This is a genomic window from Alsobacter ponti (genome assembly GCF_024294805.1).
Taxonomy (GTDB): Bacteria; Pseudomonadota; Alphaproteobacteria; order Rhizobiales; family Beijerinckiaceae; genus Alsobacter; species Alsobacter ponti.
Window position 1 is genome coordinate 221,592 of record NZ_JANCLU010000001.1, and the last position, 54,606, is coordinate 276,197.

The window sequence follows — 54,606 nt, forward strand, 5'->3', positions numbered from 1 at the left end:
GCGCATCGACAATTCCCGCGTCGTCCGCGCCGCGCATGGCGACCGGCTCAGCGCCCGCTCCTGGCTCACGGAAGCGCCGCTGCGCATGTTGATGAACAATCTCGATCCCGAGGTCGCCGAGCGGCCGGGCGAGCTCGTCGTCTATGGCGGCATCGGTCGCGCGGCCCGCGACTGGGACAGCTTCGACCGCATCGTCTCGACGCTGAAGCGGCTGGACGGAGACCAGACGCTGCTCGTGCAGTCCGGCAAGCCGGTGGGCGTGTTCCGCACCCACGCCGACGCGCCGCGCGTGCTGATCGCCAACTCGAACCTCGTGCCGCACTGGGCGACGTGGGAGCACTTCCACGAGCTCGATCGCAAGGGCCTGATGATGTACGGCCAGATGACGGCCGGCTCGTGGATCTATATCGGCTCGCAGGGCATCGTGCAGGGCACCTACGAGACCTTCGTGGAGGTCGGCCGGCGCCACTATGGCGGCGACCTGTCGGGCAAGTGGATCCTCACCGCCGGGCTCGGCGGCATGGGCGGCGCGCAGCCGCTCGCCGCCGTGATGGCCGGCGCGTCGTGCCTCGCCGTCGAGTGCCAGCCGAGCCGCATCGAGATGCGGTTGCGCACCGGCTATCTGGACGCGCAGGCGAACACGCTGGACGAGGCGCTGGCGATGATGGAGGCGTCGTGCCGCGAGCGCCGGCCGATGTCCGTCGGCCTGCTCGGCAACGCCGCCGAGGTGCTGCCGGAGCTGGTGCGCCGCGGCGTGCGTCCGGACGCCGTCACCGACCAGACCTCCGCGCACGACCCGATCAACGGCTACCTGCCGAAGGGCTGGACGCTGGCGCAGTGGCAGGAGGCGCGCGAGCGCGATCCGCGCGCCGTGGAAGCGGCGGCGCGGGCCTCGATGGCGGAGCACGTGCGCGCCATGCTCGACTTCCACCGCCAGGGCGTGCCGACCTTCGACTACGGCAACAACATCCGGCAGATGGCGAAGGAGGAGGGCGTGCTGGACGCGTTCGACTTCCCGGGCTTCGTGCCGGCCTATATCCGGCCGCTGTTCTGCCGCGGCGTCGGGCCGTTCCGCTGGTGCGCGCTGTCGGGCGACCCGGAGGACATCCACCGCACCGACGAGAAGGTGAAGGAGCTGCTGCCCGACGACGCGCATCTCCACAACTGGCTCGACATGGCGCGCAAGCGCATCCACTTCCAGGGCCTTCCGGCGCGCATCTGCTGGGTCGGGCTCGGCGACCGCCACCGCCTCGGCCTCGCCTTCAACGAGATGGTGGCGCGCGGCGAGCTGAAGGCCCCCGTGGTGATCGGGCGCGACCATCTCGACTCCGGCTCGGTGGCTTCGCCCAACCGCGAGACGGAGGCGATGCGCGACGGCTCGGACGCGGTGTCGGACTGGCCGCTGCTTAACGCCCTGCTCAACTGCGCCTCGGGCGCGACCTGGGTGTCGCTGCACCACGGCGGCGGCGTCGGCATGGGCTTCTCCCAGCACTCGGGCATGGTCGTCGTCTGCGACGGCACGAAGGAAGCGGCCGCGCGGGTCGGCCGCGTGCTGTGGAACGACCCGGCCACGGGCGTGATGCGGCACGCCGACGCGGGCTACGACATCGCGCTCGATTGCGCCCGCCGGCACGGGCTCGACCTGCCGGGCATCCTGGGATGACGTTCGGCCGCCTGGTTCGCGCGGCGGAGGGACGTCCCGCGCCGTGGAAGAACGGTCGCGGGACGACGGTCGAGATCGCGGTCGGGCCCGTGGGGGCGGGCTTCGACGATTTCGACTGGCGCGTGAGCCGGGCGACCATCGCCGCCGACGGTCCGTTCTCGACGCTTCAGGGCGTCGACCGCGGCTTCGCGCCGCTGGACGGATCGGGCGTGCGGCTGACGGTGGAGGGCAGGGGGACGGTCGCGCTGCGGCCGGGCTCTCCACCGTTCGAATTCGACGGCGGCGCGGCGGCGGTCGCGCGCCTGATCGACGGGCCGGTGACGGCCCTGAACGTGATGACGCGGCGGGGGCGCTGCGCGCACCGCCTGTTCCTGCATGGCGAGGGCCCGCTCGCGCCGGCCGCCGGCTTCGCGGCGGCGCTCGTTTGCCTGGGCGAGACGGCGCGGCTGCGGGGCGGGCCCGAGCTGCGCCGCCTCGACACGCTGGTCGCCGAGGACGGGCGCTGGCCCGACTGGAGCGTCGAGGCCGCCCCGGGAGGCTGCCTCGTCGCGCTGATCGTGGCGGCGGCGCGGAGCTGAGCCCCGCGCCTACATGGGACGCGGGTGGGCCGGCTCGGGCCGGCTCGGCGGCGGCGTCACGGCCGGCGCGGCGCGCATGTCGTCCGGCTTGACGAGATCGCGAGCCGCGCCGCGCGAGGCGGACAGCCCCTTCGGATAGCCGCTGCGGTTGCCGTAGTCGCGCGGGCGGCCCGAGCGCCGCGTCTTGCCGCGCAGGCTGGCGGCGGTCGCCGCGTCGAGCAGCGTGACGCCGAGCACCAGCGCCAGCGCCGCGGCGGCGTTGCCGCGCTTCGGGTTGTCCTCGCGCATTGCCCCCATCAGCGTCGCGACGTCGAGCCCGTCGCCGGCGACGCGGCTCCACAGGCCGAGCTCGCGGTCGACCGACAGCGACATGACGCCGGCGGCGATCTCGCGGGCGCCGTAGGCGCGCACGAGATCCTCGCGGCCTTCCATGCCCAGCGCGCGGGTGATGCTGTGGGGGGCGAGCAATTCGGCCAACCCCAGCCCCAGGCTGAACCAGCCGAGCCCGCGCGCCATGCGGTCTTGCGAGCCCAAAGAGCTCGGGCCGGTGGAGAGGATGCGCGGGTCGCCCTCGTTGCGGGACATGTTGGCGAGATAGGTCATGGCTGAGCTCCCGTTCACGGCTTGAGGACGACCTTGACGCAGCTGTCGCGCTTGTCCCGGAACACGTTGTACATCTCCGGCCCGTCCTCGAGCCGCGCGGTGTGGGTGATGACGAAGGAGGGATCGATCTGCCCCTCCTCGATGCGGCGGACGAGATCGTCGGTCCAGCGGTTCACGTGGGTCTGGCCCATGCGGAAGGTCAGGCCCTTGTTCATCGCGACACCCATCGGGATCTTGTCGACGAGCCCGCTATAGACGCCGGGGATGGAGATGACGCCGGCTGGCCGGCACACGTAGATCATCTCGCGCAGCACGTGCGGGCGGTCGCTTTCCAGCATCATCATCTGCTTGGCGCGGTCGTAGATCGTGTCTGGCTGGCTCAGCCCGACATGGCTCTCCATGCCGATGGCGTCGATGCACTTGTCCGGGCCCTTGCCGCCCGTCAGCTCGTTCAGCCGCTCGACGACGCTCTCCTCCTCGAAGTCGATGGTGATCGCGCCGCCCGCGCGCGCCATCGACAGGCGCTCCGGCAGGCAGTCGATCGCCACGACCTGCCTCGCGCCGAGCAGCACGGCCGAGCGGATCGCCATCTGGCCGACGGGGCCGCAGCCCCAGATGGCCACCGTGTCGGTGGGCTGGATGTCGCACTGCACGGCGGCCTGCCAGCCGGTGGGGAGGATGTCGCCCAGGAACAGCGCCTGCTCGTCGGAGAGGCTGTCGGGCACCTTGATGTGCGTGGTGTCGGCGTAGGGGACGCGCAGATATTGCGCCTGCCCGCCGGGATAGCCGCCCGTGAGGTGGGTGTAGCCGAACAGGCCGGCGGTGGCGTGGCCGAACACCTTGTCGGCCATCGCCTTGTTGCGGTTGGTCGTCTCGCACACCGAGTAGTTGCCGCGGCGGCACTGCTCGCATTCGCCGCAGAAGATGGTGAAGGGCACGACGACGCGCTCGCCGACGCGCAGCTTGCCGTTGACGCCGCGCCCGACCTCGACCACCTCGCCCATCATCTCGTGGCCGACGATGTCGCCCGGCATCATGGCGGGGATGAAGTTGTGGAAGAGGTGCAGGTCGGAGCCGCAAATGGCGCAGCTCGTGATCTTCACGATGGCGTCACGCGAATCCTGGATCTCGGGGTCGGTGACGCTGTCGCACCGTATGTCTTCCTTGCCGTGCCAGACGAGGGCTTTCATCGCGTTCTCCTGAATGCGCCGGGGCGGCCTGCGGCGCGCCGAGTGGAGCTGAACGCGATGCGTGGTCGGCTGTTCCCAAGGCTCAGACCGAGGTTCGCTTGGTTCGGTCTTGACGGCCGTCAAGCCCGCGCGCCGGGGTGCGGCTTTGTTCGAAGGAGTTATTGCCAGCGCGCCCCCGCCGCGCATACTGCCGAGGGCGCGCCGTGGCTGCGTTTTCGTATCCAGGACGCGCGCGCGCCGGGTTGTCCGGAGGCGGGAGGCCAGTTGTGGTCATGGATTTCTTCACGCTGCCGGACGATCCGACCCGCAGGGTCATCGCGCAGGCGATGCTCGACATGTCGTTCATCTTGCTCGAGAACGATTTCGACCTCGATCACGTGCGTATCGCGAACTGCCTGACGCTCGCCCGCATCGACCGCGAATTGCTGGATTTCAGCGAGATCTCCAAGCGCACGCGCGTGCCCCGGCCCACCGTCATCCGCAAGGTCAAGGCGTGGGAGAGCGTCGGCATGGTGACGACCCAGCGCCGCGACGGCCACACCTACGTGCTGCCCACACGCCTCGGCGCCACCCATGAGCAGGCGGTGACGCGGTGGCGGGAGCTGGAGCGCGTGCTCCTGGAGGCCGCCGAGCGCCTGTCCGCGCGGCCGCCGGACGTTCCCGCGCGAAAGCGCGCCTGAGCCGAAAGGCCGGCCCCCTCAGCGGGCGCGACCGGCCGCGTGATGCACGCCGCCGAACACGACGCCGGCGGCCGAGAGGCGCTGTTCGCCGACCAGCCGTTCGCCGACCGAATCGACATAGTCGAACCGCCCCGAGTCCAGCTTCAGCAGCGACGCGTCCCCGGGCGAGCCCGGCGCGAAGGTCCCCAGCTCCTCGCGGCCGAGCGCCCGCGCCGGCGCCAGCGTCGCGGCCTCGACCACCTCCGCGAGCGGCATGCCGAGGCAGAGGAACTTCGACATCGTGGTCAGCAGGTCGAAGGCGGGGCCCTCGATGCATAGTGCGTGAACGTCGCTGGAAATGCAGTCCGGCTTGAAGCCGTTGGCGAGCATGGTGCGGGCGACGGCGAAGGAGAACGAGCCCATGCCGTGGCCGATGTCGAAGATCACGCCGCGGGCGCGCGCGTCCAGCACGCAGTCGAGCACCTTGCCGTCCGGCCCCGCCGCGCAGTTCGGGAACGGCCGGAAGCAGTGGGTGAGGATGTCGCCCTTGCGCAGCCGCGCCAGCACGTCCGGCAGCATGGGCGGCGGCTCGTCGATATGCACCATCATCGGCATGCCGATCTCCTCGGCCGCCTGCCGGGCGATGTCGAGCGGGGCGAGGCCGGAGAAGCCGCTGGCGTTGCGGCCGACGCGAACCTTGACCCCGGCGATGACGTCGCGATTGGCGCGCGCCACCTCGACCGTGTCGATCGGCGCCATCAGCCGCATGTCGCCGGATTCTCCCACCATCACGCGCTTCGAGAAGCCGTAGATGCCGGCGAAGGAGATGTTCAGGTAGGCGATGATGCGGACCGGCGCGCGCTCGATGACGTGCTCGCGGAACCCCTTGAAGTTGCCCGGGCCGGCGCTGCCCGTGTCGACCAGCGTGGTCACGGCCCCCTCGCGGAACAGGCGCATGGCGTCGACGCCGAGCGAGGTTCCGCCGTCATAGACGTGGGTGTGCAGGTCGATCAGCCCCGGCGTGACGATGCATCCGCCGGCGTCGACCACGGTCGCGCCTTCATGGGTCCGCAGGTCACGCCCGACGGCGGCGACCTTTCCGCCGGAAAACGCGACGTCCATCACGCCGTCGAGCTTCTGGGACGGGTCGACGACGTGGCCGCCGCGCAGGATGAGGTCGTTTGTCATGACGGGCGTCTCCGGGGTGAGGCGTCGGGCGCTCAGAAGCGCACGCCGAGATAGGTGCGGTCGTCCGCGAAGGCCTGGCGGGTCGAGCCCTTGGGCGACAGATGCAGCCGCACCTTCTCCCTGTCCTCCCGTTCGACGCGGCGGAACGCGTCCTCCCACGCGGCGACGCCGAAGCCCTCGCCCGGCGCGAAATAGCCGTCCGTGAAGAGTTCGATGGCGTCGACGCCGTCGAGCGCGACCTGCTCGCGGTGGACGAGGCGTTCCGGCACGTCGAAGCCGTCGAGGCAGGAATAGCCGAGCGCCTCGTCGCTCTCGTTCTGGTAGTCGCCCTGGGCGTTGACGATGCCGCCGCGCACGAGCTTCTCGATGTCGGCGCGCGGCGCGTGCGGCAGGCGCTCGGCGTTGGCGGCCAGGGCGCGCTCCTCGATGCGCGCCAGATGCGCCGTGTCGAGGTGCGGCGCGAGCCCGAGTTCCGGAACCTGCGACGTGCCGTGCCAGGCGATCTGGCGCGACAGCTTCTCGCGCAAGTCCGGGTCCTGCGTCACTTCGCCGATGATCGGCCAGGCCTGCTGGCGCAGCGTGGAGGTGATGAGGTCGAGGTCCTTCTCCACCTGCACGACCCGCCCGCCGAGCCGCACGCCGCTGTCGCCGACGAGCGTCACGTCGGCGACGCCGTCGTGCAGCGTGACGAGGGCGAGCGTCGCCGAGAAGCGGTTGTGCCGCTCGTGTCGGGCGCGCTCGGCCATGCCGTGGCGTTCGTAGCCCTCGCGCAGGGCCCGCGTCAGGGCGCGCACGACGGCCATGCCGTCGTCGAGCGGCGCGCCCGGCGCGCTCAGGATGCGCTCCAGCGCCGCCTCCACCGTGGCCGCGGCGTACTGGCCCGAGAGCATGCCGTCATAGCGCGCGCCGGTGCGCGCCGTAGCGCCGTCGATGACGGCGTAGGCGCGCCCGGGCAGCACGACGAAACGATCCTCGTTGGCCTGAGGCGCCCGAGGGTCCTTGGCCTGGGTGAAGGCTTCCAGGAGCATGATGGACCTCAGCGGTCCGCCAGCGCCTTCTTCCAGGCGTTGAGCCAGGCCGTGCGGTTCTGCGCCACCGTCTTCATGTCGTAGTTGATCAGCTTGATCTCGTTCATCGGCTTGAGGCCGGTGGCGTTGACGTCCGTGCGCACGGAGCGGCGTCCGATCTCGGCGACCAGGATCTCCTGCACGGGCTTCGAGAGCAGCCAGTCGATGAAGGCCTTGCCGTTATCCGGGTTCGGCCCGCCCTTCACCAGCGCGATGCCGTCGGCCACGGTCGAGGTGCCGTCCTCGGGATAGACGATCGCCACGTTGCCGCCGTTGCGCACGTATTCGAGCGCGTTGTCCTCGAGCGTGATGCCGACCAGCGCCTCGCCATCGTTGACGAAGCGCACCACCGCGCCGGAGCTGTCCGACAGGGCGAAATTGGCCAGGATGCCCTTGTAGACGTCCCAGCCCTTGTCGCCGTAGCCGAGCAGCACGGTCGCCAGCTGCTGGAACGACGAGCCCGACGAATCGGCCCGCGCGGAGGAGATCTTGCCCTTCCACTTCGGGTCGGCGAGGTCCTTCCAGGTCTTCGGGTAGTCGGCCGGCTTGAGCTGCTTGGTGTTGACCGCGAATACGGCCAGGATGCCCGTGTAGGGCAGCCACTCGGGGCTCACCTTGTAGGCCGGGTTGAGGACGGCGGCTTCCTTCGGCTGGTAGGTCGCCAAAAGGTCCTTGTTGTCCTCCAGCGACTCGCCGCCGATGCTCCAGATCACGTCGGCCTTGGGCGCGGACGCCTCGGCGCGCACGCGCTTGATGATGTCGCCCGAGCCCGCCTTGACGACATCGAGCTTGATGCCGGTCTCCTTCTCGAAACGCGGCTGCAGCGCGTTGACGATGCTGGTGTTGTGGGCCGTGTAGACGGTGACGCGCTTTTCCTGCGCGAGGGCCCCCGTCGCGAACGCCGCGAGAACGACGCCCGCCAGCACTGCCTTTTTCATCATTCGCTCCCTTTGGATGTTCTTGCCCGACGCGGCGAGCATCGTGCATTGTGACAGTCATTTGTAAAGTGTGACAGCGGCTTGGCCGCGGTCCCCGTGCATCCCCGCACGACGAGAGAGAGCCCGCGTGTCGCGTCTGGACATCAGGACCATTGAAAAGAGCTTCGGGGACGTTCGCGTCCTCAAGGGCGTCGACCTGACGGTCGAGTCGGGCGAGTTCTTCACGCTGCTCGGGCCGAGCGGATGCGGCAAGACGACCCTGCTGCGCATCATCGCCGGCTTCCAGCGGCAGGACGCCGGCGAGATCGTCGTCGACGGGGACCGCATCGACGCCCGGCCGGCGCACAAGCGCGACATCGGCATGGTGTTCCAGGACTACGCGGTGTTCCCGCACCTTACGGTGGCCGAGAACATCGCCTTCGGGCTGCGCGCCCGGCGCATGGGCGACGCGGACGTGCGCGCCCGGGTCGACGAGGGGCTGCGCATGGTGCGGCTCGAAGGCCTCGGCCAGCGCCTGCCCTCCGAGCTCTCCGGCGGCCAGCAGCAGCGCGTCGGGCTCGCCCGGGCCATGGCGATCCGGCCCAAGCTGCTGCTGATGGACGAGCCTCTGTCCAACCTCGACGCGAAGCTGCGCGTCGACCTGCGCGAGGACATCCGCGACATCCAGAAGCGGCTCGGCATCACCACCATCTACGTCACCCACGACCAGGAGGAGGCGCTGGCGATCTCCGACCGCATCTGCGTGATGGACCGGGGCGTGGTGGAGCAGGTGGGCACGCCGTTCGAGGTCTACCGCGCGCCCCGTCGGCGCTTCGCGGCGGCCTTCGTCGGCACCATGAACTTCGTCGCCGCCGACTCGGACGGGGGACGCGTCCGCATCGGCCCGCTGACGCTGCCGGTCGCCGCGCCGGCGCGGGACGGCTTCCAGCTGGCGATCCGTCCGGAAAACGTGGTGGTGGGCGCCCCGACCGACGGCGACGCGCGCGGCGCGATCCGCCTCGAAGGGGCGGTGCGCAAGATCACCTTCCTGGGGCGCGAGGCGCACTACACGCTGAGCACGCCGGTCGGCGAGATCGTGGCGCAGGTGGCGGACCCGACCCGCGAATTGCTGGATGTCGAGGGCCGCACCATCGCGATCGCGCTGCCCTACGACAAGGTGGTGCTGTTCACCGCCGAGGGCGACGCAACGCCGTTCGGGGCCGCGACGTGAAGGGCGCGGGGGGAGCGCTGTCGCGGGCCTTCGGCGGCGGAACGGCGCGCCGGGGGTTCGACCCCTGGATTCTCGTGCTGGTCGGCGCGTGGGCCATCGTCGCGCTGCTGTTGATCTGGCCGCTGTGGTCGGTGCTGATGGCGAGCTTCCGCGACAACGACACCGGGGCGCTGTCGCTCACCAACTACATCGACGTCTTCACGCTGCGCTCCTATCGCCGCGCCATCGGCAACACGCTGCTCGCCGGGCTCGGCGGCATGGCGGGGGCGCTCGTGCTGGGCGTGACGCTGGCGCTCGTCACCACGCGCTTCCGCATTCGCGGCCGGGTGCTCATCCAGATCCTGGCGGTGGTGGCGCTGGTGTCGCCGCCGTTCATCGGGGCCTATGCGTGGATCGTGCTGTTCGGCGCCAACGGGGTGGTGCGGCAGGGTCTCGCCTCTGTCGGTATCGACATCCCCACCATCTACGGCGCGACGGGCGTCATCCTCGTCTTCGCGTTCAAGTTCTTTCCCCACGTCTTCCTCATCACCTCCGGCGCGCTGGGGGCGGTGAACCGCTCGGTGGAGGAAGCCGCCGAGGGGCTGGGGCTGTCGCCGCTGCGCCGCCTGTTCAAGGTGACGTTCCCGCTCATCCTGCCGTCGATCACGGCGGCCGCGCTGCTCACCTTCGTGCTGTCCATCGCCGACTTCGGCACGCCACGGCTGATCGGGCGCGACTTCAACGTGCTGGCGACGGAAGCCTTCATGCTGTTCGGCACCGAGATGGGCGGCAATCCCGGCATGGCCTCGGCGCTGAGCATGGTGCTGATCGGCCTGTCGATGGCCCTGGTGCTGCTGCAGCGGCGCGTGACGCGGCGGGACGTCTACGCCGGCAATCTGATGCGCAAGCCGTTCGTGCGCGAGGCGACGGGCTGGCGCGGCGTGGCGCTGCACGTCGTCGCCTACGCCATCGTCCTGGTAGGCGCGCTGCCCGCGATCACCGCCGTGATCTTCTCGTTCCGCCGCACGAGCGGGCCGGTATTCCAGCCCGGCGTGAGCCTGCAGAGCTACGAGCGCGTGATCTCGACCGTGTCGACGCCGGTGTGGAACACGCTGGTCTATTCCAGCGCCTCGGTGTTCGCCATCGTGGTGGCGGGCACGCTCATCGGCTACCTTGTCAGCCGCCGCCCGCAGCCGGCGACGGCCGCCCTCGACGGCATGCTGATGGTGCCCTACGTCGTGCCCGGCATCGTGATGGGCATCGCCATCATCACGCGGTTCAACGGTCCCCCGCTGGAGCTCACCGGCACCGGCCTCGTCATCGTCATGGCCGTCTTCATCCGCAGGCTGCCCTACTCGGCGCGCTCGGCGGCGGCCGCCCTGAAGCAGCTCAGCCCGAGCCTCGAGGAGGCGGCGATCAGCCTCGGCTATTCGCCGGCGCGCGCCTTCCTGCGCGTCACCGTGCCGCTGATCGGGCCGGGCATCCTGGCCGGCGCGCTGATGAGCCTCGTCACCGCGATGAACGAGCTGTCGTCCTCGCTCGTGCTCTATGTCGGCAGCACGGTGACGATGCCGGTGCGCATCTATCTCGCGGTGCTGGACGGCGAGTACGGGCTGGCCTCGGCGCTGTCGAGCATCCTGCTCGTGCTGACGGTGGCGGCGGTGGCCGGCGCGTTCCTTCTGTCGGGCCGCAAGCAGAGCTCGCTTCTCTAGGCCGTCGTCGCGGGAGAATGCCGTCGTGCCCGTCGCCCATTTCGTGACCCATCCGGAAGTCGTCATCGACCCGGCCGTTCCGGTGCCGCGCTGGCATCTGAGCGACAAGGGCATCCATCGCATGCGCGCCTTCGCCGAGACGATGGCCGGCACGGACATCGCCGCCGTGTGGGCCAGCGACGAGGCGAAGGCGATCGAGGCCGGCGGCGTGCTGGCCGCGCGCTTCGGCCTGCCGGTGCACGTCCATCCGGGGTTGGCCGAGAACGACCGCAGCGCCACCGGCTACCTGCCGCCGCCGGAATTCCAGGCGACGGCGGACGCGTTCTTCGCGCGTCCGCACGAGAGCGTGCGCGGCTGGGAGCGGGCCATCGACGCGCAGGCGCGCGTCGCGGCGGCTGTGGACGACGTGCTGCGAACGCCGCCGGAGGGCGACGTCGCCTTCGTGGCGCATGGCGGCGTCGGCGCGCTGCTGCTCTGCCGCTACCTGGGCGTCGAGATCAGCCGCGGCTACGACTCGCCCTTCCAGGGCCATTACTGGAGCTTCGACGTGGCGACACGCCGCGTCCTGCACGGCTGGCGGGTGATCGCCCCCGTTTAGGCCGCCTCCGACGCCTTACGCCTTGGCCTGGTCGAGGAGCTGGGCGACGCGGCGCAGGCCGAGCTGGTATCCCATCGTGCCGAGCCCGGCGATGACCCCGTCCGCGCGCAGCGACACGTAGGAGTGATGCCGGAAGGCCTCGCGCTTGTGGACGTTCGAGATATGCACCTCGATCACCGGCCCCTCGAACATGTGCAGCGCATCGAGGATCGCCACCGAGGTGTGGGTGAACGCGGCGGGATTGATGACGATGCCGCCCGCCGTTTCGCGCGCCTCGTGGATCCAGTCGATCAGTTCGTATTCGCGATTGCTCTGGTGGAAGCGGAGCTCCAGGCCCAGCTCGCCGGCCAGAAGCCGGCAGTCCGCCTCGACGTCCGCCAGGGTCTCGTGACCGTAGATGTGGGGCTGTCGCTTTCCCAGCAGGTTGAGGTTGGGACCGTTGAGGACGAGGACGAGGCGGCTCATGTCGGGTTCCGATGGGTTGGGCGGCGCGATCTTATGCGCCGCGCCGCCCGGCGTCACCTCCGCCGTCGGCGGTCGCGACGCGTCCAGCACGAAACCAACACTTGTTGACAAAGGCGTCTTTTGTTATCTAATCGCCGCGACGGAGAACGCGGGCATGGCTTCGATTGAACTGGGTCAGCAGGAGCGGGCGGTGCTCGACGCCATCGCGGCCAATCCCTTCGCCGGCCAGCAGGAGATCGCGACGGCGCTGGGGCTGGCGCGCTCCACCGTGGCGGCCCACATCGTCTCGCTCATCCAGAAGGGGCGCATCCTCGGGCGCGGCTACGTGCTGCCGGAGGCCGGGCGCGTCACCTGCATCGGCGGCGCGGTGCTCGACCGGAAATACGCTTCTGCCGTGCCGATCGAGCCGCGCACGTCGAACCCGGTTTCGGGCTGCCGCGCGTTCGGCGGCGTGGCGCGCAACGTGGCGGAGAACCTGGCCCGGCTCGGCGTCGCCGCCTCGCTGGTGTCGATCATCGGCGACGACGAGGCCGGCCGCGACCTGCTGGAGCACCTGCGCGGCGTCGGCGTCGACGGCTCGGGCGTCGTCACGGCACGCGGGCAGCGGACGGCTGAATATGTCGCCGTTCTCGGCCCCGACAGCGACCTCGTCGTCGGCGTCGCCGACATGGGCGTGTTCGACCTGTTCAGCGTCGCCGACATCGACCGGGCGTGGCCCCGGATCGCCGCGTCGGCCTGGGTCTTCCTGGACTGCAACCTGCCGGGCGACGTCATCGCGGCGGTGATCGCGCGCAAGCACGCGGCCCGCTTCAAGCTGGCCGTCAACGCGGTCTCGGCCCCCAAAGCGCGCCGGCTGCCGCAAGACCTGCGCGGCATCGACCTGCTGTTCGTCAATCTCGACGAGGCGCGCGCCCTGCTCGGCGGGTCGCCGCGTGCCCGCGCCGCCGCTTCGGCGCTCGTGAAGCGTGGCGCGGAGGCGGTGGTGCTGACGCGCGGCAGCGCCGGCGCCTGTGTCGCCGCCGGGCAGGACGTCGCCGAAGTCCCGAGCGCGCCCGCGAGCCCCGTCGACGTGACAGGCGCGGGCGACGCCCTCGTCGCGGCCACGCTCACCCGGCTGCTGGCGGGCGAGACGCTCGTCGACGCCGTTCGCGCAGGCGCGGTGCTGGCGGCGTTGACGACGGAGAGCCGGTCCACCGTCCTGCCGGACCTGTCGCCGGTTCTGCTCGCCGCCTCACTGGACCGCGTCCCCCAACCCGCCGGAAACTGAGATCATGACCGCATTCCCCTTCACCGTCGGCCACGAGGTCGCCTCGGCGCTGGCCGACGGCCGGCCCGTCGTCGCGCTCGAATCCACCATCATCACGCACGGCCTGCCGGCCCCGCAGAACCTGGAGATGGCCCGCGCGGTGGAAGCCGTGGTGCGAGCCCGGGGCGCGACGCCGGCCACCATCGCGCTGATCCATGGCGTGCCGACGGTGGGCCTCGGCGAGTGGGAACTGGAGGCGCTGGCGGCCGACCGCTCCGCCGGCAAGGCGTCGTCCCGCGATATCGCCACGATGATCGTGCGCGGCGAGTCCGCCGGCACGACCGTTTCCGCGACGATGCTGCTGGCCGAGCGGGCCGGCATCAAGGTCTTCGCCACGGGCGGCGTGGGCGGCGTGCATCGCGGCGCGGAACAGACCTTCGACGTGTCGGCGGATCTGACGGAACTCGGCCGCACGCCCACCGCCGTCGTCTGCGCGGGCGTCAAGGCCATCCTCGACATTCCGAAGACGCTGGAAGTGCTGGAGACGCAGCGCGTACCGGTGATCGCCTTCGGCGTCGACGAGTTCCCGGCCTTCTACACGCGCGGCAGCGGCCAGAAGGCCGGACAGCGCCTCGACACGCCGGAACAGATCGCGCGCGCGGTCGCGCTGCACCGGGCGACAGGGGCGGGGACGGGCCTGTTGATCGCCAATCCGATCCCGGCCGAGGACGCTCTGGACGCCGCCGCCATCGAGGCGACCATCGCATCGGCCGTGCGGGAAGCGGAACGCCTCGGCGTCGCCGGCAAGGCGCTGACCCCGTTCCTGCTCCAGCGCATCAACGAGTTGACGGCGGGCGAGAGCCTCAAGGCCAACATTGCGCTCGTGAAGAACAACGCCAATCTCGCCGCGCGCATCGCGGTCGCCCTCGCCGCCCTCGGCTGAGCGCAGGCGGATCCGCGGGCCCGGCCTCGCGGTCGCTCAAATCACCCGGGCGAGGAAGGCGCGGGTCCGGGGCTGGCGCGGATTGACGAGCACGTCCTCGGGTCGGCCCTGCTCGACGACGACCCCGCCGTCCATGAACACGACGCGGTCCGCCGCCTCGCGCGCGAAGCCAATCTCGTGGGTCACGACGATCATCGTCAGGCCCTGGTCGGCGAGGCCGCGCATGGTTTCCAGCACTTCGCCCACCAGCTCCGGGTCGAGCGCCGAGGTAGGCTCGTCGAACAGGATCAGCCGGGGCTTGATGGCCAGCGCGCGGGCGATGGCGACGCGCTGCTGTTGGCCGCCGGAGAGCTGGCGCGGATAGGCGTGCGCCTTCTCCGGCAATCCGACCTTGACGAGCAACTCCATCGCGTAGGCTTCGGCCTCGGCGCGCGGAACGCCGTGAATGCCGATGGGGGCCTCCACCACGTTCTGCAGCACGGTCATGTGCGGATAGAGATTGAACTGCTGGAACACCATGCCAATGCGGCGGCGCTGGCGCGCCACGGCGCGCGGCGACAGGGCGAGCAGGCGTCCGTCGCGCAGCTCATAGCCGATCTGCTCGCCGGCGACTTCGATCGATCCCCGGTCCATCTTCTCGAGCTGATTGATGCAGCGCAGGAAAGTGGACTTGCCGGAGCCGGACGGCCCCAGGATCACCACCACTTCGCCCTGGCCGACGTCGAGGTCGATGCCCTTCAGCACCTCGTTGGCGCCGAACGATTTGTGGACGTTACGCGCGCGCACCAGCGGGGCGGCGACGGTGTCCGGCGCCAGGCTGGCGCGCGACAGGCCGGTCATCGTCATAGCGTCTCTCCCGCCACGGTCGGCGCCGGGGTCCGGGAGGCGGCGCCGCGCTCGCCCCTGGCGTAATAGCGCTCGATGGCGCTCTGCCCGACATTGAGGATGGACGTCACCAGCAGATACCAGAGCACCGCGACCATCAGCAGCGGGATCACCTCGAAGGTGCGGTTGTAGACAGCCTGGGCTGAATAGAGCAGGTCGCCCATGGCGATGACGCTGACCAGCGAGGTCGCCTTGATCATCGAGATGAGCTGGTTGCCGGACGGGGGCACGATGGAGCGCATGGCCTGCGGGATGATGATGCGGCGCAGCGCCCGCCACCGCGTCATGCCGAAGGCGTCGGCCGTCTCGTACTGGCCGCGGTCGACCGAGAGAAGGCCGCCACGAATGATCTCGGCCATGTAGGCGGCTTCGTTCAGCGACAGGCCGGCGATGGCGGCGGTGAGCGGCGTGATGACATCGTTGGTCGGCCAGGACGCGAAGGTGGGGCCGAACGGAATGCCGATCGAGATCGTCGGGAACAGCGTCGACATGTTGTACCAGAACAGCAGCTGCACCAGCAGCGGCGTGCCCCGGAAGAACCAGATGTACAGCGCCGAGAGCGAGCGCAGCAGGGGATCCTCCGACAGGCGCCCCATCGCCAACAGCAGGCCGATCGCGGTGCCGATCACCATCGACACCACGGTCAGGCCCAAAGTCACGCCCAGCCCGCGCAGGATCGAGTCGGCCGTGAACCACTGGGCCACGACATGCCACTCGAAGTTCTTGTTGTGGGCTATCGCCCAGAACGCCTGCGCGAACACCCCGACCACGATCGCCCACAGCGCGATGCGGCCGATCGGGAACGGCCGGTGCGCCCGCGACACGTCGCGGGCGTCGGCGAGGACGGGCTGGACGGCCGCGCTCATGACTTCGGCTTGGCGAGGTTCAGGCCGGGGGCGGGGATCATGTTCCCTTCCAGTCCCCACTTCTTCATGATCGCGGCGTAGGCGCCGTTTTCGAAGAGCTTCTTGTAGCCGTCGAGCACGACCTTCCCGAGCTCGGAGTCCTTCGGCACGACGCTGCCCTGGTAGAGGTCGTCGAAGCCGTTGGCCTTGCCCGTGGCGGCCAGCTCGAGCTGGCCGTCCGCCTGCTGCACGAAATAGGTCAGCGGGGCCTGTGAGGAGAAGAACGCGTCGGCGCGCCCGGAGCGGACGGAGAGGATCGAGGTCGGCTGGTCGGGATAGGACTGCACCTCGAGCTTCGGCTTGCCTTCCTTCTCGCAGCGCTCGGCCTGCGCCTTGATGACGCGCTCGGCGGAGCCCGCGGCCATCACGGCGACCTTCGTGCCGCAGGCGTCGCTGAGCTCGTTGATCTTCTTCGGATTGCCCTTCGCCACCGCGAAGACCACGTATTCCTTCACGAAGTCGACGAAATCGTTGGCCTGCTGGCGGTCCGGGAAGTCGCCGATCGGTCCGATGGCGAGCTGGTAGCGCCCGGACTTGATGCCGGCCAGGATGCCGGCCAGGCCGTTGACCGTCTCGTGGTTGATCTTCACGCCCAGCAGTTCACCGAGGGCGTCCGACAGATCGGCGCTCGCGCCGGTCATGGTGCGGGTGTCGGAGACGATTTCGTAGGGCGGGAACGAGCCGGAATTCACCGCCGTCATCGCCCCGGCCTTGCGGATGGCCTCCGGCAGGCGGGCGCGCAGCGCCTCGTCCACTTTCTGCGTGGGGATCTTGGCCTGGGGCTGCTGCGCCAGCGCGGGCGCGGCCGCCAGCGCAATCGCCAGGGTCAGGGCGGAGGCGGCGAGGTTCGTCGACATGCGCAACATGATTGAGCTTCTCCTTTACTCTGCCGCGTCGGGCAGCTGGTTGGCGTCCCGGTTCGCCAGCTCCGGCCGCGCGAACCGCCGGTTGGCGAGGGCGGGCAGCACCGCGCGGGCATGCGCGATGCGCGCCGGGTCGATTTCGGCGAAGACGAGGGCCGGCGCCTCGCCGGCGCTGGCCGTGACCACGCCGAGCGGGTCGACGACCATCGAATGTCCGATGTTCCGCTCGCCGCATTCGCCGACGGCGACGACGTAGGCGGTGTTCTCCAGGGCGCGGGCCGTCACCAGGACGGTCCAGTGGTGCTCCTTCAGCGGGCCCTTGACCCAGGCGGCGGGAAGCACGAGCACGTCGGCGCCGTCATGCGCCAGCCGGCGCGCGAGCTCCGGGAAACGCACGTCGTAGCAGGTCATCAGGCCGACCTTGAGACCGGCCACCTCGACCAGCGGCGGCACGTCGTCGCCCGGCTGGACGTTGGTGGACTCCTTCGCGGAGAAGGCGTCGTAAAGGTGCAGCTTGCGGTAGGCCGCGACGATCTCGCCGTCGCGCAGCGCGATCAGCACGTTGTGGACCCGCCCCGCGCCGTTCGGCGTGTGAATGGTCAGCATCACGGTGATGTCGGACCCGCGGGTCGCCTCGGCGAGGCGGGTGACGAACGGCCCGTCCAGCGGCTGCGCCGACTTGAGCACGATGTCGGGGTCGGCGATGTCGCGCGCCAGGATGCCCTCGGGTAAGACGAGCAGGCTGGCGCGCTCCGCGATGGCGCGGCGGATCAGGTCGACGCAGGTCTCGGCGTTCTCCTGCCAGACCTTGGCGACGGCGAACTGCCCGAGCGCGACCTTGACGGCGCCCTTGCCAGGAATTCCGGTCATTGTTGCGCCTCCTGCGCGAACTGGGGAAACAACTCTTGCGGCGTCAGCCTGGCTCCCGTGAGGCCCTGGGCGGTCAATTCCGTGCAGAAGTCGCCCAGCATGCGCAGGTTGGCGCGGTAGCCGTTCTGCGCCCAGTCCTCGGGGAGATCGTGGGCCACCTGGCGCAACTCGTCCAGCAACCAGGGCGTCGTGTCCGCGTAGCGCAGCCGCTTTTCAGCCCAGACGGCCCAGGACTTGTCGAGCGCCGCCGCGGCGGCCTCGGCCGCGCCGGGGTTCGCCTCGACGAAGCTCGCCTTCAACCCCAGCAGGTGGATGCCGGGCACGTACCCGACGTCGTTGAAGTAGGCGACCTCCTGCTGGCGGAAGTCCGGCAGGAGCTGCCGGAACGGGCTCGCCTCGCCGAAGAAGCCCGGCGGCATGAAGGGCATGAACACCGCGTCGAGCCGGCCGGCTTCCAGCAGCGGCAGCAGCGGCGTGTCGTCGGCGATGGTTTCGACCAGCCCGGGACGGCCATATCCGCCCAGCCGGTCGACGATGGGGTGGCTGGGCAGCAGGCGGCTGATGCGCCATTGCGCGTCCTCGATGCCGATGCCTTCCCGGCGCAGGATGGCGCGCGTCCAGGTGTTGCCGGAGTCCTGCCAGCCGGCGAGGCCGATCGTCTTGCCCCGGAGGTCCGCGATGGTCGTGAGCTCGCCGTTGCGGCGGGTGATGATGCAGCGATGGCGGAACGCCCGCATCAGGAAATGGGGATAGCCGACGATGGCGCTTTCGCCGCGCGCCTTGCCGAGGCTGTAACGGCTGAGCGACATCTCCGAGCCGTCGTAACGCGGATCGTTGGGCAGATCGTCCGGGAGCGCGGCGACGCGGTCGAGTTCGAGATCGAACCCTTCCGCCCGCACGTCGCCGAGCAGCAGCGGCGTCAGGAAATCCCAGTCGCGGACCGCGAGGCGGATCTTCATGCGGCGGTCATCCTCATGCCCAGAACCAATGTGCTGGCATGAAGCGTAATGTTCATTTTACAATGCGCAACATGAATGATGTTACTGAACAAAACGACTCTCTGGATGCGGCATGGTTCGCGTCGAGGCTGCGGGACCGCACGATGCGCGGCATCGCCATCGGCATGAGCGCGCTGATCCGCTCGGGCGCCGTGCCGGTGGGGACGCGCCTGCCCCCGGTGCGCGACCTCGCGCACGCGTTGGGGGTCAGCCCCGCCACGGTCTCGACCGCCTGGCGCGAGCTGCGGCAGTACCGCGTCGTCAGCGGGCGCGGGCGCACCGGCATGTGGGTGAGCGGGGACAAGCCGACGCCGCGCCCGCTGCGCTTCGCCGAAATGAACCGTTCGGGCCACGGCGTGCTCGACCTGACCCTGGCCGTGCCCGACCCCGCGCTCCTGCCGCCGCTCGGCGAGGCGATGGCCCGCGCCAGTGCCGTCGACGATCTCAACAGCTACGCCCGCGCGCCCATCGTCCCGGCTCTGGAGGCGGCCGTCCAGGCGCGCTGGCCCTACCGGCCGGAGGCGTTCCTGGCCACCAATGGCGGCTACGAGGCCGTGCACGCGGCGATCCAGGCGCTGGTGATGCCGGGCGCGACGTTGGCCATCGAGGATCCCACGGCGCTGCGCCTGCTGGACATCGCCGAACATTCGCGGGCGCAGATCGCGCCGGTGGCCTGCGACGCCGAGGGGCCCCGGCCCGACGCGCTGGCGGCCGCGCTGGCGCGCAAGCCCAGCGTGTTCCTGTTCCAGCCGCGGACGCACTCCGCGACAGGCTGCGGCGTCAGTCCGTCCCGCTGGCATGAACTGGCGGTCCTGCTGCGCGGCCACGACACTCTCGTCATCGAGGACGACGGCATCGGCGACATCTCCTCCCGCCCCGCCGCCAGCCTCGGTTCGGTGCTGCCCGACAGGACGGTCCATATCCGCTCCTATTCGAAATCGCTCGGCCCGGACCTGCGCGTCGCGGTGCTGTCCGGGCCGCGGCCGATCGTCGAGCGCATCCAGGCCTATCGAAGCTTCGGCGCGGGCTGGACAAGCCGTCTCCTGCAGGCGGCGACGGCCTGGCTTATCGAGGACCGGGAGACGGAAGACCTGGTCGAACGCGCGCGGAGCACCTACGCGGTTCGTCGGCGGCGCCTGATCGCGGCGTTGAGGGAGCGCGGCATGTCGCCGGCCGACGAGGACGGCCTCTCGCTCTGGCTGCCCGTCGCTTCGGAGCAGTTCGCCGTTCTGACCCTGGCGGCGCGGCGCTTTGCGGTGGAGCCCGGGAGCAAGTTCCTGGCGCACCCCGGCGACTTCGTCCGCGTGGCCACCAGTCGCCTGCCGGAGGACGTGTCCGAACTGGCCGACGCGCTGGCGCTGGTGTCGCCCGAGGCGGCATTGCGCGCCGTCAGCGACGCGGGGCCGGCCTACTGACGCGCCTTTCGATCACAGCTTCGTGCGGGGGGCTGGCCGAGCGGGCCGCGCGGGACGAGGATGCGGCGGCATCCTTCGGAGCAAGCCCATGACGCCGCACCGTTTCGCCCGCAAGACGCTCGTCCTCGCCGGACTCCTGATGCTCGCGGCGACGGCCGCCAACGCGCAATCCGCCCGGCTGCGCGGCGTGATCGTGAGCGCCGACCCGACGACCCTCATCGTTCGCTCCCGGGACGGCGGAGACGTCACGCTCCAGCTTGCCCCCGGCGTGACCGTCGGGCGTCGCGTGCGCGTCGGCATCGACGCCATCCATCCGCAGGACTTCGTGGGCGTCGCGGCGGTGCCCGGTTCGGGGGACACGCTGAAGGCGGTCGAGATCTTCATCTTCCCGGCCAGCCAGCGTGGCGTCGGGGAGGGGCACCGGCCCTTCGATGTGTTCCCCGAGGGCACGATGACCAACGCGACGATCGCGGAGACCGTCGACTCCGTGGACGGAAAGGCGATGCGCCTGACCTACAAGGGCGGGGAAAAGTCCATCGCGATCACGCCGGAAAGCAAGATCTTCGTCTTCGCCCAAGGCGCGGTCGCCGACCTCCTGCCGGGCCGCGTCGTATCCTTGACCGCCGAACGCAAGGACGACCAGATCACGACCTCGCGGGTCACCGTCGACGATCCGTAGGAGCGCATCTTGCAGATGCGTGCGGCCGTAGCGCCCGCGCCGTTGGCGCGCGCTCGGCGCCCATTTACCAATCGGTAAATGGGTAAATGACGTTGCGTTCTTGAGAAGCTCCGGCCTTAATCCTATGAGTTGCTAACTTATTGGGCGGGGAAAGAATCGGAGCGCTCGATGACGTTGTCCATCCTCAACCCCGACGCCATTCGGGAGAGCCAGTTCTCGAAGGAGCCCTATCCACACTTCCTGGGCTCGGGCTTCATCCGCGAGGACAAGATCGACGATCTCCGGCGCGACTATCCGCCGATCAAGAAGGCCGGATACCTCACCGTCGACGACATCGAACTGGCCGGCAGCTTCAAGCAACTCATCGACGAAATGGAAAGCCCGGACCTCACCGAAGTGCTGTCGAAGCGCTTCGGCATGGACCTGCACCGCTTTCCGCGGCTGACGACCGTGCGCCGGCTCTCGCAGGGCAATGACGGCCGCATCCACACCGACGGGCCGAGCAAGGTGATGACGTTGCTCGTCTACATGAACGACTCGTGGGACGCTTCGGAGGACGGGCGCTTGCGCGTGCTCTATGACGGCACGCATTTCGAGCCCTACGCCTGCGAGGTTCCGCCCACCATGGGAACCGTGTTCGGCTTCCTTCGCGGCGAGAATTCGTGGCACGGCCACAAACCCTTTACGGGCGAGCGGCGCGTGGTCCAGACGGCCTGGGTGACGGACGCCGAGGAACTCGAGCGCAAGAAGCGCCGCAACAGCTTCTCCAAGCTGCTAAAGCGCATTTTCTCCTAGCCGCCTCGCCCGCAGGGCGCGAACGTATCAGGACGAGCCGGCAGTCGCTCAGCGCCGTCTCGTGGAGTCGCGCGGCCACGGGTTCGGGCCCTGTCCCCGCTGACATTGGTCGCGCGGGGCGGCCTGCCTTCGATCTCAATTCACGGGCTTCGGACGGGGAACCAACCCCGGTGCGATCACGTTCGCGTCACAGCGTCGCAGCCGGAGGAGGGCGAGCTGAAAACCCGCGATGTGGCCGCGCTGGCCCTGCTGGCCATGGCGAGCGTTCTTCCGGCGCGCGCCCAATCTCCCGAGAGCCCGCCCGATACGATGGCCGAACGCGTCCTGGCCTGCGCCCCGTGCCATGGCGCGCAGGGCGAGGGCACGCGCGACCCCTATTTCCCCCGGCTGGCGGGCAAGCCTTCCGGCTATCTCTACAACCAGCTCATCGCCTTCCGGAACGGCCGGCGGCGCTACCCGCCGATGAACTACCTGCTGGCGTTCCTGCCGCCCGAGTACCTGAAGGAAATGGCGGACTACTTCGCCAGCCTCAATCCGCCGCTGCCGCCGCCTTCCGTTCCGGCCGTCGCGGAGGACGCCCTGAACGCCGGGCGCACGCTGGTCACGCAGGGCGATGCCACGCGCAGCATCCCGGCCTGCACGAGCTGCCACGGCCCCAATCTGACCGGCATGGAGCCGGGGATTCCCGGCCTGCTGGGATTGCGCCCCAACTACATCAGCGCCCAGCTCGGCGCGTGGCGCTACGGCACGCGCACGGCTCTTTCGCCCGACTGCATGCAGGTCGTGGCCGGCCACCTCACCGAGGCCGACGTGACCGCCATCGCCGCGTGGCTGTCGTCGCGTCCCGCGCCGGCGGAGCGGCGGTCCGTTCCCCAGGGCACCTACGCGCTGCCGTTCGCCTGCGGGAGCCAGCCGCAATGACAGGCCTCCGCCACCTCGCGCTGCGCGTCGCCGGTGTAATCGCCGCGACACTCCTCGCCGGCGTCGCCGGCGCGCAGACCAACGGCGCCCCGAAGCCCGACGCCGCCATTCTGGCGAAGGGCGAGTACCTCGCCCGCGCCGGCGACTGCATCGCCTGCCACACCGCCCCCGAGGGCCGCACCTTCGCGGGCGGCCGGCCCATGCCGACGCCGTTCGGCACGCTGTTCACCTCGAACATCACGCCCGATCCGGAGACCGGCATCGGGCGATGGACCGCCGACCAGTTCTACCAGATGATGCACACCGGCCGGTCGCCGGACGGCGGCCTTCTCTACCCGGCCATGCCGTTCGGCTCCTACACCAAGGTGACGCGGGCCGACAGCGACGCGATCTACGCCTTCCTGATGTCGGTGCCAGCCATCCGGCAGCCGAACCGCCCGCACGACCTGAAATTTCCCTACAACAACCGTCAGCTGATCCTGGGCTGGCGCACGCTGTTCTTCCGCGAGGGCGAATTCAAGCCGGACCCCAGCCAGTCGGCCGAATGGAACCGCGGCGCCTATCTTGTCGAGGGACTCGGCCATTGCGGCATGTGCCACACGCCGATCAACGCGCTCGGCGGCAACACGGAGTCGCAGGCGTTCCAGGGCGGCCTCATCCCGATGCAGAACTGGTACGCGCCCTCGCTGACCTCCAACCGCGAGGCCGGCGTCGGCGACTGGACCATCGAGGAGATCTCCGACCTGCTGCGCACCGGCGTCTCGAAGCGGGGCGCGGTGTACGGGCCGATGGCGGAGGTGACCTACAACAGCCTGCAATACCTCACCGCCGAGGATACGAGGGCGATGGCCGTCTACCTCAAGAGCCTCGGCCAGGAGACGCCGCCGCCCGCCGTCTCGAGCGTGCCGGGTAGCGAGAGCAGCCTGCTGCTGTCGCTGGGCAAGACGGTCTACGACCAGCACTGCGCCGCCTGCCACGGCGCGCAGGGGCAGGGCAAGCCGCCGCATTATCCGCCGCTCGCCGACAACCAGTCGATCCAGATGTCGTCGGCGGTCAACGCGATCCGCATGGTGCTGAACGGCGGTTACCCGCCGGGCACGGCGGGCAACCCGCGCCCCTACGGCATGCCGCCCTTCGCGCAGACGCTGTCGGACAACGAGGTCGCGGCGGTGGTCACCTATATCCGGACCTCGTGGGGCAACCGCGGCGCGGCCGTGGCCGCCGCCGAGGCCAACCAGCTTCGCTCCGCGCCACTGGATTGACGCCATGCTGAACTCGCCGCCGCTGCGCGACCGCGACGACGCCGACGACCGCGAGATCGGCGCCATCGTGCGCGCGGGCCCCAAGGGCGCCATCGCGCTCGCGGGCGTCGCCACCGTGATCGTGCTGGCCTGCTGGCTCGCCTTCTACCTGTTCGTGTTCCTGCCCCGGAGTTGAGTGCGACATGACGGTCGAAGACCACGACATCGACGCGGCGCGGGTCGCCGAGCGCGTGGAGCGGCGCTGGGCGACGCTGTCGATCGCCATCATCGTCGTGCTCGCCGGCGCGGCGGCGTTCGCCGGCATTCACAAGGCGACCATGCCGCAGGCCCGGGTCGAGACCGTCGAGCCGCAGACCATCCACCTTTCCGGCGAGTTCACCGAGGCCAATCTCGGAAGCGCGGCGGAGCCGGACGGCTCGGTGACGGTGCGCGCGGTCGGCCAGCAATACAGCTTCACGCCGCAGTGCATGGTCGTGCCCGTCGACACGCCCGTGCTGTTCCGCGCAACGAGCCCGGACGTCGTGCACGGCTTCCTCATCCAGGGCACCAACGTCAACACCATGCTCGTGCCGGGCTACGTCTCGCAGATCCCGGCGCGGTTCAGCCGGACCGGCGACCACCTGATGCCCTGCCAGGAGTTCTGCGGCGTCGGGCACGAGGGCATGTGGGCCAAGGTGAAGGTCGTCACCCGCGACGAGTTCCTGCGGATGAGCGCCGGCAACAGGAGGGTCGCCTGTGTTGACTAGCCGGAGGCTGATCCTCGCGCATTTCTGGCTGGCGTTCGCCGTGTTCGGCTTCGCGCTGGTGCTGGGCGCGTGGCAGATGTTCGTGCGCAGCCCCCTGCACACCTGGATCAGCAATCCCGAGTGGTACTACCGGTCGCTGACCGCCCACGGCACGGTCATGGGCTACGTCTTCCCCACGCTGGTGGCGATGGGCTTCGGCTACGCCATCAGCGAGGTCTCGCTCGGCCGGCCGCTGGTCGGAAGGCGGTGGGCCTGGGCGGGCTTCTGGCTGATCGCGGTCGGCGCGGTGATGGCGATGATCCCCGTGGCGCTCGGCCGCGCCTCGGTGCTCTACACCTTCTACCCGCCGCTGATCGGCAACCCCTTCTATTATCTCGGCATCGTGCTCGTCGTGGTGGGCTCCTGGATCTGGGTCGCCCTCATGTCGATCAACCTGCGCGTCTGGAAGCGGGACAATCCCGGCGTCGCCGTGCCGCTGCCGATGTTCGCCAATGTCGCGGGCTCATATCTCTGGGCGTGGACCGCGGTGGGCGCGGCGCTGGAATTGCTGCTGCAGATCCTGCCGGTCGCCTTCGGCCTGCGCTCGACCATCGACGCCGGGCTGTCGCGCGTCTTCTTCTCGTGGACGCTGCACGCCATCGTCTATTTCTGGCTGATGCCCACCTACATCGCCTACTACACGATCGTGCCCCGGGCCATCGGCGGCAAGATCTACAGCGACACGATGGCGCGGATCTCGTTCATCCTGTTCCTGGTCGTGGCGATGCCGATCGGCATGCACCACACCTTCGCCGACCCGCAGGTCGGCGCGGGCTTCAAGTTCATCCACTCGGCCTTCACGGCGCTTGTGGCGCTGCCGACGCTGCTCACCGTCTTCACCATCTGCGCGTCGGTCGAGATCGCCGCCCGCATGCGCGGCGGGCGCGGGCCGTTCGGCTGGATCGGCGCGCTGCCGTGGTCGAACCCGATCATGATGGCGGTGGCGTTCTCGTTCGTGATGCTCGGCTTCGGCGGCGCCGGAGGCCTCGTCAACATGAGCTACCAGCTCGATTCCTCGATCCACAACACGCAGTGGATCACCGGGCACTTCCACCTGATCTTCGGCGGCGCGATCGTCATCATGTACTTCGCCATCGCCTACGACCTGTGGCCGCATCTGACGGGCCGCGCGATGCGCGACCTGCGCTTGATGCGCGTGCAGCTGTGGCTGTGGTTCGTCGGCATGATCGTGACGACCTTCCCGTGGCACTGGGTCGGCATTCTCGGGATGCCACGGCGAATGGCGTATTACGACTACGCCGATCCCGCCATCGCGCCGCAGGCCCTCTCGGTCGCGCTGTCCGCCGTCGGAGGCTTCATCCTGCTCGCCTCAGGCCTGCTGTTCATCCTCGTGCTCCTGCGGGCGCAGCGGGCCCCGCGGGAGGACGCCGGCGCGTACCGCTTCGCCGCCGCGTTGCATCCGCCGGTGCTGACGCCGGCGCTCAACAGCTACGCGCTGTGGATCGCGCTGATGGTAGGCCTGACGGTGACGAACTACGGCTTCCCCATCGCGCAGCTCGCGCTGCGGCAGGACACCTCGGTGCCGGCCGTCTACGTGGGAGCGGACCCATGAGCGAGGACAGCGTCCTTTCGCCCCGCAACGCCTGGTTCCGGCGCGCCGTCGGCGTCACCGCCGGCATCTTCGTGGCGACCGCGCTGGGCGGCTTCGTGCTGCTGCCCTACGCGCAGCCGGACCTGAAGGTCGCCGGCCTCTGGGACGCGATCTGCAGCGCCGCCGGTGTGGTGCGCACGCCCTCGGCGCAAGCCCCGGCGGAGCCCGACGCAAGGCTCACCAAGGTCGTGGTGACCTCGGCGCTTCCCGCCACGCCGGCTCCCGACGCCATCGGGCGAGGCGCGACGCTGGCGCAGCAATGCGCCATCTGCCACGGGCCCACCGGCGTCAGCCGCGCGGATTCGCCCAACCTCGCCGGTCAATACGCGGCGGCGATCTACAAGCAGCTGATGGACTTCAAGACCGGCGCGCGCGTCAACGCCGTGATGACCCCGTTCGCGAAGGACCTCTCCGAGCGCGACATGCAGGACCTCGCGTCGTATTACGCGTTCCTGCCGCGACTGCCGGGCTACCATCCGGTGCAGGAGAAGCCCGCGCCGCGCATCGTTATCAACGGCGCGCCCATGCGCGGCATCGCCCCGTGCGGGTCGTGCCACGGCGCGCTCGACAACAAGACGGGCAGCCCCTGGCTTGAGGGCCAGCCGGCCGCCTACGTGAAGGCGCAGCTGTTCGCCTTCGCCTCCGGCGAGCGGCGCAACGACATCAGCCAGCAGATGCGCAACATCGCGCGGCGCATGACGCCGGAGGAGATCCAGCTCGCGTCCGAGTGGTACGCTTCCCAGCCGTCGACGACGATTCACACGAACTGAGCTTCGCGCGCCATCGTCCTCAGGCGGCCGGCAAGCGCGGTCACGCGCGGCGGCGTTGGAGAAACGAGATGGCGTCCCTCTACGACCTCAGCGTGCCGACCTTCCTGCAGACCGTCAGAGCGCTGGGAGGTTTTCTCGGCCGCGCGGCCGCCCACTTTGCAGGCGCAGGCGTCGACCCCGACGCGTTCGTGCATACCCGTTTGTTCGACGACATGGCGCCGTTCCACTTCCAGGTCGAGGCGGCGACGCATCATGCCGTGTGGGGCGTCGAGGCTCTCAGGACGGGCGCGTTCACCCCTCCCGCCCTGGTCGGGCCGGTTCCCTTCGCCGACCTGCGGGCGATGGTCGGCAAGGCGGAGACGGCGCTGGAGGCGTTCGTCCCCGAAGAGATCGCCGCCTGCGCGGGCAAGCGCCTGGACCTCCAGATCGGCCCGCGACGGCTCGCCTTCACGGCGGAGACCTTCATTCTCTCGTTCTCCCTGCCGAACTTCCATTTCCACGCCGTCACCGCCTACAACCTCCTGCGCTCGCACGGCGTGCCGCTCGGCAAGCGCGACTACGAGGGCCGGCTGCGCACCCGTTCGTCCTGAGCCGATCCAGCCCAGGTTCGCAGTCCGTCCGGCGGCCCTGCGCGGCGTTCCAAAGCGATGTATTGTCCCGCTCGCCGATGGCGCAGATGGACCGGGGCGGGGGATGCGAACACGGACAGTGAAGCCGGACGCCGCGACAGGCCGCCAGCGGCCGCGCCTGCGCGTCGGCTTCATCCTCGCCAACAACTTCACGCTGAGCGCGCTCTCACTGTTTCTCGACACGTTGCGGCTGGCAGCCGACGAGGGGGACCTGTCGCGGCGCATCCAATGCGACTGGACGGTGATGAGCTCCGGCGCGCCATTCCTGCGGGCGAGCTGCGGCCTCGAGGTCCGGCCGGACGCCGGCCTGCTGGACCCGTCGGAGTTCGACTACATCGCCGTTATCGGCGGGGTCCTACACCGGGGCCAGCAGGTCGACGCCGAGACCGAAGCCTACCTCAAGCGCTGCGCGTCGGCGGGCGTTCCGCTGATCGGCGTGTGCACCGGGACGTTCGTGCTGGCCCGCGCGGGCCTGCTCTCCGGGCACAAATGCTGCGTCAGCTGGTATCACCACCACGACATGCTCCAGGAGTTCGGCGACGTCGAACCGGTGTCCGACCGGCTCTTCCTGATCAGCGGCGACCGCATCACCAGTTCCGGCGGGGCGGGTGTCGCGGACCTCGCCGCGACCCTGGTGGACCGGCATGTCGGCGCGTCGGCCGCTCGCAAGAGCCTCAGCATCCTCCTTTTCGAGAGCACGCGGCCGGACGACGCGCCCCAGCCCTCGCCGACCTTCATGCCCAAATCGGGCTCGCCGACCGTGCGGCGCGTGGTTTCGCTGATGGAGCAGAACCGCGAAGTTCCGCTGCCCATCGAGGCGCTGGCCTCCCGGGTCGGGCTGAGCCCCCGGCAGCTCTCGCGCCTGTTCGTCGCCGAATTCGGCCAGCCGCCCGCCGCGGTCTACCGCCGCGTGCGCCTCACCTACGGCCGCTGGCTGCTGGAGCGCTCGTCCCAGTCGGTCGCCCGAATCGCCGTCCTGGCGGGCTTCGCGGACGGGGCCCATTTCGGCCGGGAGTTTCGGCGTATGTTCGGGGCGAGCCCGGCCGAGTTCCGCAGGACGAGCGGGCGCGCCGACCGTACCGCGTCCGAGCTGCCCGCGGATCGGCGGCCGTTCTAGGAGACACCGGCCGAACCGCTCGTGGCCGAAATCTACTCCCGGAGCGTCCGTTTTCTTCTCGACCTGCCGCCCGGCTCTAGGCATCCTCTCCCGAGACAAGGGGAAGTCCATGAAGTTTTCGGCCCTCACCATTCTTCGCCAGGCGCTGGCCGGCAATCTGGGCTGGCCCGAGCAGTGGCGCTCGCCCGAACCGAAGCCGGCCTACGACGCGGTGATCGTGGGCGGCGGCGGACACGGGCTGGCCACCGCCTACTACATGGCCAAGGAACACGGCATGCGGAACATCGCCGTCGTCGAGCGCGGATGGCTCGGCGGCGGCAACACGGGCCGCAATACGACGATCATTCGCTCCAACTATTTGTGGGAGGAGAGCGAGGGGCTGTACGAGCACGCCCTCAAGCTGTGGGAAGGCCTGTCGCAGGAACTCAACTACAACGTCATGTACTCCGCGCGCGGCGTCATGATGCTCGCCCACAACGTGCACGACGTGCAGGTCTTCAAGCGGCACGTCCACGCCAACCGGCTCCAGGGCATCGACAACGAATGGCTGACGCCGGAGCAGGCCAAGGCGTTCTGCCCCATCCTGAACATCGAGAAGGGCATCCGCTATCCCATCGTCGGCGCGGCGCTGCAGCGGCGCGGCGGCACGGCCCGGCACGACGCCGTGGCGTGGGGCTATGCCCGCGGCGCGTCGGCGCTCGGCGTCGACATCATCCAGAATTGCGAGGTCACGGGGATCGACCGCGACGCCTCGGGCGCGGTCTCGGGCCTGCGCACCACCAAGGGCGACATCCGCACCCGCCGCATCGGCGTGGTGGCGGCCGGGCACACCAGCGTGGTGATGGCCATGGCCGGGGTCCGGATGCCGCTGGAGAGCTACCCGCTTCAGGCGCTGGTGTCCGAGCCGGTCAAGCCGATCATGCCCTGCGTCGTCATGTCCAACACGATCCACGCCTACATGTCGCAGTCCGACAAGGGCGAGCTGGTGATCGGCGCGGGCACCGACGCCTACACGTCCTACTCGCAGACCGGCGGGTTGCACATCGCGTCCCACACGCTCGACGCCATCTGTGAGCTGTTCCCCGTCGTGCGCCGCATGCGCATGTTGCGCAACTGGGGCGGCATCGTCGACGTCACGCCGGATCGCTCGCCGATCATCGGCAACACGCCGGTGCCGGGCCTGTTCGTGAATTGCGGCTGGGGCACGGGCGGCTTCAAGGCGACGCCGGGCTCGGGCCATGTCTTCGCGCACACCGTGGCGCGCGGCGAGCCGCACCCGATCAACGCCGCCTTCACGCTCGACCGCTTCCGTACTGGCCGCCTGATCGACGAGGCCGCCGCGGCGGCCGTGGCGCACTGAGAGATCGCCCCATGCTCCTCATCCGTTGCCCGGTCTGCGAGATGGACCGCCCCGAACTCGAGTTCCGCTATGGCGGCGAGGCCCATATCGCCCGGCCCCTCGACCCCTCCAAGGTTTCCGACGAGGAATGGGCCGACTTCCTCTACTTCCGCACCAATCCGAAGGGCCTGCACGTGGAGCGCTGGCGCCATACGGCCGGATGCGGCCGCTTCTTCAACGCCGTGCGCCATACCGTGACGGACAGGTTCGTGACGACCTACAAGTCCGGCGAACCCCGGCCCGACCTCGAGGCGCTGGCGCGCAAGCTGGAGTCCGCCCGATGAACGCGCCTTTCCGCACCGAAGCCGGGGGCCGCGTCGACCGCGCGCGGCCCCTGAGCTTCACCTTCGACGGCAAGTCCTACCCGGGATTTGAGGGCGACACGCTCGCGTCGGCGCTCCTCGCCAACGGCGTTCATCTCGTCGGACGCTCGTTCAAGTACCACCGTCCGCGCGGCCTGTTGTCGGCCGGGGCCGAGGAGCCGAACGCCCTCGTCGGTGTGGGGCGCGGCGGGCGCTACACGCCCAACCTGCGGGCGACGCAGGTCGAGCTGTTCGACGGCCTGGTGGCGGAAAGCCAGAACCGCTGGCCGTCGCTCGGCTTCGACGTCGGCGAGGTCAACGATCTCGCTCCGGCGGGGCTTCTCTCCGCCGGCTTCTACTACAAGACCTTCATGGCCCCGGCCGGGGCGTGGAAGTCCGTGTTCGAGCCGATCATCCGCAAGACGGCCGGTCTCGGCGTCGCGCCGCAGGAGCCCGACCCCGACCACTACACGCACCGTCACGCGTTCTGCGACGTGCTGGTGGTGGGCGCCGGCGCGGCGGGCCTCGCCGCGGCGCTCGCGGCCGCCGGGGCTGGAGCGCGCGTCATCCTCGCCGACGAGCAGGCGGAGTTGGGCGGGGGCCTGCTCTCCGAGCGCGGCGCGACCATCGACGGGGTGGAGGCGTCCGCCTGGGCGGAGCGGACCGTGGCCGCGCTGCGGGCCAACCCCAACGTCACGCTGCTCACCCGCGCCCAGTGCTTCGGCTACTACGCCCAGAACTTCCTCGGCATCGTCGAGAGGCTCACCGACCACGCGTCGTCGCCACATCCCGACCTGCCGCGCGAACGGATGTGGAAGGTGCGCGCCAAGCAGGTCGTGCTCGCGACCGGCGCCATCGAACGGCCCTTCTGCTTCCCCGACAACGACCGGCCGGGCGTGATGCTGGCTTCAGCCGCGCGCACCTACGTCAACCGCTACGGCGTGCGGCCCGGCTCGCGCGCCCTCGTCTTCACGGCCGACGAGAGCGGCTATGCCGCCGCGCTCGACCTCGCCTCGGCGGGCTTGGCGGTCGTCTGCATCGCCGAACTGAGGGCGCAGGCCGACGGCCCCGGTGCGCGGGCCGCCCGCGCCGCCGGCCTGGCGGTGCATCCCTCGACCGTGGTGACGGGGGTGTCCGGACGGCTGCGCGTCACCGGCGCGACGCTCGGCGCGATCGGGCCTGACGGCCGCGTCACGCCCGGCCAGACGGTCGCCTGTGACCTGGTGCTGATGGCGGGAGGCTGGACGCCGGCCGTGCACCTGTTCTCGCAGTCGCGCGGCAAGCTCCGCTTCGACGAGGAGCGGCAGGTCTATTTGCCCGGCGTTTCGGCGCAGGACGAGCGCTCGGCGGGCGCGTGCAACGGCACGTTCGGCATCGCCGCCTCGCTGGCCGAGGGGTTCGCCGCGGGGGCCGACGCCGCGACGAAAGCGGGCTTCGCCGCGACCGCGCCGGCGACGCCGGACGTGAAGGGCGAGATCGTGCCGGCGGGCGGTTTCCACGGCGCGGTGCCGCATCACCGCGACCCGCAGAAGGTGAAGGCCTTCGTCGACTTTCAGAACGACGTCACCGCCAAGGACATCAAGCTCGCGGTGCGCGAGGGCATGCGCTCCATCGAGCACGTGAAGCGCTACACCACCAACGGCATGGCGACGGACCAGGGCAAGACCTCGAACATGCAGGGGCTCGCCATCGCCTCCGACGCGCTCGGCAAGCCCATGCCGCAGGTGGGTCTCACGACGTTCCGGCCGCCCTATACGCCGGTCACCTTCGGCGCGTTCGCCGGCCATTCGCGCGGTCTCGCGTTCGATCCCATCCGGCGCACGCCGACGCACGACTGGGCGGCGGCCCAGGGCGCGGTGTTCGAGGACGTGGGGATGTGGAAGCGGGCCTGGTTCTTCCCTCGACGGGGCGAGGACATGCACGCGGCAGTCGAGCGCGAATGCCGCCAGGTGCGCGCCTCCGTGGGCATCTTCGACGGCTCGACGCTCGGCAAGATCGAGGTGGTCGGGCCGGACGCGGCGGAGTTCATGAACCGGCTCTACACGAACCCCTGGTCCAAGCTCGAGCCCGGGCGGTGCCGCTACGGCCTCATGCTGAACGAGGCCGGCTTCGTGATGGACGACGGCGTGATCGGACGCCTCGCGGCGGACCGCTTCCATGTCACCACCACGACCGGCGGCGCGCCGCGCGTCCTCGCTCACATGGAGGACTATCTCCAGACCGAGTTCACCGATCTCAAGGTGTGGCTGACCTCCACCACCGAGCAGTGGGCGGTCATCGCCGTGCAGGGCCCCAACGCGCGCAAGGTGCTGGAGCCGCTGGTCGAGGGCATCGACATCTCCGCCGCGGCCATGCCGCACATGAGCCTGCGCGAGGGCCGGATTTGCGGCGTTCCCACCCGGCTCTTCCGCGTGAGCTTCACCGGCGAGCTGGGCTTCGAGGTGAACGTGCCGGCCGACTACGGACAGGCCGTCTGGGAGGCGGTGTGGGCCGAGGGCCAGAAGCACGACATGGTCGCCTACGGCACGGAATCCATGCACGTGCTGCGCGCCGAGAAGGGCTACATCATCGTCGGCCAGGAGACCGACGGCACGGTAACGCCGAACGACCTCGGCCTCGACTGGGCGATCGGCAAGGCCAAGCCCGACTTCGTCGGCAAGCGCTCCCTGACCCGCCCCGATCTGGTGAAGGCCGACCGGAAGCAACTGGTCGGCCTCCTCACCGAGGATCCCGCCGTGCTGCTGGAGGAAGGCGCGCAGGTCGCGGCCGTGGCGACGCCGGTGCGCGGCACGCCCGCGCTCGGCCACGTCACCTCCGCCTATCGCAGCCCGGCGGCGGGCCGGTCGATCGCCATGGCTCTCGTCGCCGGAGGGCGGGCGCGCAAGGGGCAGACGCTCTACGTACCGATGGCGAACGGGGCCATCGCCGTCACCGTCACCGATCCGATTTTCTTTGACCCGAAGGGCGAGCGCCTCGATGTCTGACGCCACCATCACCGCCGCTCGCCGCTCGCCGCTGTCCGCCGAGGCGAGCTCGCTCGGCGGCGTCACCCTCACGCCCGGCGCGCCGCTCCTGCGCCTGATCCTGCGCGGCGCCGAAGCCGCCGAGGCTGCCGACACGGCCTTCGGAGCCGACCTGCCGCGCCGCCCCAACCGCTCCGCCACGGCGGGAGAACGGGCGGCGCTCTGGCTCGGGCCCGACGAATGGCTGCTCCTCGCGCCCGAGTCCGACGCGGCCAGCCTGCCGGCGTCGCTCGCGAGCGCGCTGGCGCAAGCGCCGCACGCGCTCGTCAACGTGTCCCATCGGCAGACGGCGATCCTGGTCTCGGGATCCGGCGTCGAGCCGTTGCTGAACGCCTTCGTGCCGCTGGAGCTGACCGAGGCGGCGTTCCCGGTCGGCATGGCGACCCGAACGATCTTCGAAAAGGCCGAAATCGTGCTGTGGCGCACGGGTTCGGCCGCTTTTCACATTGAAGTCTGGCGGTCCTTCGCCCCCTATGTGTGGGAGCTTCTGGAAGCCGTCAGGCGCGAGAACGCAGCCAATTGAGAATCGAACGGCGAGCCTCGCTTCCCCCATCCGTCCGCGAGACCCGACATGATCAGCGCATTCGACCTCTTCAAGATCGGCATCGGCCCCTCGTCCTCGCACACCGTGGGGCCGATGAAGGCCGCCGCGGCGTTCGTGGCGGAACTCGCCGAACTCGGCGTGCCGGCCCGGATCGAGGCGGTGCTCTACGGCTCGCTCGCCTGGACGGGCAGGGGACACGGCACCGACCGCGCCGTCGTCCTCGGCCTGTGCGGGGAGCAGCCGGACACGGTGGACCTCGACCACGCCGAGACGCTATGGGCGCGGGTGCGCGAGGGCGGCGGCCTGCCGCTCGCAGGCGGCGCCGTGGTGCCGTTTCGCATGGACGACGACCTGATCCTCGACTGCGCGACGCAGCCGCCGTTGCATCCCAACACGATGGCGCTCAAGGCCTTCGACGCGCAGGGCCGGACCCTGCTGCACCAGCGCTGGTGCTCCATCGGCGGCGGCTTCATCGTGCGGGAGGGCGCCGAGGAGATTCCAAGGACGGTGACTGGAAACCTGCCGTTTCCGTATCGAAACGCGGCCGAACTTCTCTCCTTCGGCGCGGAATCCGGCCGCACCATCGCGCAGATGGCGCTCGCCAACGAAGAGGCGCTGCGTCCGCCGGGCGAGGTCGTGCAAGGTCTCGACCGGATCGGGGCGGCGATGCTGGCCTGCATCGACCGGGGCCTCGCGACGACCGGCGAGTTGCCCGGCGGCCTGAAGGTCCGTCGACGGGCGGCCGCGCTCTACGCCCGGGTCCGCGACGAGACGAGGGCGAACGACCGGCCGCTGCACGAGACAATGGATCTCCTGTCCGTCTTCGCCATGGCGGTGAACGAGGAGAACGCCGCCGGCGGGCGGGTCGTGACCGCGCCGACCAACGGCGCGGCGGGCGTCATTCCGGCGGTGCTGCGCTACTACCGCGACCGCTGCCCCGGCGCGACGGAGGAGGGCGCGCGGATTTTCCTGCTCACGGCGGCGGCGATCGGGGCGCTGTTCAAGATGAACGCCTCGATCTCGGGCGCCGAGGTCGGTTGCCAGGGCGAGGTGGGCGTCGCCTCGTCGATGGCGGCGGCCGGGCTCGCAGCGGCGCTCGGCGGCACCAACGCGCAGATCGAGAACGCGGCGGAGATCGCCATGGAGCACCATCTCGGCATGACCTGCGATCCCGTGGGGGGGCTCGTCCAGATTCCCTGCATCGAGAGGAATGCTTTCGGGGCGGTGAAGGCGGTGACCGCCGCCTCATTGGCCTTGAAGGAGGACGGATCCCACAAGATCAGCCTCGACCAGGTGGTCGCCACCATGCGCCAGACCGGGGCGGACATGCATCACAAGTACAAGGAGACGTCCCAGGGCGGACTCGCCGTCAACTGGGTCGAGTGTTGAGAAGTCCAGCCGCGGGCGCGGCCAGTCTCAGCCTCGCCGCGCGGTCGCGATGATCCTGCCAAGGACTTCGCCGAAGCGGTCGATTTCTTCGATCTTGTTGTAGTGGACCATTGAAACCCGCATACATCCGGTTTCCATCGGCAGGCCGAGGCGTTTCATCAGGCGCGGCGCGAACATGTGGCCGTCGCGGGCGCCGATGTTGTTTTTCCCCAGTTCGGCGCAAATCACCTGCGGCGTCACGCCTGGAATGTTGAAACAGATGGTGGGAACGCGTTCTTCAACGCGTGTTTCATCCTGAATTCCATACAGAACAGCGCCGTGACTCTTCAGTACTGAAATCATCTTTTTAGACAATGTCTGTTCGTAGGCGCGAATGGCGTTCATCGCGGCGGCCAGCGCGTCGCGGCGCGAGTGCTCGCCTTCCGGTAGAAATCGGCGGCCGAGATCCTCCAGGTAGTGGACGGCGGCGTTCATGCCGGCGACGTTTTCGTAGGTGAAGGTGCCGACCTCGATCTTGAAGGGCGGCACGTCGGGGATGAAGTCCTCCTTGAAGGTCGGCAGCCGCACGAGCGCGTCGTAGCGGCCCCATAGAAAACCCATGTGAGGGGAGAAGTTCTTGTAGCCCGAGCAGACGAGGTAGTCGCAGTCCCACGCCTGGACATCGATCAGGCCGTGGGGGCCGTAGTGGACGCAGTCGAGGAAGACTTCCGCGCCGGCCGCGTGGGCCAGCCGGCCGACCGCCGCGACGTCGACGATGGTGCCGATGGAGTGGGCGGTGACGGTGCAGGCGACGAGGCGCGTCCTGTCGTTGAGGAGCGGCTTCAGGTCGTCGGGATGGAGCTTGCCGTCGTCGCGCATCTTCCACCAGACGATCCTGGCGCCCTCGGCCTCCAGCGCCAGCCAGGTGGCGATGTTGGCGTCGTGGTCCATGTCGGTGACGACGATCTCGTTGCGCTGGCCGAGCATCTTGGCGATGCCAAGGCTGACGAGGCGGATGAACGAGGTGGCGTTGAGCCCGAAGGAGATTTCCTCGGGGCGGTAGGCATTGACGAGCAGGCCCACGGAGACGCGGGCCTCGGCCACCGAGCGGTCGACGCCCTGGCTGTGCAGGTAGGGCGCCATGCGCTGCACGTTGCAGTCGACGAGGTGGGCCGCCACCGCGTCGACCACCGCCTGCGGCACCTGCGCCCCGCCGGCGTTCTCGAGGAAGATGAAGTCCTTGTACTTTTGCAGCGCCGGGAACTTGGCGCGGATCTCGTCGACCGGGAAGGCTTTGGCGATGTTGTCGCCGGATGTGGTCCGCGTGGCCATCGAAGTTCTCCCGGGCGTCGTCCGCGCGATGGAATCGGAGCTGACTATCGCCACCGACTCTTAAACCGCCGCGCCGGCCAAGTCCCGCGCTTCACGTCCCGCGCTTCACGTCCCGCGCTTCAACTCCCCGCCGAGCCTACTGCCTGATGTCGGGCTCGACGAGCCGGGCGAGGTTGCGCAGCGACTCCTGCCAGCCGAGATAGCACGCCTCGGCCGGGATCACGTCCGGCACGCCGGCCTGCTCGACGTGCATCTCGACGCCGACCGACACGCGTTTCAGCGACACCGTCACCTGGATGTCGCCGGGAAGGGCAGGGTCGTCGAAGCGGTCCGTGTAGCGAACCCGCTCGCCGGGAACGAGCTCGGTGAACTCGCCGCTGAAGCTGTGGCTCTGGCCCGTCGTGAAGTTGCGGAACGACATCCTGAAGGTCCCGCCCACCCTGGGCTCCAGGTGATCGACCGTGCAGGTGAAGCCGTTCGGCGGCAGCCACTTGGCGAGGGCGTCCGGCTCGATGAAGGCGCGGTAGAGCTTGTCCGGGCTGGTCGTGAAGACGCGGTGCAGGCGAATGGTGCTGGGCATGGGCGCTCAACCTCCCTGATGTCGAAACACGCTCTTGCGCGGCCCGCGCGGTCTCGGCTCGGCCGCCGGTCGCCGCGCCGGAATAGGCGGCCCATGCGGCCGATCGATGGCTCGCCGGGCCGGCGGATCGGCCCCGGCCTCACTCGTACTCGTCCGCCTCGGCGAGACCCACCCGCGTTTCCTGGAAGAACAGCACCAGACCCCATCCGAGCGCCAGCGTCGCGAACGTGAAGAGCAGCGCGCCCCCATAGGCGTGGTGGAAGCCGAGGAACTCGGTGACGAACAGCTCCGCCAGCAGCAGGGTGGAGCACACGCCCGCCACCAGCGCGGCGGAGATCGCGTTGCTCAGCAGGCGGGCGCGCCGGCGCAGCCGCGCGAGGTCGGCCTTGAGGTCCTCGTGTTTGGGATGATCTTCGCCGAGCCGGTTCAGCTTCTGGATGCGCGCGACGACGACGTTGAGCCGGCCGGACATCAGCGAGACGAAGGCGGCGACCGCGCCCAGGAAGAACGCCGGCGCGGTCGCCTGCGAGAAGATGCTCGCCAGGCGAGCGACGTCGGGGACGAACATGGGCGCACCTTTTCGGGCGGCACGCGGCATGCGTGCATCGCTGCCATCGAACATTGCTTGAGGTTGTGGCTGCGCTCAAGCCTGCCGGGGCGGGCGGATCGGCGCAAGCGCGAGCGCCGCCCTGGCGCGGCAAGTTGTCGCAGGGGCTTTCCCGCCGCTTTCGTTCTGTTCAGTGTTTGGATCGGGGGCTACAATTATCCAGCGTTGTCTTGCGCCCGGAGGTTCCGTCAATTGAGCGGACTGGCGCCGATGACCCTCGCGCCGCCTCGCTCGGCCGCTTGTCATCGACGGCTCGTGTCCGCCACTGTCGCGGAGATCAGCCATGTCCAAATTCAGCACCCTAGCGCTCGTAACGGCCCTGGCCGCGTCCGCGCTCGTCCCCACCCAGGCCGCCGCCCAGCGGGCCGGAGGCCCGCCCGTGTATCACGGCAACCACGGTGGCTATCACGGCTACCATGGCGGCTATTACGGCGGATGGGGAGGCGGCGCGTGGGGCGTGGGCCTCGCGGCCGGGCTGGCCGGGCTCGCCCTCGGCTCGGCTCTCGCCGCCCCGGGCTACGGCTACGGCTACCCGTACTACGACGGGCCCTATGGCTACGGGCCGCGCTACGTCTACGGGCCGGCCTATGGTTACGCGCCCGCCTATGCCTACAGCAGGCCGCGCTACGTCTATTCGCCCCGCTACGGCTACGTGCCCAGCTACACGCCCGACTACGTCTACGGCCCTCGCTACGCCTACCAGCAGTGCCGCTATCCCTATGGCTGCTCGGGGACATCCTTCGGCAGCGGGCGCTGAGGACAGTTTGGCTGCTGACGCGCGGCGGCGGGGCAGGCCGGCTCAGTCGCCTGATCGCGTCAGGCCTTCGAGCCGCGCCAGGCCGACGGGCGCCTCGGCCTGCCACGCGAGCGCGAACAGGCGGGCGGCGAGGCCGTCCCGCACCCGCTCGATCTGCGCGACCTCGTGGGCGAGGCGCGCCTTGAGGAGCGGGTCGCGCGTGCCCGACGCGACGAGGCTTCGGTTGATCACCCACGCATAGGGTTCGATGGAGGCTCGCCGGAGATCCTTCTGGAGGTCGGCCGCTTCCGAGACGGGCGTGCGCTCCGGCAGCGTCACGAGAACGACCCGCGTGTAGTCGGGATCCTGCAGGCGCATCAGCGGCGTGACCATCTTGCCCGAGGCGGTGGGCTGGAAGTCGCGCATCATCTGGCGGTGATAGGCTCCGGTCGCGTCCATCAGCAGCAGGGTGTGGCCCGTCGGAGCGGTGTCGAGAACGACGAAGGCGCCGCGGGCCTCCGCGACGACCCGCGAGAAGGCGTGGAACACCGCCACTTCCTCGGTACACGGCGAGGCGAGGTCCTCGCGCAGCAGCCGGCGGCCCTCCTCGTCGAGGTCCCGGCCCTTGCTGGCCATCACCCTCTCGATGTAGCGCCGCGTCTCGGCTTCGGGATCGATGCGATCGACCTTCAAGCCGTCCAGCGCGCCGTCGACCACGAACGAGACATGGGCGGCGGGATCGGTCGTGCTGAGATGCACGCCGTGGCCGCGCCGGGCGAGACCGACGGCGATCGCAGCGGCGATCGTCGTCTTGCCGACGCCGCCCTTGCCCATCACCATGATCAGGCCCTTGCCCGTGGCGGCCAGCTCGTCGACGAGCCGGTCGAGCCCCGGGAGAACGGGGGAAGGCCCGGCGTCGTCACCCGGCGCAGGAGCGGAGCCCGCCGGGTCCAGGAGCGCGCGCAGAGGTCCCAGCCCCACGAGGTCGAACGGAGCGAGGGGGATTTCATCGCGCGGCAGGCGCGCCAGGGCCTCGGGCATGGCGGCGAGGGCGCTGGCCTGCTCGTCGGCGATGGCGACGGCCACGGGGTCGGCCGCGGACGCCGGCCGGAACCGGCCGTTGACGGCCAGCATCTGGTTTGAGAGCCCCAGCTCGTCCAGTTCGGCCGAGGTTCGCGCGGCTTCCCGGATCGCCCCCCGGTCGGCACGGGTCACCAGAACGATGGTCGTTCTGCGGGGGTCCGACAGCGCCTCCAGCCCCTGCCTGAAGCGCTCCTCGCGCATTTCCAGGCCGGAATGGGGACCAAGGCACGAGGCTCCGCGATCGTTGCCTTCCAGGAAGCCGGTCCACGCTTTCGGCAGGCTCAGCAGCCGCAGCGTATGTCCCGTCGGGGCCGTGTCGAAGACGACGTGGTCGAAGCCGGCGGCGTCGCCCGCGAGCAGTCCCACGAACTCGTCGAAGGCGGCGATCTCCGTGGTGCAGGCGCCCGACAACTGCTCGCGCACCGTCGCCTGCTCTGTCGCGTCGGCGTCCGGCCCGAGTTGCGCGAGCACGCGGGCGCGGTAGTGCTCGGCCGCCTGCTCGGGGTCGATGTTCATCGCCGAAAGGCCCGCGACGCCCGCAACGGCTGAGGGCGAATCGCCCAGCGTCGCACCCAGCATCTCGTCGAGGTTGGAGGCCGGATCGGTGCTTACCAGCAGAACGCGCCTGCCCCGGTCCGCGAGACTGATCGCCGTGGCGCAGGCGAGCGACGTCTTCCCCACGCCTCCCTTGCCGGTGAAGAAGAGAAATCGTGTCGGCGCGTCGAGCGGGCGGAACGTCGGCATGGCTTGATCCCTGCGGGCGACGCCAGACTACAACCTCTCGGACGCCGCGCGATGATCTGCGTCATGCGCCATGCCCCGCCCGCGCTCGCCTTGCTTCGGCGTCGGCAAGACGGGTCTCAGGCGGATTGCTTCGCGCCGGCCGCTCCTGACGAAGCGCCGTCCAGCCGGCCGATGTCCCGGATGCGTTCGCGCAGCGAGGCGGCGTCGAGCTTGTCGACCGGCAGCGCGAGGAAAGCCGCGATGCGGTTGCGCATCAGCCGGAACGCCTCGACGAAGGCGCGCTCCCTGTCGAAATCGGAGCCGGTCGCCGCGGCGGGATCCTCGATGCCCCAGTGTCCGGCCACGGGCTTCCCCGGCCAGATCGGGCAGGCTTCGCCGGCCGCGCTGTCGCAGACCGTGAACACGAAGTCCATGGCCGGCGCGTCCGGGCCGGCGTACTCGTCCCAGCTCTTGGAGCGCAAGTCCTGCGTCGGGTAGCCGAAGCCGGCGAGCACCTTCAACGCGAGCGGGTTCACCGCGCCCTTGGGCTGGCTGCCGGCCGAAAAGGCGCGAAAGCGGCCCTCGCCGTCCTTGCGCAAGATGCTTTCCGCCAGGATGGAGCGGGCGGTGTTGCCGGTGCACAGGAAGAGCACGTTGGCGGGACGGTCGGTCATCGGGCCCTCGTTCGATCGTCCATGATCGGAATCCCGCATGACAGGCGTGTGACGGGCCGCCGGGAGCAGGACCCTGCCGTTCGCCGCGGCGACGGCTCGCGCGCCCCCTGGCGTTACCGCTGGTCCCCCAGCGGCTCCGCCAGTCCGATCAGCAGTCCCTCGGGCCCCCGGATGTAGCAGAGCCGGTACGCGTCCTGGTAGCGGACCACCTCGTCGACGACCCGGGCGCCGTGCCTGGCGAGCCGGGCGAGCGTGTCGTCGAGGTCGCTCACCGCGAACATGGCGCGCAGATAGCCGAGCGCGTTCACCGGGGCGCTGCGGTGGTCGGCGACGACGTCCGGGCTGAGAAAACGCGACAGCTCGAGGCGGCTGTGGCCGTCGGGCGTAACCATCATGGCGATCTCGACGCGCTGGTCGCGCACGCCGGTGACGCGGCCCGCCCACTCACCCTCGATCGTCATCCGCCCTTCGAGGGTCAGGCCCAACTCGGCGAAGAACGCGATGGCGTCGTCGAGAGACTCGACGACGATCCCGACATTGTCCATCCGCAACAGGCGACTCTGGGTCATCGGCGTCTCCTGCCGTCATGTTCGGGTTGGGCGCGGTCGCGCGGCTCCCGGCGACGTTCGTCCACTTCGCGCGGCTTGCCAAGCCTTGCGCGGCAGCCGTCGGCCGGCCGGACCGCGCCGCCGGATCGACGACAATTGACCGGTGGCGGAAAAGCGGCCGTGGAAACGCCTTGGCTTCGTCGCGATTGACGTGTCGAACCGGCGGCATCGCGAATCCGTCGCTCCCCGCCCGAGAGATTCCATGAACCGAAGAGATGTGCTGGCCGCCGGCGCGGCGATGGTCCTCGCAACACGTGGCGCCGCCGCGCAGGAGGCCTGGTACGACATCGCCGGCGACGACGGCCGGCCGGTCGAGAACCTGCGCATCCCGGTCGAGATCGCCGTCGAGGCCGACGCCTTGCCGGACGTGATCCGCACGGGCGCGGCCCAGCCGGACGTCAGGATGGTCGAGTTCTTCGACTATAACTGCCCGTATTGCCGCGCCGCCGCCGGCGACATCGAGGCGATGATCGTGGACCAGCCGGACCTCCAGCTCGTCCTCGTCAACAATCCCGTCCTGTCGCGGTGGTCGCGGGAGGCCGCGCTCGTTCAGATCGCTGTCGTGCAGTCGCATGGCGAGGACGCCGGCTTCCAGCTCCATCGCCGCCTGTTCGCCGCCAAGGGCAAGGTGGACGGCGCGCGGGCGCTCGCGGCGGCTGGCGAGATGGGGCTGGCCACGGCGGAGCTGGAGGCCGCCGCGCGAAGCGACCGGGCAGGCGACGTGCTGAACCGGCACATGAGCCTGGCCGCCTCGATGGGCTTCGCCGCGACGCCCTCGTTCCTCGTCGCCGACGCCGGCATTCTCGGCTACCCGGGCCCCGGGGCGATGAATCGCATCGCCGCGGCGGTCAGGCAATGCGGCGCGGTGGTCTGCTGAGGCGAGCCCGCCGGACTAGAGCTCGCCCAGGATGTCGCGCCGGTGCCGGTCCAGTTCGGCGCTGTAGCGCTTCAGCGCGTGACTTTCCGTGAGCAGCCCGAGGACCTTGCCGTCGGCGCGGTTCACGACGGCGAGCTCCTCGCTTTCGGCGCTGTCGAACGCCTCCATGGCTTCCTTGACGTTCATGGCGGGGTCGAGCGCCACCTTCGTGTAGCGCATCAGCTCGCCGACCTTCGTATCGCCCTTGTCGTCCAGCGACGAGGCATGCAGGTCCGGCACCAGCAGGATGCCGGCGTAGCGGTCGGCGTTGTCGACGACGATGAGGCGCTGGGTCGAGCCCGGCGGGAAATCCCGGCGCAGCATCGCCACCGTGCTGTCCGCGCGCACGGTGCGCACGTCCCGGCGCATCAGCTTGCCGACGGTCAGGCTGCGCAGCCATCCGACGTCGTGGGCGCTGCGGATGCTTTCGCCGCGCAGATGGAAGCGCCAAGTCGCGAACGAGTAGCCGAACAGCTTGCGAACCGTCGTCGACGCGACGATGACGGCGACGAGAACGAGCACGGTGATCTGGAAGTCGCCCGTCATCTCGAGGGCGAGGAACGTCATGGTCAGCGGCCCGCCGACGATGGCGACCGCGAGGCTGCTCATGCCCACCATGGCGAGGACGGACCCGTCCATGCCCCCGAGAAGGCCCGCGGGAATGAGGAGCGCCGCGAGCTTGCCCAGCAGCGCCCCGAGAAACAGCGCGGCGAAGAACAGGCCGCCGCGAAACCCCGAGCCGAGCGAGATGGCCGCCGCGAGCGCCTTGAGCGCGATGAGGCCGCCCAGCGCGGTGAGGGTGGAGTTTTGCGCCAGCGTCGCCTGGAACGCGCCATGCCCGGCCGAGAGGACCTGCGGCGAGACCAGCGCGAACAGCCCGACGCCGAGACCGCCCAGCGCCGGCCGGGCGAGCGGGGGAAGGGGGAGCACGCGGAACGTCCGCTCGACGCCCGTCACCGCCCACATCAGGGCGATGCCGAACGCCGCCGACACCAGGCCCAGACCGGCGACCACCGCCACCTGCGTGTTGGCGATCGCGCCGGGCTCGACCACGGCGATCAGGTGGGAATGGCCCAGCAGCGCCCGGCTGACGAAGGTGGCGGCGAGGGAAGCGACGATCACCGGCGTCAGCGTGCCGATGGAATACACGCCGACGATCAGCTCGAAGGCGTAGAACGCCCCGGTGAGCGGGCCGTTGAACGCGCTCGCGATGGCGCCGGCCGCGCCGCAGCCCACCAGCGTCCGCAAGTCCGCGCGCCGCAGTTCGAGGCTGCGCCCGAGCCGGGAGGCGAGGGCGGCGCAGATCTGCGTATAGCCGGCCTCCAGCCCGACGGACGCGCCGAAGCCGTTGGAGATGACGTTCTGGACGGTGACCTGCACGCTGTCGACCAGCGACATGCGCCCGCCATGCAACGCGTTGGCCTCGATCGGGTCCGCCGGATGGCGCTGCGTCCAGCGCGCCGTGAGCGCCAGCCAGAGCGCCAGGACCCCTCCGCCCACGGCCGGCAGCAGGAAGGCGGCCCAATAGCGCAGGGAGCCGACGGAGCTGAGCCGTTCCCCGAGCGGCAGGCCGAAGAAGACCTCGTGCATGGACTGGGTGAGCCAGGCGATGCCGCTGACGGCGGCCCCGGAGGCGAGGCCGACCAGCGCGGCGACGCCGACGAGGCCCAGCTCGCTGGCGCGCACGAAAGCGCGCGCGCTGGGGGGAGCGAGGAGCCAGCTTCTCCCCAGGCGCTGTCCCAAGCCCACTATCCGTCCTCGCCCTGACGTGAGTCGCCGCCGAACGCGCGCGCCCGTGAAACGGCGCGATCTTTAGCCGAGCCATTGTGGCGCGAAAGAGGAATCGACGTTTTTCGGCGCGTTTGTGGGATGGCGCGTCGCGGCGTAGCATCCGCGCCAGTGCTCGTTCCCGGATGGTGAGTGCATGGCGACCGTCGAGCGACGCCTCGTCGCGATCTTCTGCGCGGATGTGGCCGGCTACTCGCGGCTCATGCATGGCGACGAGGCGGCCACGCTGCGGTTGCTGACCTCTTACCGGGACATGACCGACCGTCTCATCGCCCAGTTCGGCGGGCGGATCGCCAACACGGCGGGCGACAGCATCCTGGCCGAGTTCGCCACCGCGACCGCCGCCCTCCAGTGCGGCCTGACCATGCAGGATCGCATCGCGGCGCTGAACGATGAGGTGGCCGAGGCCCGGCGGCTGTCCTTCCGCATCGGGCTTCACGTCGGCGAGGTGAACGTCAAGGGAGGCGACCTCTTCGGCGACGGGGTCAACATCGCGGCTCGGATGCAGACGCTGGCGCCGCCGGGCGCGATCTGCCTGTCCGAGATCTCCCGCCAGTTCGTGCGGCCCGACGAGCCCATCGCCCTCGAGGATCTCGGACCGCAGGCGGTCAAGAACATCGACACCCCGGTGCGGGCCTTCGTGGCGCGGCCGGCGAACGGCCCGCGCGGGGGCGACATCCCTCTGCTCCACCGCCGGGTGGAGTTTCATCTCGCCCGCCGCTACCACCAGATCTGCGAGGCCGCCTTGTCCGCCATCACGGGGACGGAGGACCTGGCCGGCATCGAGTACGCGTCGATGGCCTCTCTGCACGATGCGCCCGGCCTGACGCGGGACAAGCTGGCGGAGCGCGTGGGGCTGCCGGCCTCGGACGCCGCGCCGATCCTCGATGTCCTCGCGCGACGCGGCTTCGTCGAAGTCGCCCTCCGCCACGACGACCCGGCGCAATGCACGTTCCAGCTGACGCCGGCCGGGCACGACGTCCGCGTCCGGCTTCGCCCGGCGATCGCGGCGGCCGCCGAACAGATCGTCGCGCCGCTGAGCGACGAGGAGAGGGCGGCCCTGCGGGACCTGCTCGCCCGGATCATCCAGGCGCACGAGGCGAAACAGAAATCCGTGGAGCGCGGGCCGGACGCGCCGCCAGGGACTCAAGCCGTCACATGATGCCGGGATTGCGCGGGCAGTAGCGGTCCCAGGGGCGGGGGAGGGCGTCGCCCATCAGCAGCATGGGCAGGGCGATCCGCAGGCCGGCGTCGAGCGCGGCGGTCAGCGCCGCCGGGCTCGAACCGGGCAGAAAGGCCGACACTCGCTCGCGCGGCGTGCGGCACGCCAGCGCCAGGGCGGCCGTCAGCGCCTCGGGCAGCTGGCCGGCCTCGCGCGCGGCGATGGGGCCGACATGGCCGTCCGCCCCGACATAGGCATGGCCGAAGCGCTCCCCGCCGGCGCGGAAGGCGAAGCCTTGCAGGCCCCCCGCGCCGAGCATGTAGGCATGGTGCCTGGCGCGCGAGACGCCGAGCGACGCCTCGTCGATCGCCCGCAGCCAGTCGCTCGACGCGTCGTCCGGATCGAGCGGTTCGGCCACGATCCCGCTCTCCTTCAACCGGCCGGCGACGACCTCCCTTGGGCCGCTCATCACGTAGAGCGGTGTCAGGGGACGGAGCCCGTGACGCATGTAGAGGCCCTGCGAGGCCCGGTTGAAGGCGAAGGTGATCAGCGTCCTGTAGCGCGCGCCGCGCGCGCCGGCGTGCTCCAGCGTCTTGGCGATCATCCGGCCGCCGAGCCCGTCCGCCTGCCGGTCCGGGCTGACGAAGAGCTGGGCGAGGAACCAGAAGTCCTCAGTCGTCCACGAGAAGGCGAAGCCGACGATCTCTCCCCCGTCCTCGGCGACCCACAGGCCCTCGGGATCGTCGCGCAGCGAGAAGCGCTGGAACAGCGGCGGGCTCGGGGACGCGATGGTCCCGAAGCCGTGCCGCTGGGTCAGGTCGTTGATGCTCGCGACGACGAGCGCGTCCGCGACCTCGAGGTCGCTCTCGCGGGCCGGTCTGATGATGGTCGCCATCGCGGACCCCCGGGGGCAGGCATCCAGGAGCCCTTAGAGTGTCATTCGCGGGGCCGCGTGGCCAGCGCGTTTCCCGCCCGGTGGTCAGTCGAGGCTGACGATGACGCAGTCCTTGGCCGGGACCGTGATCTCGCCGTCGCCGACCGCGCTGCCCGCGGCATCGCCACGCAGATCTCGCCGCAACTGACGACGGTCCGCGTGCATGGCGCGGAAATCGGGGCCGCGGCGCTCGGCCTCCTGCTCGACCGGGTCGAAGGCCGGCTGCAGCCCGGTTCGCCGGCGCGGCGCGTGCAGATCGTCGAGACTCTGGTGGAACGCGGCTCCACCGCGAGGGCCCCGCGTCGCAAGTGAGGCGAGCGCCTCAGTCGGCCTGCCGCTGGGCTCCGTCGGGGCGCTTGTGGAACGACCAGTTCTTGCCGACCACGGCCAGGATGATGAGGGAATAGGCCGCCAGCCGAATGAGGAAGATCCAGGTGTGTTCCTCGCGCTGGCCGTTCAGGTAGGACGACAGCGCCTGGTTGGCCGCGAGGAGCCAGAAGGAGAGCGCGAACGCCGCGAACAGGCCGTCCCGCGTCCGCGTCCAGAACCGCAGGAAGAACAGTCCCGCCGTGGCGAACCCCATCGTGGTCAGGCCCGAGATGAAATCCATCGTGGTGTCCTCAGTCGCTCGTCCACACGAAGCCGCACAGCAGCACGCTGACCCCCGCGAGCGCGGACATCTGCCGAAGGGGCATGAAGTCGATCTCGGGGAAGAGCAGCAGGTCGCAGACGACGAAGAAATTGTTCAGCGCCAAAAAGGCGAAGCAGACCGCGCTCCACAGGAGAAGCGGCGTGCGGTTCTTTCGATAGCCCCGGACCAGCAACACGGCGCACGCGGCGCTGGTGCACAGGCAGAGCAAATAGACGACGGCGGGAACCGCCACGGACATGGGGATCAGTCCTTCTTGATTCGGAATGCGTCCGCGAAGCCGCGCAGGCGGTCGTCGGCGTCCTCGAAAACCATGCGTGTGACGGTGAGCGGCCGTTCGCGATAGGCATTGGCCAGGGCCTCGGCGAGGGCTTCCAGCCGAGGGGAGCCGGGCGCGTAGCGAAACACGCCGCCATCGTCGCTCTGGAGCAGGCCGGCGCGCGAAAGGCTCACCAGGCCGTCACGGATGACGATGGTGCTGGCCCGCATTTCCCGGACGAGATCATCCTCGGTCCAGGTACGCCCCATATGTCCGACCATGAATAACAGAAGTTCGACCGACCAGACTGTTCGGAATGAACTTCGAATAAACTCCATGAGATCGCTGTCCGTTACCACATCACCCAAGATTTTCACCTTCACGGATTAAGCGTCAATTCAGTCTAGTTTTTGCGTTCCGGGTCGTCAATGAAGGCGCTCGTCGACTCCGCCAAGCGACGCCGGCTCCCGCCGGCAACCCGGCCCGCCGTCGGAGCTTGGGTTGTCCGGTTGCAAGAACGAGAATATCGTCTCCTCGCAACACGTTTCGTCGCAAGACTTCGTCAATTCCGGACACGATGGAACGCTTCGGCTTCTCGCGCGTTGTCGCGAAGCGTGATTATGGCCTTGACGACATCGAGGCCGTGCGCGCGGCCCTCCGGCCGCCCAACCCCCGCGAGGTTTCCATGCCGTTTCCGTCCAGGCGTTCCCTGCTCCGCACCTCCGGCTTCGCGGCGGCCCTCGTGGTCGCGTCATGGAGCGCCGGCCACGCCCAGACCGCGCCGGTCGTCGTCTCTTCCAAGCTGGACACCGAGGCCACGCTGCTCGGCAACGTCATCCGCAGCGTGCTGGAAGCGAACGGGATCAAGACGCAGGACCGCCTGACGCTCGGCGGAACGCCGGTCGTGCGCAAGGCGATCATCGGCGGCGAGATCGACATCTATCCCGAATACACGGGCAACGCGGCGTTCTTCTTCAACCGGGAGAGCGATCTGTTCTGGAAGAATTTCCGCACGGGCTACGAGCTCGCCAGGAAGCTCGACTACGACGCCAACAAGATCGTCTGGCTCGCTCCCGCGCCGGCCAACAACACGTGGGCGATCGCCGTGCGCAAGGACGTCGCCGACCAGGCGAAGCTGCACACGATGAGCGATTTCGCCAAGTGGGTGTCAGGCGGAGGGCCGGTGAAGCTCGCCGGCTCCGCCGAGTTCGTGAACTCGCCGGCGGCGCTGCCGTCGTTCCAGAAGACGTATGGCTTCACCATGAAGTCGGATCAGCTTATCGTGCTGTCGGGCGGCGACACGGCCTCCACCATCAAGGCGGCGGCCGACAAGACGAACGGGACGAACGCGGCCATGGTCTACGGCACGGACGGGGGCATCGCCGCCTCCGGCCTGGTGGTGATGGAAGACGACAAGGGCGACCAGCCCGTCTACGCTCCCGCGCCGATCATCCGCGAAGCCGTGCTGAAGGCGCACCCCGCCATCGCCGACCTGCTGAAGCCCGTCTTCGAAAGCTTTACCCGCGAGACGCTGCAGCAGCTCAATGCCCGCGTGCAGGTGGGCGGCGAGCCGGCCAAGGCGGTGGCGGAAGACTATCTGCGCTCGAAAGGCTTCCTGAAGCGCTAGCCCGTCCAGGGCCATGGCCCCGCCCGCCAAAGCCGTCATCGGCGGACAGGGGGCCGGCCGGCCCTCCACGGCGCGCGGCCGGGCGGCGTGGCCGGCCGACCGGCTCGGCTCCCTGCTCGCGGCGGTCGGCTTCGCCGCCGCCGTGCTGCTTCCCTTCATGATCGTCAAGGCCAACCGGATCGCCTCCGGCCAGCCGCACGGTCTCGCGGACTCCCTGTCCAGGGCCGGCGCGGCGGAGCTCGCGGCCCTGCTGGCCGTGGTCGCCGGGGTTGCCATGCTGGTCCGCGCGCCCACCGTCCGCCTCGCCGCAGCGCTCGCCGGACTGGCGGGGCTCGCGGCCGCCGTCAGCCATGCCGCGTCCCGCTTCACGCCTCCCGGCGACAGCTTCGCCCGCGTGTCGCCCGGCGCCGGGGCGTGGCTGATGACCGCCGTCCTCGCCCTGCTCGCGACAGACGCCCTGGCCCGCCTGCGGCTCTTCCCCGGGGCGCGCGTCGCGGCGCTGGCCCTCGCCATCGCGGCCTGCTGGCTGGCGTTTCGGTTCGGGCTGTTCGACCAGCTCTCCGTCATGCGCGAATACGCCAACCGCGCCGACGTGTTCGCACGGGAAGCACGCTGGCATCTCGTGCTGGCCGGCGGCTCCTGCGCCGTCGCCGTGCTGATCGGTCTGCCCTTGGGCATTCTCTGCCACCGCGCGCCGCGGCTTCGCGCGGGGACGCTGCAAGGGCTCAACATCGTCCAGACCATCCCGAGCATCGCGCTGTTCGGGATGCTCATGGTTCCGCTGGGCCTGCTGGCGCGCTCGTTCCCGGTCCTGTCGCAGTTTGGGGTGGCCGGCATCGGCGGCGCGCCGGCCTTCGTCGCCCTCGTGCTCTACGCCCTGCTGCCGGTGACGGCGAACACCGTGGCGGGCCTCGCCCAGGCCCCCGCCGCCGCCGTGGACGCGGCGCGCGGCATGGGCATGACCGACGGGCAGGTTTTGCGCGAGGTGGAGCTGCCGCTCGCGGTGCCGGTCATTCTCACCGGCATCCGCATCGTGCTCGTGCAGAATATCGGGCTGGCGACGGTGGCGGCTTTGATCGGCGGCGGCGGCTTCGGCACGTTCGTCTTCCAGGGCCTCGGGCAGACGGCCATCGACCTCGTGCTGCTCGGCGCGGCGCCGACCGTGGCGCTCGCCTTCTGCGCGTCCGTGCTGCTGGACGCCGCGGCGGAAGCTTTCGAAGGGCCGGGTTCATGATCCGCCTGGAGGGCGTGACCCGCTTCTACGGCGAGCGCGCCGTCGTGGACGACGTTTCGCTCGTCGTCGAGAAGGGCGAGATGGCCGTCGTCGTCGGGCGTTCGGGATCGGGAAAGTCGACGCTGCTGCGGATGATCAACCGGCTGGTCGAGCCCACGTCAGGCCTTATCTCGATCGACGGGCGGGACGTCTCGACCGTGCCGGCGCACGTGCTGCGGCGAGGCATCGGCTACGTCATCCAGGGGCACGGCCTTTTTCCGCATCGCACGGTCGCCGACAACATCGCGACGGTGCCCCGGCTGCTCGGCTGGCCCCGGGACCGCATCGCCCGGCGGGTGAGCGAGCTTCTGGAGTTGCTTCAGCTCTCCCCCGCCCGGTTCTCGGGCCAATATCCGCACCAGCTCAGCGGCGGCGAGCAGCAGCGCGTGGGCGTCGCCCGCGCGCTCGCCGCCGGGCCGGACATCGTGCTGATGGACGAGCCGTTCGGCGCACTCGATCCCATCATCCGCTCCAAGGCGCAGGACGACCTCAAGGCCATCCAGGCGCGGCTCGGCGCGACCATCGTGCTCGTCACGCACGACATGGACGAGGCCTTCCGGCTCGGCGACCGGATCGCGGTGATGGAGGCCGGCCGGGTCCTGCAATACGGCACGCCCCGCGACATGATCGCCCGCCCGGCCGATCCCCGCGTCGCGGAACTCACCGGCAGCGGGGAGGGCGCGTTGCGGCTCCTGGCGCTGGTGCGCGCCGGCGACGCGGCCGAACCGTTCGATGCGAGCACGCCGCCGCCCTCGCACTCCGTCCCGGCTGGCGCGTCGCTTCGCGAGGCGCTGGCCAGCCTGCTCTGGACGGGCGAGGGCGAGCTTGCCGTGACGGGCGATGACGGCCGGCCCGTCGGGCGCGTCACGCTGGCCAGCGTGCTCCGGCACGGCAGGTCGCCGTGAAAGTGTCGGTCGGGACCATCGCGAGACTTGTCGGCGCGATCCTGCTCGCCGCGTTCCTCGTTCGCCCGGAGGCCTTCGCGCCCCTGTTCGCGCCGCTGACGAGCAACGGCGCGCCGCCGATCTACCGGCAGGGGAACCTGCTGGCGCTCGCGTGGTCGCACTTCCAGATCGTCGTTTTCGCCACGCTGGCGAGCACGCTCGTGGCCGTGTCGCTCGGCGTCCTCGTCACCCGCCGCTCGGGCGCCGAGTTCCTGCCGCTGTCGCGCGCGGTGGTGAATGTCGGCCAGACGTTTCCGCCGGTCGCCGTGCTGGCGCTGACGGTGCCGCTGGTCGGCTTCGGGGACGGGCCCACCTTCATCGCGCTCTTCGCCTACGGCCTGCTGCCGATCTTCGAGAACACGCTCGTCGGAATCCAGCAGGTCCCCGCCGCCGTGACCGAGGCCGCGCGCGGCTGCGGGATGACGCCCGCCCAGCGGCTGTTTCGCGTCGAACTGCCGCTCGCTCTGCCGCAGATCATGACCGGAACCCGGCTCGCGGTGGTCGTCGCCATCGGCACCGCGACCATCGGCTCGACCGTCGCGGCCAAGGGCCTGGGCGAAGTGATCATCGCCGGGCTGCTCTCCGACAACACGGCCTTCATCGTCCAGGGAGGACTCGTCGTCGCGCTCATGGCGGCGCTGATCTACGACGCCATGCTCGCGGCCGAACGCTCCATCATCCTCCGCCTCGGCCTGCCCGCCAACGAGCGGGAGTAAAGAGCGCGCCGGAGAGTTCGCTGTCGAGTTGCGCCGCGAGAATGAAGAAGCGCCGGCGCACGTCCGCCGCGAAGCGGTTCATCTGCTCGATGGCCCTGCCGTCACTCGTCGTGGATCTGGCCGCCATCATAGCCGCACGCGATCCGGCCGAGGGCGGCCCGGAAGGCGTCGGTCTCGATCTCGGCTCTCGCCGCCGCGAGCGCGTCGGGGCTGGCCTCCTCGCCGCGGCCCCGCACCAGGACGCGGGCGAGCGCGTCCAGGGGGATGTTGGGCAGATCGGCCCAGAAGCCCTTCGCCAACGCTCCGGCGAGGGCGTGGTCCGGGTGGGCGGCGTTTTCGGGTGCGCGGCCGATTTCGTACATGTGCGTCGCCGCGCCCCAGTCCGCGCGTTCGGCCGGCAGGCGTTCGAACACGTCCGGGCGCTCCTGCGCCACATAGAACCTGTTGAGAGTATCGAACAGGCGGAACCGGTAGCCCCGCGCCAGCAGCTCCGGCTCCCACGCGTCCCACGCGCGGTCTCCCGCGCCCGGCGTCACGGCTTCGGCGACCACCACGGCAGGCCGGAAGCGGGACCAGTCATTGCCCGCCAGAACGTCCGCCTCCGCGCCCTCGACGTCGATCTTGAGGATGTCGATCGCGGTCACCTTGTGCCGCTCGCACAGCGTGGCGAGCGTCAGGCAGGGCAGCACGCGGGTTTCGTAAGCCGCGCCGAACGCGCCCGCCGCCCGGGCGTGCTCCTCGACCGTGGTCGAGAAGCCGTGCAGGCGCTCGACCTGATGGAAGCGGGCCTCGCCGTCGCGACGTCCGACCAGTCCCTCGAAGACGGCATCGCGAGGCCGCAGCCTGCCATAGAGCGCCGCCAGCTCGGGCTGCGGCTCCGCCACGATGCCGCGCCAGCCGCGCTCGTAGAAGAACTGCGTGACGTTGTCGGCGACCGGATGGCCCGCGCCCACATCGATGTAGAAGCCGCTCGACTGTCCCGCGAAGGCCAGCGAGAGGTGATAGTCCTCGAGGTTCTGCGCGTACGACAGCAGCATGGGGCGCCTCGCGCGATGTCGGCCGGACGACGGCCAATGGCGACGGGAGCGTCGCGCCGACCATCGATAACAGAGTGACGGGGCGTGCGCAGTGGCCGCTGCCGCCTGGCGGCGCGGGTTTCGGACCACGAGCGCTGCCACATCGCGCCTGAGCTGCCCGCATTCATTCGATGCCGACGCTCCGGGGCACAAGGGCCACGAACGCTCCAAGCTGGATTGCGCTCGTCGCCGTCCCGATCACATGCAAGCGACGATGACGTTTTCGCGTCCCTAAACTGGCCGCTGATGGTACGGTAGTTGACGGTTGGTCCAACGTGATCGGGTTTTTGCTGCAAGCTGGCGCCAAGGGAGGTGAGCTTGGAACACTATAGCTTTCGGGCCGTAGCCAAAATCGCGGCGATTTCCGTGTTGATGTTCACCGGACAGGCGACTGCTCAAGAAGCCGGTATCTTAAGCGCGACGACTGGCGAGAGTGGACAGAAGACGGAGGAAGTCAGCACTGAGCAAATGCGTCGGATCGTGGCCGATGGCAGCTCTGTGATCCTGGACACGAGGCCGCGCTCCGAGTTCGTGAACGGTCATATTCCCGGTGCGAACAACCTGTCTGCTTCGCCTTCGGACCTTGCGGAAGCTGTCGGCCAGCTTGTCTCGGGAGACAAAGCGAAGTCGTTGATTTTGTATTGCAACGGTCCGTTCTGTCAGGCCAGCCGCCGGGTAAGCGACCTGCTTCTTGCAGCCGGCTTCACGAATGTTCGTCGATATCAACTTGGAATGCCCATTTGGCGCTCTCTTGGTGGCCCAACCGTCGTCGAGATCGAAGGCGTGGCAAGAGTTTACAAACAAGACCACACTGCAGTGTTTCTAGACGCAAGGTCCACCGAAGAGTTCGCAAAAGGCAGCCTGCCTCGCGCCCTGCATCTAACCGCGGAGCAGGCCAAGTCCGTCCAGGGCAGCCCCATGCCCCTCGACGATTTCAACACGCGAATCGTGGTCTTTGGCCGTGGCGCTGAGCAGGCTCGGGCACTCGCCGCAGCCCTGAGCATTCGTCCGTGGCACAACGTGGCGTACTATCCAGGCAAATTCGAGGACTTGGAAGCGGTCCTCCGAACGCCTTGAATCCACCTGAGGCAGAGACGGATGTTATCGGCGTCTCCGCCACCCAACCCGCGAAATGACGCGCTATTCCGTGATCGCGAAGATCTCCCCAGCTCGCGGAGAGCTTTTGGTGGGCCCGGCAGGACTCGAACCTGCAACCAGACCGTTATGAGCGGCCGGCTCTAACCGTTGAGCTACGGGCCCGGCGGGGCGGAGCCCGGACGCCAGCGGGCGCACTTAAGCGGAACTCGACGCCCGGCGCAATCGCGGCCGCGTGGGCTCGGCTCAGAGGCCGGCGCCGCTCTCGTTGCAATCGTCGGCGAAGCGGCCCGGAAGACGGAACAGGGCGGCGAGCAGGTCTCCGACCGTTTCGATGACGATCTCGATGGCGTCGATCAGCATCCCCGTCTCCCCTCTCCGCGACGCAGCCAAGGTCGTGTTCGAATGCGGCGAGAGTCGGGACGCATCGAGACCTTCGGAGGGCGTTTGCGCGCGGCGCGCCGACAGGGTGAACAAAAGGTTGACGCGCTGTCCGGCCGGCCATCCGAGGCCCTTGCCCGCCCGTTGGGCGGTCGCTACATAGCGGGCACCATTCCGACATCGCGAACCGTGGAAGGGCGGCCATGGCCTCCTATCAGTACGTCTACCATATGCAGGGTCTGTCGAAGACCTATCCGGGGGG

The 54,606-nt window shown here is 69.8% G+C and carries 57 protein-coding genes and 1 tRNA gene (2 of these 58 running past the window's edge); 34 read left to right on the forward strand and 24 right to left on the reverse strand.

Annotated features, from left to right (window positions below):
• Together hutU and NK718_RS01110 are read left to right on the forward strand one after the other, a co-directional pair.
• On the forward strand, positions 1–1,663 hold the 3' portion of the coding sequence (gene hutU / locus NK718_RS01105) for a urocanate hydratase (protein ID WP_254737712.1). Its footprint begins 14 nt before the window's first position; the window shows 1,663 of its 1,677 coding nt (coding positions 15–1,677); its start codon lies off the left edge, out of view; the stop codon is at positions 1,661–1,663.
• The gene (locus tag NK718_RS01110; RefSeq protein WP_254737714.1) at positions 1,660–2,241 is read left to right on the forward strand and encodes a HutD/Ves family protein; all 582 of its coding nucleotides are present in this window, start codon (positions 1,660–1,662) and stop codon (positions 2,239–2,241) included. Before hutU ends, NK718_RS01110 begins: the two co-directional genes overlap by 4 nt.
• Before the next feature lie 9 nt (positions 2,242–2,250).
• Here the strand turns inward: NK718_RS01110 and NK718_RS01115 are convergent, their stop codons facing one another.
• Together NK718_RS01115 and NK718_RS01120 are read right to left on the reverse strand one after the other, a co-directional pair.
• Positions 2,251–2,844 carry a hypothetical protein gene (locus NK718_RS01115; protein ID WP_254737726.1) on the reverse strand — a complete coding sequence of 198 codons (594 nt, stop codon included), beginning with the start codon at positions 2,842–2,844 and terminating at the stop codon, positions 2,251–2,253.
• Between the two features lie 14 nt (positions 2,845–2,858).
• Entirely contained in the window at positions 2,859–4,034 is a 1,176-nt protein-coding gene (locus NK718_RS01120) for a zinc-dependent alcohol dehydrogenase (protein ID WP_254737728.1), read from the reverse strand.
• A 272-nt stretch (positions 4,035–4,306) separates the two neighbouring features.
• Between NK718_RS01120 and NK718_RS01125 the strand changes: the two genes are divergently transcribed.
• A complete protein-coding gene (locus NK718_RS01125) occupies positions 4,307–4,714 on the forward strand; it encodes a hypothetical protein (protein WP_254737730.1) in 408 nt (135 codons plus the stop codon).
• Positions 4,715–4,732: 18 nt separating this feature from the next.
• Here NK718_RS01125 and NK718_RS01130 read toward each other — a convergent pair whose 3' ends face one another.
• Genes NK718_RS01130 through NK718_RS01140 form a run of 3 tightly spaced genes read right to left on the reverse strand, consistent with a single transcriptional unit; the run spans position 4,733 to position 7,886 of the window.
• The gene (locus NK718_RS01130; RefSeq protein ID WP_254737732.1) at positions 4,733–5,881 is read right to left on the reverse strand and encodes an amidohydrolase/deacetylase family metallohydrolase; all 1,149 of its coding nucleotides are present in this window, start codon (positions 5,879–5,881) and stop codon (positions 4,733–4,735) included.
• Between the two features lie 32 nt (positions 5,882–5,913).
• Positions 5,914–6,909: a protein phosphatase 2C domain-containing protein gene (locus NK718_RS01135; RefSeq protein ID WP_254737734.1), complete on the reverse strand. Its 996-nt coding sequence runs from the start codon at positions 6,907–6,909 to the stop codon at positions 5,914–5,916.
• An 8-nt stretch (positions 6,910–6,917) separates the two neighbouring features.
• Positions 6,918–7,886, reverse strand: coding sequence for an extracellular solute-binding protein (locus NK718_RS01140; protein WP_254737736.1), 969 nt, complete (start codon positions 7,884–7,886; stop codon positions 6,918–6,920).
• 127 nt (positions 7,887–8,013) lie between these two features.
• On the opposite strand from NK718_RS01140, the gene NK718_RS01145 reads away from it, so the two are divergent.
• Genes NK718_RS01145 through NK718_RS01155 form a run of 3 tightly spaced genes read left to right on the forward strand, consistent with a single transcriptional unit; the run spans position 8,014 to position 11,385 of the window.
• Positions 8,014–9,096: an ABC transporter ATP-binding protein gene (locus tag NK718_RS01145; RefSeq protein WP_254737738.1), complete on the forward strand. Its 1,083-nt coding sequence runs from the start codon at positions 8,014–8,016 to the stop codon at positions 9,094–9,096.
• Entirely contained in the window at positions 9,093–10,787 is a 1,695-nt protein-coding gene (locus NK718_RS01150; protein ID WP_254737740.1) for an ABC transporter permease, read from the forward strand. The genes NK718_RS01145 and NK718_RS01150 overlap by 4 nt, the downstream gene beginning before the upstream one ends.
• A gap of 25 nt (positions 10,788–10,812) precedes the next feature.
• Positions 10,813–11,385 (forward strand): histidine phosphatase family protein, encoded by a 573-nt coding sequence (locus NK718_RS01155; protein ID WP_254737742.1) that lies wholly within the window; start codon positions 10,813–10,815, stop codon positions 11,383–11,385.
• Between the two features lie 15 nt (positions 11,386–11,400).
• Here NK718_RS01155 and aroQ read toward each other — a convergent pair whose 3' ends face one another.
• The gene (aroQ, locus tag NK718_RS01160) at positions 11,401–11,850 is read right to left on the reverse strand and encodes a type II 3-dehydroquinate dehydratase (protein ID WP_254737744.1); all 450 of its coding nucleotides are present in this window, start codon (positions 11,848–11,850) and stop codon (positions 11,401–11,403) included.
• Positions 11,851–12,004: 154 nt separating this feature from the next.
• Between aroQ and NK718_RS01165 the strand changes: the two genes are divergently transcribed.
• Positions 12,005–13,117, forward strand: a complete 1,113-nt coding sequence (locus NK718_RS01165; RefSeq protein WP_254737746.1) for a carbohydrate kinase — start codon at positions 12,005–12,007, stop codon at positions 13,115–13,117.
• A gap of 4 nt (positions 13,118–13,121) precedes the next feature.
• Positions 13,122–14,039 carry a pseudouridine-5'-phosphate glycosidase gene (locus tag NK718_RS01170; protein WP_254737748.1) on the forward strand — a complete coding sequence of 306 codons (918 nt, stop codon included), beginning with the start codon at positions 13,122–13,124 and terminating at the stop codon, positions 14,037–14,039.
• A 36-nt stretch (positions 14,040–14,075) separates the two neighbouring features.
• On the opposite strand, the gene NK718_RS01175 is transcribed toward NK718_RS01170, so the two are convergent.
• The 5 genes from NK718_RS01175 to NK718_RS01195 are packed head-to-tail and all read right to left on the reverse strand — an operon-like array spanning position 14,076 to position 18,521.
• The gene (locus NK718_RS01175; RefSeq protein WP_305883663.1) at positions 14,076–14,879 is read right to left on the reverse strand and encodes an amino acid ABC transporter ATP-binding protein; all 804 of its coding nucleotides are present in this window, start codon (positions 14,877–14,879) and stop codon (positions 14,076–14,078) included.
• 2 nt (positions 14,880–14,881) lie between these two features.
• Positions 14,882–15,790, reverse strand: coding sequence for an amino acid ABC transporter permease (locus NK718_RS01180; RefSeq protein WP_254737750.1), 909 nt, complete (start codon positions 15,788–15,790; stop codon positions 14,882–14,884).
• On the reverse strand, positions 15,787–16,686 hold the full coding sequence (locus NK718_RS01185; protein ID WP_254738208.1) for an ABC transporter substrate-binding protein: 900 nt from the start codon (positions 16,684–16,686) through the stop codon (positions 15,787–15,789). Before NK718_RS01185 ends, NK718_RS01180 begins: the two co-directional genes overlap by 4 nt.
• Before the next feature lie 24 nt (positions 16,687–16,710).
• Positions 16,711–17,562: a deaminated glutathione amidase gene (locus NK718_RS01190; RefSeq protein ID WP_254737752.1), complete on the reverse strand. Its 852-nt coding sequence runs from the start codon at positions 17,560–17,562 to the stop codon at positions 16,711–16,713.
• Complete coding sequence (locus NK718_RS01195; RefSeq protein ID WP_254737754.1) at positions 17,559–18,521, reverse strand: substrate-binding domain-containing protein; 963 nt, start codon at positions 18,519–18,521, stop codon at positions 17,559–17,561. Before NK718_RS01195 ends, NK718_RS01190 begins: the two co-directional genes overlap by 4 nt.
• Positions 18,522–18,664: 143 nt before the next feature.
• Between NK718_RS01195 and NK718_RS01200 the strand changes: the two genes are divergently transcribed.
• The 16 genes from NK718_RS01200 to NK718_RS01275 all read left to right on the forward strand — a co-directional run bounded on the left by NK718_RS01200 (position 18,665) and on the right by NK718_RS01275 (position 35,202).
• Positions 18,665–19,975: an aminotransferase-like domain-containing protein gene (locus NK718_RS01200; protein WP_254737756.1), complete on the forward strand. Its 1,311-nt coding sequence runs from the start codon at positions 18,665–18,667 to the stop codon at positions 19,973–19,975.
• Between the two features lie 88 nt (positions 19,976–20,063).
• Positions 20,064–20,654: a hypothetical protein gene (locus NK718_RS01205; RefSeq protein ID WP_254737758.1), complete on the forward strand. Its 591-nt coding sequence runs from the start codon at positions 20,064–20,066 to the stop codon at positions 20,652–20,654.
• A 168-nt stretch (positions 20,655–20,822) separates the two neighbouring features.
• Complete coding sequence (locus NK718_RS01210) at positions 20,823–21,449, forward strand: 2OG-Fe(II) oxygenase (RefSeq protein ID WP_254737760.1); 627 nt, start codon at positions 20,823–20,825, stop codon at positions 21,447–21,449.
• Between the two features lie 255 nt (positions 21,450–21,704).
• Positions 21,705–22,370, forward strand: a complete 666-nt coding sequence (locus tag NK718_RS01215; protein ID WP_254738210.1) for a c-type cytochrome — start codon at positions 21,705–21,707, stop codon at positions 22,368–22,370.
• The gene (locus tag NK718_RS01220; RefSeq protein ID WP_254737762.1) at positions 22,367–23,632 is read left to right on the forward strand and encodes a c-type cytochrome; all 1,266 of its coding nucleotides are present in this window, start codon (positions 22,367–22,369) and stop codon (positions 23,630–23,632) included. Before NK718_RS01215 ends, NK718_RS01220 begins: the two co-directional genes overlap by 4 nt.
• 4 nt (positions 23,633–23,636) lie before the next feature.
• Positions 23,637–23,807 carry a hypothetical protein gene (locus NK718_RS01225; protein WP_254737764.1) on the forward strand — a complete coding sequence of 57 codons (171 nt, stop codon included), beginning with the start codon at positions 23,637–23,639 and terminating at the stop codon, positions 23,805–23,807.
• A gap of 7 nt (positions 23,808–23,814) precedes the next feature.
• On the forward strand, positions 23,815–24,378 hold the full coding sequence (locus tag NK718_RS01230) for a cupredoxin domain-containing protein (RefSeq protein WP_254737765.1): 564 nt from the start codon (positions 23,815–23,817) through the stop codon (positions 24,376–24,378).
• Positions 24,368–25,990 (forward strand): b(o/a)3-type cytochrome-c oxidase subunit 1, encoded by a 1,623-nt coding sequence (locus NK718_RS01235; RefSeq protein ID WP_254737767.1) that lies wholly within the window; start codon positions 24,368–24,370, stop codon positions 25,988–25,990. Before NK718_RS01230 ends, NK718_RS01235 begins: the two co-directional genes overlap by 11 nt.
• Positions 25,987–26,799: a c-type cytochrome gene (locus tag NK718_RS01240; protein WP_254737769.1), complete on the forward strand. Its 813-nt coding sequence runs from the start codon at positions 25,987–25,989 to the stop codon at positions 26,797–26,799. Before NK718_RS01235 ends, NK718_RS01240 begins: the two co-directional genes overlap by 4 nt.
• A gap of 68 nt (positions 26,800–26,867) precedes the next feature.
• Positions 26,868–27,389 (forward strand): DUF1993 domain-containing protein, encoded by a 522-nt coding sequence (locus NK718_RS01245; RefSeq protein WP_254737771.1) that lies wholly within the window; start codon positions 26,868–26,870, stop codon positions 27,387–27,389.
• Between the two features lie 103 nt (positions 27,390–27,492).
• A complete protein-coding gene (locus NK718_RS01250) occupies positions 27,493–28,545 on the forward strand; it encodes a GlxA family transcriptional regulator (protein WP_254737773.1) in 1,053 nt (350 codons plus the stop codon).
• 109 nt (positions 28,546–28,654) lie between these two features.
• Positions 28,655–29,905: a sarcosine oxidase subunit beta family protein gene (locus tag NK718_RS01255; RefSeq protein ID WP_254737775.1), complete on the forward strand. Its 1,251-nt coding sequence runs from the start codon at positions 28,655–28,657 to the stop codon at positions 29,903–29,905.
• Positions 29,906–29,916: 11 nt separating this feature from the next.
• Entirely contained in the window at positions 29,917–30,228 is a 312-nt protein-coding gene (locus tag NK718_RS01260; RefSeq protein WP_254737777.1) for a sarcosine oxidase subunit delta, read from the forward strand.
• Complete coding sequence (locus NK718_RS01265; RefSeq protein ID WP_254737779.1) at positions 30,225–33,230, forward strand: sarcosine oxidase subunit alpha family protein; 3,006 nt, start codon at positions 30,225–30,227, stop codon at positions 33,228–33,230. The genes NK718_RS01260 and NK718_RS01265 overlap by 4 nt, the downstream gene beginning before the upstream one ends.
• A complete protein-coding gene (locus NK718_RS01270) occupies positions 33,223–33,792 on the forward strand; it encodes a sarcosine oxidase subunit gamma (protein ID WP_254737781.1) in 570 nt (189 codons plus the stop codon). Before NK718_RS01265 ends, NK718_RS01270 begins: the two co-directional genes overlap by 8 nt.
• A 48-nt stretch (positions 33,793–33,840) precedes the next feature.
• On the forward strand, positions 33,841–35,202 hold the full coding sequence (locus tag NK718_RS01275; protein WP_254737783.1) for an L-serine ammonia-lyase: 1,362 nt from the start codon (positions 33,841–33,843) through the stop codon (positions 35,200–35,202).
• A 27-nt stretch (positions 35,203–35,229) separates the two neighbouring features.
• On the opposite strand, the gene NK718_RS01280 is transcribed toward NK718_RS01275, so the two are convergent.
• The 3 genes from NK718_RS01280 to NK718_RS01290 form a co-directional block, all read right to left on the reverse strand.
• On the reverse strand, positions 35,230–36,513 hold the full coding sequence (locus NK718_RS01280) for a cysteine desulfurase-like protein (RefSeq protein WP_254737786.1): 1,284 nt from the start codon (positions 36,511–36,513) through the stop codon (positions 35,230–35,232).
• A gap of 136 nt (positions 36,514–36,649) precedes the next feature.
• On the reverse strand, positions 36,650–37,093 hold the full coding sequence (locus NK718_RS01285; RefSeq protein ID WP_254737788.1) for an SRPBCC family protein: 444 nt from the start codon (positions 37,091–37,093) through the stop codon (positions 36,650–36,652).
• Between the two features lie 139 nt (positions 37,094–37,232).
• Positions 37,233–37,661 carry a DUF2721 domain-containing protein gene (locus NK718_RS01290; RefSeq protein WP_254737790.1) on the reverse strand — a complete coding sequence of 143 codons (429 nt, stop codon included), beginning with the start codon at positions 37,659–37,661 and terminating at the stop codon, positions 37,233–37,235.
• 322 nt (positions 37,662–37,983) lie between these two features.
• Here NK718_RS01290 and NK718_RS01295 point away from each other — a divergent pair, with 322 nt between their 5' ends.
• On the forward strand, positions 37,984–38,457 hold the full coding sequence (locus NK718_RS01295; protein ID WP_305883661.1) for a hypothetical protein: 474 nt from the start codon (positions 37,984–37,986) through the stop codon (positions 38,455–38,457).
• 42 nt (positions 38,458–38,499) lie between these two features.
• Here the strand turns inward: NK718_RS01295 and arsA are convergent, their stop codons facing one another.
• The 3 genes from arsA to NK718_RS01310 form a co-directional block, all read right to left on the reverse strand.
• Positions 38,500–40,263, reverse strand: coding sequence for an arsenical pump-driving ATPase (arsA, locus tag NK718_RS01300; protein WP_254737792.1), 1,764 nt, complete (start codon positions 40,261–40,263; stop codon positions 38,500–38,502).
• 116 nt (positions 40,264–40,379) lie between these two features.
• On the reverse strand, positions 40,380–40,916 hold the full coding sequence (locus NK718_RS01305) for an arsenate reductase ArsC (protein ID WP_254737794.1): 537 nt from the start codon (positions 40,914–40,916) through the stop codon (positions 40,380–40,382).
• A 113-nt stretch (positions 40,917–41,029) separates the two neighbouring features.
• A complete protein-coding gene (locus NK718_RS01310; protein ID WP_254737796.1) occupies positions 41,030–41,485 on the reverse strand; it encodes a VOC family protein in 456 nt (151 codons plus the stop codon).
• Positions 41,486–41,726: 241 nt separating this feature from the next.
• Here NK718_RS01310 and NK718_RS01315 point away from each other — a divergent pair, with 241 nt between their 5' ends.
• Positions 41,727–42,401, forward strand: coding sequence for a DsbA family protein (locus NK718_RS01315; protein WP_254737798.1), 675 nt, complete (start codon positions 41,727–41,729; stop codon positions 42,399–42,401).
• A gap of 15 nt (positions 42,402–42,416) precedes the next feature.
• Here NK718_RS01315 and NK718_RS01320 read toward each other — a convergent pair whose 3' ends face one another.
• The gene (locus tag NK718_RS01320; protein ID WP_254737800.1) at positions 42,417–44,189 is read right to left on the reverse strand and encodes a chloride channel protein; all 1,773 of its coding nucleotides are present in this window, start codon (positions 44,187–44,189) and stop codon (positions 42,417–42,419) included.
• A 175-nt stretch (positions 44,190–44,364) separates the two neighbouring features.
• Between NK718_RS01320 and NK718_RS01325 the strand changes: the two genes are divergently transcribed.
• The gene (locus NK718_RS01325; RefSeq protein ID WP_254737802.1) at positions 44,365–45,390 is read left to right on the forward strand and encodes an adenylate/guanylate cyclase domain-containing protein; all 1,026 of its coding nucleotides are present in this window, start codon (positions 44,365–44,367) and stop codon (positions 45,388–45,390) included.
• Here NK718_RS01325 and NK718_RS01330 read toward each other — a convergent pair.
• Positions 45,383–46,285, reverse strand: a complete 903-nt coding sequence (locus NK718_RS01330) for a GNAT family N-acetyltransferase (protein WP_254737804.1) — start codon at positions 46,283–46,285, stop codon at positions 45,383–45,385. The two genes, NK718_RS01325 and NK718_RS01330, sit on opposite strands and share 8 nt — an antisense overlap.
• Positions 46,286–46,342: 57 nt before the next feature.
• Between NK718_RS01330 and NK718_RS01335 the strand changes: the two genes are divergently transcribed.
• Entirely contained in the window at positions 46,343–46,636 is a 294-nt protein-coding gene (locus tag NK718_RS01335) for a substrate-binding domain-containing protein (RefSeq protein ID WP_254737806.1), read from the forward strand.
• Between the two features lie 10 nt (positions 46,637–46,646).
• On the opposite strand, the gene NK718_RS01340 is transcribed toward NK718_RS01335, so the two are convergent.
• The 3 genes from NK718_RS01340 to NK718_RS01350 are packed head-to-tail and all read right to left on the reverse strand — an operon-like array spanning position 46,647 to position 47,615.
• Positions 46,647–46,934 carry a DUF5985 family protein gene (locus NK718_RS01340; RefSeq protein ID WP_254737808.1) on the reverse strand — a complete coding sequence of 96 codons (288 nt, stop codon included), beginning with the start codon at positions 46,932–46,934 and terminating at the stop codon, positions 46,647–46,649.
• A 10-nt stretch (positions 46,935–46,944) separates the two neighbouring features.
• Entirely contained in the window at positions 46,945–47,214 is a 270-nt protein-coding gene (locus NK718_RS01345; RefSeq protein ID WP_254737810.1) for a DUF5985 family protein, read from the reverse strand.
• 5 nt (positions 47,215–47,219) lie between these two features.
• Positions 47,220–47,615: a hypothetical protein gene (locus NK718_RS01350; protein WP_254737813.1), complete on the reverse strand. Its 396-nt coding sequence runs from the start codon at positions 47,613–47,615 to the stop codon at positions 47,220–47,222.
• Positions 47,616–47,917: 302 nt separating this feature from the next.
• Here NK718_RS01350 and osmF point away from each other — a divergent pair, with 302 nt between their 5' ends.
• Genes osmF through NK718_RS01370 form a run of 4 tightly spaced genes read left to right on the forward strand, consistent with a single transcriptional unit; the run spans position 47,918 to position 51,792 of the window.
• The gene (gene osmF, locus NK718_RS01355) at positions 47,918–48,859 is read left to right on the forward strand and encodes a glycine betaine ABC transporter substrate-binding protein OsmF (protein ID WP_254737815.1); all 942 of its coding nucleotides are present in this window, start codon (positions 47,918–47,920) and stop codon (positions 48,857–48,859) included.
• 13 nt (positions 48,860–48,872) lie between these two features.
• A complete protein-coding gene (locus NK718_RS01360) occupies positions 48,873–50,093 on the forward strand; it encodes an ABC transporter permease (protein ID WP_254737817.1) in 1,221 nt (406 codons plus the stop codon).
• Complete coding sequence (locus NK718_RS01365; RefSeq protein ID WP_254737819.1) at positions 50,090–51,037, forward strand: ABC transporter ATP-binding protein; 948 nt, start codon at positions 50,090–50,092, stop codon at positions 51,035–51,037. Before NK718_RS01360 ends, NK718_RS01365 begins: the two co-directional genes overlap by 4 nt.
• Positions 51,034–51,792, forward strand: a complete 759-nt coding sequence (locus NK718_RS01370) for an ABC transporter permease (protein ID WP_254737821.1) — start codon at positions 51,034–51,036, stop codon at positions 51,790–51,792. Before NK718_RS01365 ends, NK718_RS01370 begins: the two co-directional genes overlap by 4 nt.
• Before the next feature lie 101 nt (positions 51,793–51,893).
• Here NK718_RS01370 and NK718_RS01375 read toward each other — a convergent pair whose 3' ends face one another.
• Complete coding sequence (locus NK718_RS01375) at positions 51,894–52,829, reverse strand: FkbM family methyltransferase (protein WP_254737823.1); 936 nt, start codon at positions 52,827–52,829, stop codon at positions 51,894–51,896.
• A 357-nt stretch (positions 52,830–53,186) separates the two neighbouring features.
• Here NK718_RS01375 and NK718_RS01380 point away from each other — a divergent pair, with 357 nt between their 5' ends.
• A complete protein-coding gene (locus NK718_RS01380; RefSeq protein ID WP_254737825.1) occupies positions 53,187–53,945 on the forward strand; it encodes a rhodanese-like domain-containing protein in 759 nt (252 codons plus the stop codon).
• A gap of 107 nt (positions 53,946–54,052) precedes the next feature.
• Here NK718_RS01380 and NK718_RS01385 read toward each other — a convergent pair.
• Positions 54,053–54,128: transfer RNA gene (locus NK718_RS01385), tRNA-Ile, on the reverse strand.
• Between the two features lie 419 nt (positions 54,129–54,547).
• On the opposite strand from NK718_RS01385, the gene ettA reads away from it, so the two are divergent.
• A protein-coding gene (ettA, locus tag NK718_RS01390; RefSeq protein ID WP_254737827.1) for an energy-dependent translational throttle protein EttA crosses the window boundary here: on the forward strand, positions 54,548–54,606 show its start. Its footprint extends 1,597 nt past the window's final position; the window shows 59 of its 1,656 coding nt (coding positions 1–59); its start codon is at positions 54,548–54,550; its stop codon lies beyond the right edge, outside the window.

What these genes read in the sequence shown, in the direction of transcription:
- NK718_RS01255 (WP_254737775.1), top strand. Translation starts at nt 28,655, where the DNA reads ATGAAGTTTTCGGCCCTCACCATTCTTCGCCAGGCGCTGGCCGGCAAT.
- NK718_RS01375 (WP_254737823.1), bottom strand. Translation starts at nt 52,829, where the DNA reads ATGCTGCTGTCGTACGCGCAGAACCTCGAGGACTATCACCTCTCGCTG.
- NK718_RS01195 (WP_254737754.1), bottom strand. Translation starts at nt 18,521, where the DNA reads ATGAAGATCCGCCTCGCGGTCCGCGACTGGGATTTCCTGACGCCGCTG.
- NK718_RS01140 (WP_254737736.1), bottom strand. Translation starts at nt 7,886, where the DNA reads ATGAAAAAGGCAGTGCTGGCGGGCGTCGTTCTCGCGGCGTTCGCGACG.
- NK718_RS01310 (WP_254737796.1), bottom strand. Translation starts at nt 41,485, where the DNA reads ATGACCCAGAGTCGCCTGTTGCGGATGGACAATGTCGGGATCGTCGTC.
- NK718_RS01110 (WP_254737714.1), top strand. Translation starts at nt 1,660, where the DNA reads ATGACGTTCGGCCGCCTGGTTCGCGCGGCGGAGGGACGTCCCGCGCCG.
- NK718_RS01280 (WP_254737786.1), bottom strand. Translation starts at nt 36,513, where the DNA reads ATGGCCACGCGGACCACATCCGGCGACAACATCGCCAAAGCCTTCCCG.
- NK718_RS01290 (WP_254737790.1), bottom strand. Translation starts at nt 37,661, where the DNA reads ATGTTCGTCCCCGACGTCGCTCGCCTGGCGAGCATCTTCTCGCAGGCG.
- NK718_RS01265 (WP_254737779.1), top strand. Translation starts at nt 30,225, where the DNA reads ATGAACGCGCCTTTCCGCACCGAAGCCGGGGGCCGCGTCGACCGCGCG.
- NK718_RS01270 (WP_254737781.1), top strand. Translation starts at nt 33,223, where the DNA reads ATGTCTGACGCCACCATCACCGCCGCTCGCCGCTCGCCGCTGTCCGCC.
- NK718_RS01210 (WP_254737760.1), top strand. Translation starts at nt 20,823, where the DNA reads ATGACGTTGTCCATCCTCAACCCCGACGCCATTCGGGAGAGCCAGTTC.
- NK718_RS01170 (WP_254737748.1), top strand. Translation starts at nt 13,122, where the DNA reads ATGACCGCATTCCCCTTCACCGTCGGCCACGAGGTCGCCTCGGCGCTG.
- NK718_RS01240 (WP_254737769.1), top strand. Translation starts at nt 25,987, where the DNA reads ATGAGCGAGGACAGCGTCCTTTCGCCCCGCAACGCCTGGTTCCGGCGC.
- NK718_RS01130 (WP_254737732.1), bottom strand. Translation starts at nt 5,881, where the DNA reads ATGACAAACGACCTCATCCTGCGCGGCGGCCACGTCGTCGACCCGTCC.
- NK718_RS01250 (WP_254737773.1), top strand. Translation starts at nt 27,493, where the DNA reads ATGCGAACACGGACAGTGAAGCCGGACGCCGCGACAGGCCGCCAGCGG.
- osmF (WP_254737815.1), top strand. Translation starts at nt 47,918, where the DNA reads ATGCCGTTTCCGTCCAGGCGTTCCCTGCTCCGCACCTCCGGCTTCGCG.
- NK718_RS01245 (WP_254737771.1), top strand. Translation starts at nt 26,868, where the DNA reads ATGGCGTCCCTCTACGACCTCAGCGTGCCGACCTTCCTGCAGACCGTC.
- NK718_RS01305 (WP_254737794.1), bottom strand. Translation starts at nt 40,916, where the DNA reads ATGACCGACCGTCCCGCCAACGTGCTCTTCCTGTGCACCGGCAACACC.
- NK718_RS01165 (WP_254737746.1), top strand. Translation starts at nt 12,005, where the DNA reads ATGGCTTCGATTGAACTGGGTCAGCAGGAGCGGGCGGTGCTCGACGCC.
- aroQ (WP_254737744.1), bottom strand. Translation starts at nt 11,850, where the DNA reads ATGAGCCGCCTCGTCCTCGTCCTCAACGGTCCCAACCTCAACCTGCTG.
- NK718_RS01185 (WP_254738208.1), bottom strand. Translation starts at nt 16,686, where the DNA reads ATGTCGACGAACCTCGCCGCCTCCGCCCTGACCCTGGCGATTGCGCTG.
- NK718_RS01230 (WP_254737765.1), top strand. Translation starts at nt 23,815, where the DNA reads ATGACGGTCGAAGACCACGACATCGACGCGGCGCGGGTCGCCGAGCGC.
- NK718_RS01275 (WP_254737783.1), top strand. Translation starts at nt 33,841, where the DNA reads ATGATCAGCGCATTCGACCTCTTCAAGATCGGCATCGGCCCCTCGTCC.
- NK718_RS01180 (WP_254737750.1), bottom strand. Translation starts at nt 15,790, where the DNA reads ATGAGCGCGGCCGTCCAGCCCGTCCTCGCCGACGCCCGCGACGTGTCG.
- NK718_RS01175 (WP_305883663.1), bottom strand. Translation starts at nt 14,879, where the DNA reads ATGACCGGCCTGTCGCGCGCCAGCCTGGCGCCGGACACCGTCGCCGCC.
- NK718_RS01365 (WP_254737819.1), top strand. Translation starts at nt 50,090, where the DNA reads ATGATCCGCCTGGAGGGCGTGACCCGCTTCTACGGCGAGCGCGCCGTC.
- NK718_RS01135 (WP_254737734.1), bottom strand. Translation starts at nt 6,909, where the DNA reads ATGCTCCTGGAAGCCTTCACCCAGGCCAAGGACCCTCGGGCGCCTCAG.
- NK718_RS01120 (WP_254737728.1), bottom strand. Translation starts at nt 4,034, where the DNA reads ATGAAAGCCCTCGTCTGGCACGGCAAGGAAGACATACGGTGCGACAGC.
- NK718_RS01260 (WP_254737777.1), top strand. Translation starts at nt 29,917, where the DNA reads ATGCTCCTCATCCGTTGCCCGGTCTGCGAGATGGACCGCCCCGAACTC.
- NK718_RS01215 (WP_254738210.1), top strand. Translation starts at nt 21,705, where the DNA reads ATGGCGAGCGTTCTTCCGGCGCGCGCCCAATCTCCCGAGAGCCCGCCC.
- NK718_RS01125 (WP_254737730.1), top strand. Translation starts at nt 4,307, where the DNA reads ATGGATTTCTTCACGCTGCCGGACGATCCGACCCGCAGGGTCATCGCG.
- NK718_RS01330 (WP_254737804.1), bottom strand. Translation starts at nt 46,285, where the DNA reads ATGGCGACCATCATCAGACCGGCCCGCGAGAGCGACCTCGAGGTCGCG.
- NK718_RS01205 (WP_254737758.1), top strand. Translation starts at nt 20,064, where the DNA reads ATGACGCCGCACCGTTTCGCCCGCAAGACGCTCGTCCTCGCCGGACTC.
- NK718_RS01200 (WP_254737756.1), top strand. Translation starts at nt 18,665, where the DNA reads ATGCGCGGCATCGCCATCGGCATGAGCGCGCTGATCCGCTCGGGCGCC.
- NK718_RS01315 (WP_254737798.1), top strand. Translation starts at nt 41,727, where the DNA reads ATGAACCGAAGAGATGTGCTGGCCGCCGGCGCGGCGATGGTCCTCGCA.
- NK718_RS01285 (WP_254737788.1), bottom strand. Translation starts at nt 37,093, where the DNA reads ATGCCCAGCACCATTCGCCTGCACCGCGTCTTCACGACCAGCCCGGAC.
- NK718_RS01115 (WP_254737726.1), bottom strand. Translation starts at nt 2,844, where the DNA reads ATGACCTATCTCGCCAACATGTCCCGCAACGAGGGCGACCCGCGCATC.
- NK718_RS01325 (WP_254737802.1), top strand. Translation starts at nt 44,365, where the DNA reads ATGGCGACCGTCGAGCGACGCCTCGTCGCGATCTTCTGCGCGGATGTG.
- arsA (WP_254737792.1), bottom strand. Translation starts at nt 40,263, where the DNA reads ATGCCGACGTTCCGCCCGCTCGACGCGCCGACACGATTTCTCTTCTTC.
- NK718_RS01345 (WP_254737810.1), bottom strand. Translation starts at nt 47,214, where the DNA reads ATGTCCGTGGCGGTTCCCGCCGTCGTCTATTTGCTCTGCCTGTGCACC.
- NK718_RS01295 (WP_305883661.1), top strand. Translation starts at nt 37,984, where the DNA reads ATGTCCAAATTCAGCACCCTAGCGCTCGTAACGGCCCTGGCCGCGTCC.
- NK718_RS01360 (WP_254737817.1), top strand. Translation starts at nt 48,873, where the DNA reads ATGGCCCCGCCCGCCAAAGCCGTCATCGGCGGACAGGGGGCCGGCCGG.
- NK718_RS01220 (WP_254737762.1), top strand. Translation starts at nt 22,367, where the DNA reads ATGACAGGCCTCCGCCACCTCGCGCTGCGCGTCGCCGGTGTAATCGCC.
- NK718_RS01340 (WP_254737808.1), bottom strand. Translation starts at nt 46,934, where the DNA reads ATGGATTTCATCTCGGGCCTGACCACGATGGGGTTCGCCACGGCGGGA.
- NK718_RS01190 (WP_254737752.1), bottom strand. Translation starts at nt 17,562, where the DNA reads ATGACCGGAATTCCTGGCAAGGGCGCCGTCAAGGTCGCGCTCGGGCAG.
- NK718_RS01225 (WP_254737764.1), top strand. Translation starts at nt 23,637, where the DNA reads ATGCTGAACTCGCCGCCGCTGCGCGACCGCGACGACGCCGACGACCGC.